This window comes from Pseudomonas sp. B21-021, assembly GCF_024749205.1.
Lineage (GTDB): Bacteria > Pseudomonadota > Gammaproteobacteria > Pseudomonadales > Pseudomonadaceae > Aquipseudomonas > Aquipseudomonas paraglycinae.
On the sequence record NZ_CP087192.1, the window covers coordinates 5,518,892 to 5,576,319 of the forward strand.

General features: G+C 60.5%; 52 protein-coding genes (1 of these 52 cut by a window edge). 20 read left to right on the forward strand and 32 right to left on the reverse strand.

Going from position 1 to position 57,428, the window contains the following annotated elements:
- On the reverse strand, positions 1–383 hold the 5' end (the start) of the coding sequence (gene rluD / locus LOY31_RS24805) for a 23S rRNA pseudouridine(1911/1915/1917) synthase RluD (protein WP_007959567.1). The gene continues 580 nt to the left of window position 1, outside the view; only the first 383 of its 963 coding nucleotides appear in the window; it begins with the start codon at positions 381–383; its stop codon lies beyond the left edge, outside the window.
- Between the two features lie 152 nt (positions 384–535).
- On the opposite strand from rluD, the gene LOY31_RS24810 reads away from it, so the two are divergent.
- From LOY31_RS24810 to LOY31_RS24825, 4 genes are all read left to right on the forward strand, one after another.
- Positions 536–1,552 (forward strand): outer membrane protein assembly factor BamD, encoded by a 1,017-nt coding sequence (locus LOY31_RS24810; RefSeq protein WP_007959566.1) that lies wholly within the window; start codon positions 536–538, stop codon positions 1,550–1,552.
- Between the two features lie 125 nt (positions 1,553–1,677).
- Positions 1,678–1,911 carry a PP0621 family protein gene (locus LOY31_RS24815; protein WP_039771683.1) on the forward strand — a complete coding sequence of 78 codons (234 nt, stop codon included), beginning with the start codon at positions 1,678–1,680 and terminating at the stop codon, positions 1,909–1,911.
- Positions 1,901–3,490, forward strand: coding sequence for a PAS domain-containing sensor histidine kinase (locus LOY31_RS24820; protein WP_258713629.1), 1,590 nt, complete (start codon positions 1,901–1,903; stop codon positions 3,488–3,490). The genes LOY31_RS24815 and LOY31_RS24820 overlap by 11 nt, the downstream gene beginning before the upstream one ends.
- On the forward strand, positions 3,487–4,833 hold the full coding sequence (locus LOY31_RS24825; RefSeq protein WP_258712324.1) for a sigma-54 dependent transcriptional regulator: 1,347 nt from the start codon (positions 3,487–3,489) through the stop codon (positions 4,831–4,833). The genes LOY31_RS24820 and LOY31_RS24825 overlap by 4 nt, the downstream gene beginning before the upstream one ends.
- A 59-nt stretch (positions 4,834–4,892) precedes the next feature.
- Here LOY31_RS24825 and thiO read toward each other — a convergent pair whose 3' ends face one another.
- The 7 genes from thiO to LOY31_RS24860 are packed head-to-tail and all read right to left on the reverse strand — an operon-like array spanning position 4,893 to position 11,664.
- Complete coding sequence (gene thiO, locus LOY31_RS24830; protein ID WP_258712325.1) at positions 4,893–5,993, reverse strand: glycine oxidase ThiO; 1,101 nt, start codon at positions 5,991–5,993, stop codon at positions 4,893–4,895.
- Positions 5,994–6,049: 56 nt separating this feature from the next.
- A complete protein-coding gene (locus tag LOY31_RS24835; protein WP_039771691.1) occupies positions 6,050–6,451 on the reverse strand; it encodes a type IV pilin protein in 402 nt (133 codons plus the stop codon).
- A gap of 14 nt (positions 6,452–6,465) precedes the next feature.
- Positions 6,466–9,558 (reverse strand): pilus assembly protein, encoded by a 3,093-nt coding sequence (locus LOY31_RS24840; protein ID WP_258712326.1) that lies wholly within the window; start codon positions 9,556–9,558, stop codon positions 6,466–6,468.
- Complete coding sequence (locus LOY31_RS24845; RefSeq protein ID WP_258712327.1) at positions 9,545–10,024, reverse strand: PilX N-terminal domain-containing pilus assembly protein; 480 nt, start codon at positions 10,022–10,024, stop codon at positions 9,545–9,547. Before LOY31_RS24845 ends, LOY31_RS24840 begins: the two co-directional genes overlap by 14 nt.
- Positions 10,025–10,034: 10 nt before the next feature.
- The gene (locus LOY31_RS24850; protein ID WP_127799994.1) at positions 10,035–10,748 is read right to left on the reverse strand and encodes a PilW family protein; all 714 of its coding nucleotides are present in this window, start codon (positions 10,746–10,748) and stop codon (positions 10,035–10,037) included.
- A complete protein-coding gene (pilV, locus tag LOY31_RS24855) occupies positions 10,745–11,194 on the reverse strand; it encodes a type IV pilus modification protein PilV (protein WP_007959555.1) in 450 nt (149 codons plus the stop codon). Before pilV ends, LOY31_RS24850 begins: the two co-directional genes overlap by 4 nt.
- Positions 11,191–11,664, reverse strand: coding sequence for a GspH/FimT family pseudopilin (locus LOY31_RS24860; RefSeq protein WP_085608696.1), 474 nt, complete (start codon positions 11,662–11,664; stop codon positions 11,191–11,193). Before LOY31_RS24860 ends, pilV begins: the two co-directional genes overlap by 4 nt.
- Positions 11,665–11,791: 127 nt before the next feature.
- On the opposite strand from LOY31_RS24860, the gene LOY31_RS24865 reads away from it, so the two are divergent.
- Complete coding sequence (locus LOY31_RS24865; RefSeq protein ID WP_085608697.1) at positions 11,792–12,346, forward strand: GspH/FimT family pseudopilin; 555 nt, start codon at positions 11,792–11,794, stop codon at positions 12,344–12,346.
- On the opposite strand, the gene ispH is transcribed toward LOY31_RS24865, so the two are convergent.
- From ispH to murJ, 6 genes are all read right to left on the reverse strand, one after another.
- Positions 12,318–13,262, reverse strand: coding sequence for a 4-hydroxy-3-methylbut-2-enyl diphosphate reductase (gene ispH, locus LOY31_RS24870; RefSeq protein ID WP_007959549.1), 945 nt, complete (start codon positions 13,260–13,262; stop codon positions 12,318–12,320). The genes LOY31_RS24865 and ispH overlap by 29 nt on opposite strands.
- Positions 13,263–13,424: 162 nt before the next feature.
- Positions 13,425–13,862 carry an FKBP-type peptidyl-prolyl cis-trans isomerase gene (gene fkpB / locus LOY31_RS24875; RefSeq protein ID WP_170928297.1) on the reverse strand — a complete coding sequence of 146 codons (438 nt, stop codon included), beginning with the start codon at positions 13,860–13,862 and terminating at the stop codon, positions 13,425–13,427.
- A gap of 7 nt (positions 13,863–13,869) precedes the next feature.
- A complete protein-coding gene (gene lspA / locus LOY31_RS24880; protein WP_085608698.1) occupies positions 13,870–14,382 on the reverse strand; it encodes a signal peptidase II in 513 nt (170 codons plus the stop codon).
- Entirely contained in the window at positions 14,375–17,206 is a 2,832-nt protein-coding gene (gene ileS, locus LOY31_RS24885; RefSeq protein WP_258712328.1) for an isoleucine--tRNA ligase, read from the reverse strand. Before ileS ends, lspA begins: the two co-directional genes overlap by 8 nt.
- A gap of 13 nt (positions 17,207–17,219) precedes the next feature.
- Complete coding sequence (gene ribF / locus LOY31_RS24890) at positions 17,220–18,158, reverse strand: bifunctional riboflavin kinase/FAD synthetase (RefSeq protein WP_007959537.1); 939 nt, start codon at positions 18,156–18,158, stop codon at positions 17,220–17,222.
- A gap of 129 nt (positions 18,159–18,287) precedes the next feature.
- Positions 18,288–19,826, reverse strand: coding sequence for a murein biosynthesis integral membrane protein MurJ (murJ, locus tag LOY31_RS24895; protein WP_085608700.1), 1,539 nt, complete (start codon positions 19,824–19,826; stop codon positions 18,288–18,290).
- 252 nt (positions 19,827–20,078) lie between these two features.
- On the opposite strand from murJ, the gene rpsT reads away from it, so the two are divergent.
- Positions 20,079–20,351, forward strand: coding sequence for a 30S ribosomal protein S20 (gene rpsT / locus LOY31_RS24900; protein ID WP_003228351.1), 273 nt, complete (start codon positions 20,079–20,081; stop codon positions 20,349–20,351).
- A 124-nt stretch (positions 20,352–20,475) separates the two neighbouring features.
- Here the strand turns inward: rpsT and LOY31_RS24905 are convergent, their stop codons facing one another.
- From LOY31_RS24905 to rplU, 5 genes are all read right to left on the reverse strand, one after another.
- Positions 20,476–20,940 carry a CreA family protein gene (locus LOY31_RS24905; RefSeq protein ID WP_258712329.1) on the reverse strand — a complete coding sequence of 155 codons (465 nt, stop codon included), beginning with the start codon at positions 20,938–20,940 and terminating at the stop codon, positions 20,476–20,478.
- Positions 20,941–20,950: 10 nt separating this feature from the next.
- Complete coding sequence (gene proB / locus LOY31_RS24910) at positions 20,951–22,069, reverse strand: glutamate 5-kinase (protein ID WP_045121906.1); 1,119 nt, start codon at positions 22,067–22,069, stop codon at positions 20,951–20,953.
- Positions 22,070–22,206: 137 nt separating this feature from the next.
- Positions 22,207–23,430: an Obg family GTPase CgtA gene (gene cgtA / locus LOY31_RS24915; RefSeq protein WP_085608701.1), complete on the reverse strand. Its 1,224-nt coding sequence runs from the start codon at positions 23,428–23,430 to the stop codon at positions 22,207–22,209.
- Between the two features lie 193 nt (positions 23,431–23,623).
- Complete coding sequence (rpmA, locus tag LOY31_RS24920; protein ID WP_007950960.1) at positions 23,624–23,881, reverse strand: 50S ribosomal protein L27; 258 nt, start codon at positions 23,879–23,881, stop codon at positions 23,624–23,626.
- Between the two features lie 34 nt (positions 23,882–23,915).
- On the reverse strand, positions 23,916–24,230 hold the full coding sequence (gene rplU, locus LOY31_RS24925) for a 50S ribosomal protein L21 (protein WP_007950961.1): 315 nt from the start codon (positions 24,228–24,230) through the stop codon (positions 23,916–23,918).
- 239 nt (positions 24,231–24,469) lie between these two features.
- Between rplU and LOY31_RS24930 the strand changes: the two genes are divergently transcribed.
- The 3 genes from LOY31_RS24930 (at position 24,470) to LOY31_RS24940 (ending at position 26,369) form a co-directional block, all read left to right on the forward strand.
- A complete protein-coding gene (locus LOY31_RS24930) occupies positions 24,470–25,438 on the forward strand; it encodes a polyprenyl synthetase family protein (protein WP_007950962.1) in 969 nt (322 codons plus the stop codon).
- 124 nt (positions 25,439–25,562) lie between these two features.
- Complete coding sequence (locus LOY31_RS24935) at positions 25,563–25,904, forward strand: zinc ribbon domain-containing protein YjdM (protein WP_007950963.1); 342 nt, start codon at positions 25,563–25,565, stop codon at positions 25,902–25,904.
- A 207-nt stretch (positions 25,905–26,111) separates the two neighbouring features.
- The gene (locus LOY31_RS24940; RefSeq protein WP_007950964.1) at positions 26,112–26,369 is read left to right on the forward strand and encodes a hypothetical protein; all 258 of its coding nucleotides are present in this window, start codon (positions 26,112–26,114) and stop codon (positions 26,367–26,369) included.
- Between the two features lie 49 nt (positions 26,370–26,418).
- On the opposite strand, the gene LOY31_RS24945 is transcribed toward LOY31_RS24940, so the two are convergent.
- The 3 genes from LOY31_RS24945 to LOY31_RS24955 form a co-directional block, all read right to left on the reverse strand.
- Entirely contained in the window at positions 26,419–27,036 is a 618-nt protein-coding gene (locus LOY31_RS24945) for an FKBP-type peptidyl-prolyl cis-trans isomerase (protein ID WP_007950965.1), read from the reverse strand.
- 126 nt (positions 27,037–27,162) lie between these two features.
- Positions 27,163–27,468 carry a DUF6482 family protein gene (locus LOY31_RS24950; RefSeq protein WP_258712330.1) on the reverse strand — a complete coding sequence of 102 codons (306 nt, stop codon included), beginning with the start codon at positions 27,466–27,468 and terminating at the stop codon, positions 27,163–27,165.
- Between the two features lie 135 nt (positions 27,469–27,603).
- Positions 27,604–28,092 (reverse strand): TIGR00645 family protein, encoded by a 489-nt coding sequence (locus tag LOY31_RS24955; RefSeq protein WP_007950967.1) that lies wholly within the window; start codon positions 28,090–28,092, stop codon positions 27,604–27,606.
- A 162-nt stretch (positions 28,093–28,254) separates the two neighbouring features.
- Here LOY31_RS24955 and LOY31_RS24960 point away from each other — a divergent pair, with 162 nt between their 5' ends.
- Entirely contained in the window at positions 28,255–30,084 is a 1,830-nt protein-coding gene (locus tag LOY31_RS24960) for a hypothetical protein (protein ID WP_258712331.1), read from the forward strand.
- Positions 30,085–30,111: 27 nt separating this feature from the next.
- Here LOY31_RS24960 and LOY31_RS24965 read toward each other — a convergent pair whose 3' ends face one another.
- Both LOY31_RS24965 and LOY31_RS24970 read right to left on the reverse strand, forming a co-directional pair.
- Positions 30,112–30,441 (reverse strand): hypothetical protein, encoded by a 330-nt coding sequence (locus tag LOY31_RS24965; protein ID WP_007950969.1) that lies wholly within the window; start codon positions 30,439–30,441, stop codon positions 30,112–30,114.
- A gap of 313 nt (positions 30,442–30,754) precedes the next feature.
- Complete coding sequence (locus LOY31_RS24970; RefSeq protein WP_085608705.1) at positions 30,755–33,193, reverse strand: Lon protease family protein; 2,439 nt, start codon at positions 33,191–33,193, stop codon at positions 30,755–30,757.
- Between the two features lie 300 nt (positions 33,194–33,493).
- Here LOY31_RS24970 and LOY31_RS24975 point away from each other — a divergent pair, with 300 nt between their 5' ends.
- The 4 genes from LOY31_RS24975 to LOY31_RS24990 all read left to right on the forward strand — a co-directional run bounded on the left by LOY31_RS24975 (position 33,494) and on the right by LOY31_RS24990 (position 37,066).
- Entirely contained in the window at positions 33,494–33,982 is a 489-nt protein-coding gene (locus LOY31_RS24975) for a DUF3015 domain-containing protein (RefSeq protein WP_007950971.1), read from the forward strand.
- 91 nt (positions 33,983–34,073) lie between these two features.
- The gene (locus LOY31_RS24980) at positions 34,074–35,927 is read left to right on the forward strand and encodes a DUF4105 domain-containing protein (RefSeq protein ID WP_258712332.1); all 1,854 of its coding nucleotides are present in this window, start codon (positions 34,074–34,076) and stop codon (positions 35,925–35,927) included.
- Between the two features lie 217 nt (positions 35,928–36,144).
- Positions 36,145–36,501 (forward strand): hypothetical protein, encoded by a 357-nt coding sequence (locus tag LOY31_RS24985; protein ID WP_007950973.1) that lies wholly within the window; start codon positions 36,145–36,147, stop codon positions 36,499–36,501.
- 70 nt (positions 36,502–36,571) lie between these two features.
- Complete coding sequence (locus LOY31_RS24990) at positions 36,572–37,066, forward strand: GreA/GreB family elongation factor (RefSeq protein ID WP_007950974.1); 495 nt, start codon at positions 36,572–36,574, stop codon at positions 37,064–37,066.
- Here the strand turns inward: LOY31_RS24990 and gdhA are convergent.
- The gene (gene gdhA, locus LOY31_RS24995) at positions 37,063–38,400 is read right to left on the reverse strand and encodes an NADP-specific glutamate dehydrogenase (RefSeq protein WP_221534806.1); all 1,338 of its coding nucleotides are present in this window, start codon (positions 38,398–38,400) and stop codon (positions 37,063–37,065) included. The two genes, LOY31_RS24990 and gdhA, sit on opposite strands and share 4 nt — an antisense overlap.
- A 193-nt stretch (positions 38,401–38,593) precedes the next feature.
- Positions 38,594–40,258 (reverse strand): energy-dependent translational throttle protein EttA, encoded by a 1,665-nt coding sequence (gene ettA, locus LOY31_RS25000; RefSeq protein WP_258712333.1) that lies wholly within the window; start codon positions 40,256–40,258, stop codon positions 38,594–38,596.
- 286 nt (positions 40,259–40,544) lie between these two features.
- Between ettA and morA the strand changes: the two genes are divergently transcribed.
- Complete coding sequence (gene morA / locus LOY31_RS25005; RefSeq protein ID WP_258712334.1) at positions 40,545–44,393, forward strand: cyclic di-GMP receptor MorA; 3,849 nt, start codon at positions 40,545–40,547, stop codon at positions 44,391–44,393.
- A gap of 117 nt (positions 44,394–44,510) precedes the next feature.
- Here morA and LOY31_RS25010 read toward each other — a convergent pair whose 3' ends face one another.
- Entirely contained in the window at positions 44,511–45,428 is a 918-nt protein-coding gene (locus tag LOY31_RS25010; protein ID WP_085609292.1) for a transposase, read from the reverse strand.
- A 466-nt stretch (positions 45,429–45,894) separates the two neighbouring features.
- On the opposite strand from LOY31_RS25010, the gene glyA reads away from it, so the two are divergent.
- The 4 genes from glyA (at position 45,895) to LOY31_RS25030 (ending at position 50,229) form a co-directional block, all read left to right on the forward strand.
- The gene (gene glyA, locus LOY31_RS25015; protein ID WP_102716621.1) at positions 45,895–47,148 is read left to right on the forward strand and encodes a serine hydroxymethyltransferase; all 1,254 of its coding nucleotides are present in this window, start codon (positions 45,895–45,897) and stop codon (positions 47,146–47,148) included.
- A 278-nt stretch (positions 47,149–47,426) separates the two neighbouring features.
- Positions 47,427–48,740, forward strand: a complete 1,314-nt coding sequence (locus tag LOY31_RS25020) for a C4-dicarboxylate transporter DctA (RefSeq protein ID WP_085608708.1) — start codon at positions 47,427–47,429, stop codon at positions 48,738–48,740.
- Between the two features lie 49 nt (positions 48,741–48,789).
- Positions 48,790–49,494, forward strand: coding sequence for a FadR/GntR family transcriptional regulator (locus tag LOY31_RS25025; RefSeq protein ID WP_007950980.1), 705 nt, complete (start codon positions 48,790–48,792; stop codon positions 49,492–49,494).
- 24 nt (positions 49,495–49,518) lie between these two features.
- Positions 49,519–50,229, forward strand: a complete 711-nt coding sequence (locus tag LOY31_RS25030; RefSeq protein WP_258712335.1) for a GntR family transcriptional regulator — start codon at positions 49,519–49,521, stop codon at positions 50,227–50,229.
- A gap of 113 nt (positions 50,230–50,342) precedes the next feature.
- Here LOY31_RS25030 and yjiA read toward each other — a convergent pair whose 3' ends face one another.
- From yjiA to LOY31_RS25050, 3 genes are all read right to left on the reverse strand, one after another.
- Complete coding sequence (gene yjiA / locus LOY31_RS25035; protein ID WP_221534810.1) at positions 50,343–51,323, reverse strand: GTPase; 981 nt, start codon at positions 51,321–51,323, stop codon at positions 50,343–50,345.
- 161 nt (positions 51,324–51,484) lie between these two features.
- Complete coding sequence (locus LOY31_RS25045) at positions 51,485–51,682, reverse strand: YbdD/YjiX family protein (RefSeq protein ID WP_003228401.1); 198 nt, start codon at positions 51,680–51,682, stop codon at positions 51,485–51,487.
- Between the two features lie 15 nt (positions 51,683–51,697).
- The gene (locus LOY31_RS25050; protein ID WP_007950983.1) at positions 51,698–53,764 is read right to left on the reverse strand and encodes a carbon starvation CstA family protein; all 2,067 of its coding nucleotides are present in this window, start codon (positions 53,762–53,764) and stop codon (positions 51,698–51,700) included.
- A 159-nt stretch (positions 53,765–53,923) separates the two neighbouring features.
- On the opposite strand from LOY31_RS25050, the gene LOY31_RS25055 reads away from it, so the two are divergent.
- Positions 53,924–54,292, forward strand: coding sequence for a PilZ domain-containing protein (locus tag LOY31_RS25055; RefSeq protein ID WP_064599557.1), 369 nt, complete (start codon positions 53,924–53,926; stop codon positions 54,290–54,292).
- On the opposite strand, the gene radA is transcribed toward LOY31_RS25055, so the two are convergent.
- The gene (radA, locus tag LOY31_RS25060; RefSeq protein ID WP_039771749.1) at positions 54,293–55,660 is read right to left on the reverse strand and encodes a DNA repair protein RadA; all 1,368 of its coding nucleotides are present in this window, start codon (positions 55,658–55,660) and stop codon (positions 54,293–54,295) included.
- A 143-nt stretch (positions 55,661–55,803) separates the two neighbouring features.
- On the reverse strand, positions 55,804–57,342 hold the full coding sequence (gene katB / locus LOY31_RS25065) for a catalase KatB (RefSeq protein ID WP_221534811.1): 1,539 nt from the start codon (positions 57,340–57,342) through the stop codon (positions 55,804–55,806).
- Between the last annotated feature and the right edge of the window lie 86 nt (positions 57,343–57,428).

Here is a 57,428-nt window from a genome sequence, read left to right on the forward strand (position 1 = left end):
ACATTGATGATGTCCGGCACGTGGTGCAGCAAGGCGTTGAGCAAGGTGCCATCAGCGTGACCGGCAGCCGGGTGCACCACCAGGCCCGCAGGCTTGTTGATCACCAGAATGTCGTCGTCTTCATAGACGATGTCGAGTTCGATGTCCTGAGCGACCCATTCACCCTGGGCCTCCTGCTCGGCAGTGAGCTCAAGGATGGCACCGCCATGAACGATGTCGCGCGGGCGGATGACCGCCCCGTCCACAGTCAGGCGACCTTCTTTGATCCAGGCGGAAAGGCGCGAGCGCGAGTGCTCGGCGAAGAGTTGGGCGGCGACTTGATCGAGGCGTTGGCCGCCCAATTCGGACGGCACCTCTGCGCGAAGTTCAATTTTATCGGACATGCTCGGACTGGGCGTCGGCTACAGCCTTTGGTTTCGGCTGCGCGCTTGTGGTTAAATACGGCGTCTTTTGCCCCGGGGCTTTTCAACGGGGCGCTCATCATAACAGGACGGCCCCGCCCAAGACAGCGGCCGTCATAGGGACGCAAGCCGCCATGCAAGTGAAACACCTGCTGCTGATCGCCATCCTCGCATTGACCGCTGCTTGCTCATCGAAGGAAGTCGTAGACGAAAACCTGAGTGAAGCCGAGCTGTACCAGCAGGCTCAACAGGACCTGGACAACAACAGCTACACCAGCGCCACAGCCAAGCTGAAGGCTCTGGAGTCGCGTTATCCGTTCGGTCGCTACGCCGATCAGGCGCAGCTGGAACTGATCTACGCCAACTACAAGAACGCCGAGCCGGAAGCTGCAAAATCCGCCGCCGAGCGTTTCATTCGTCTGCATCCGCAGCACCCGAACGTGGATTACGCCTACTACCTGAAGGGCCTGACTTCGTTCGACCAGGACGTCGGCCTGCTGGCGCGCTTCCTGCCGCTGGACATGACCAAGCGTGACCCGGGCGCCGCCCGCGACTCCTACAACGAGTTCGCCCAGCTGACCAGCCGCTACCCGAACAGCCGCTACGCGCCGGACGCCAAGCAGCGCATGATCTACCTGCGCAACCTGCTGGCCGCCTACGAAATCCACGTGGCCGACTACTACCTGACCCGTCAGGCCTATGTCGCCGCTGCCAACCGTGGTCGTTATGTAGTGGAAAACTTCCAGGAAACCCCGTCGGTCGGTGACGGCCTGGCGGTGATGACCGAAGCCTACCAGCGTCTGCATCTGGACGAACTGGCGGCCACCAGCCTGGAAACCCTGAAGCTCAACTACCCGAACCACCCGAGTCTGCAGGACGGCCAGTTCGTGCCTCGTGTTGCCGAAGCCGACAACCGTTCGTTCCTGAGCAAGGCCACTCTGGGCCTGATCGAATCCCGTCCGCCGCTGCCGCCGGGAGAGACCCGCGCCAACCAGGACGTGCAGAAGCAGTTCCAGGACGCGAAAGACGCGATCCCGAACGAGCTCAAGCCAAAAGACGAAAACGGCGACGTGATCGAAGAGCCGGAACCGGAGTCGAGCGACAGCGACCGTTCCATCTTCAGCTACATGACCTTCGGTCTGTTCGACTGATCACTTCGGTGATGCCAAAAAGGGAGATCTTCGGATCTCCCTTTTTATTGCGGCATGTGATTGGGCTGTGCGCTTGTCAGGTCCTTGGCTAAACTGCCGAATCATTAGCCGAAAAGCCGCCCATCATGCTTCGTTTACTGTTCTGGATTGCCTTGATCGCCGCTGCCGTCTGGTTGTGGCGCAAATTCAAGGCCCCCGCTTCGTCCACCCGATCGCCTCGCGAACAGGATGCCGCGCCGATGGTGCGCTGCGCCCATTGCGGCGTGCACCTGCCCCGCGACCGCGCGCTGAACCTTCAACAACAGTGGTATTGCAGCCAGGCTCACCTTGAGCAAGGCCCCGGTTCCAGTGATCGCTGAGGCCGACAACGCCGACAGCAAACAGGCTCAGCGACTGCTGCGCCTCTATCATCTGTACCGTTTGAGTGTCGGCATCACCCTGGTGCTGCTGATCTCCAGCAACATGGACAACCGCCTGCTGACCTCGGCCAACGACGAGTTGCTGCGCAATGGCAGCTGGTTGTACCTGGTGCTGAACATCCTGCTGGTGGTGTTCCTCGAGAATATCCGCCGCCCCGCCCAACTGTTCGGCCTGGCACTGGTCGACATCCTGCTGCTGTGCGGCGTGTTCTATGCGGCGGGCGGTGTGGCCAGTGCGATCGGCAACCTGCTGATCGTTTCGGTGGCCATCAGCAACACCTTGCTGCGACGACGCATCGGCCTGCTGATCGCCGCCATCGCCACCCTCGGCATCGTCGGACTCAGCTTTCTGCTGAGCTTCAGCCATCCCCTGAGCGCCAACGACTATCTGCAGGCCGGCACCCTCGGTGCCTTGTGCTTTGCCGCCTCGCTGCTGGTGCAGGGGTTGATCCGTCGTCTCGAAGTCAGTGAGAACCTGGCCGAGCTGCGCGCCAGCGAAGTGGTGGGGCTCGAAGCCCTCAACGCGTTGATCCTGCAACGCATGCGCACCGGCATTCTGGTGCTCGACGAACAGCGCCGGGTGCAACTGGCCAATCACAGCGCCAAAACCCTGCTGGGCCAGACACACCTTGAAGGCGACTTGATCGACGAGCACTCGAGCGCGTTGGTCGAACGCCTGCAACTGTGGCTGAACAACCCGACCCTGCGCCCACAAAGCCTGAAAATCGCCGGCAATGGCCTGGAGCTGCAGCCGAGCTTCATTGCCCTGGAACTGAGCCCGAACCGCCAGACCCTGGTGTTTCTCGAAGACCTCGCCCAGATCGCCCAGCAGGCCCAGCAATTGAAACTCGCCGCACTGGGCCGGCTGACTGCCGGTATCGCCCATGAAATCCGCAATCCGCTGGGAGCCATCAGTCATGCCGCGCAGCTGTTGCAGGAATCCGAGGAACTCGACGGCGCGGATCGGCGTCTGACGCAGATCATTCAAGACCACTCCCAGCGCATGAACCGAGTCATCGAAAACGTCCTGCAACTGTCCCGCCGTCAGCAGAGCGCACCGCAACGGCTGGATCTCAAACCGTGGCTGGAGCAGTTCGTCAGCGAGAGCCGCGAACAGGCCGGCGAGCGCCAGCACATTCATCTGCACATTGGCCCGGGGGATTTCCGTACGTTGATGGATCCCGGCCAGCTCACGCAGATTCTCGACAATCTGTTACGCAACGGCTGGCGCCACAGTGCCCTTTTGCACGATCCGGCCGAGGTCTGGCTGACGCTGTCGATCGACCCCGAAAGCACGCTGGCCGTGCTCGAAGTGCAGGACAACGGCCCCGGCGTGCCGCTGGATCAACAGGCTCACCTGTTCGAACCGTTCTTTACCACCAGCAGCCAGGGCACCGGCCTTGGGCTTTATCTGTCCCGTGAGCTGTGCGAAAGCAATCAAGCGCGCCTAGACTTCAAATCACGCCAAGGCGGCGGCTGCTTTCGCATCACCTTTGCTCACGGACGGAAACAAAGTTGAACACGAGCCCACGGCAAAAAATCCTCATCGTCGACGACGAGCCGGATATCCGCGAACTCCTGGAAATCACCCTGGGACGGATGAAACTCGACACCTTCAGCGCACGCAATCTCAATGAAGCCCAGGCGCTGCTGCACCGCGAGACCTTCGACCTGTGCCTGACCGACATGCGCCTGCCCGACGGCACGGGCCTGGAACTGGTGCAGCATATCCAGCAACGTTATCCACAACTGCCGGTGGCAATGATCACCGCGTACGGCAGCCTGGAAACGGCAATCAACGCCCTGAAGGCCGGGGCATTCGACTTCCTGACCAAACCGGTGGACCTGACACGCCTTCGCGAACTGGTCGGCTCGGCGTTGCGCATGCCGGCGCCGGGCAATGTCTGCACTTCGATCGACCGGCTGCTTCTCGGCGATTCACCACCGATGCGCAATCTGCGCAAGCAGATCGACAAACTGGCCCGCAGCCAGGCACCGGTTTACATCAGCGGCGAATCCGGCAGCGGCAAGGAACTGGTGGCCCGGCTGATTCATGAACAGGGCCCGCGCGCCAGCCAGCCATTCGTGCCGGTGAACTGCGGGGCGATTCCGTCCGAGTTGATGGAAAGCGAGTTCTTCGGCCACCGCAAAGGCAGTTTCAGTGGCGCGGTGGAGGATAAACCGGGGCTGTTTCAGGCGGCCCACGGCGGCACGCTGTTTCTCGATGAAGTGGCGGACCTGCCACTGCCGATGCAGGTCAAGCTGCTGCGGGCGATTCAGGAAAAAGCCGTGCGCAGCGTCGGCGGCCAACAGGAAACCGTGGTCGATGTGCGCATACTCTGCGCAACGCACAAGGACCTCGATGCGGAAGTGGCTGCCGAGCGTTTTCGTCAGGATCTGTATTACCGGCTCAACGTGATCGAACTGCGTGTGCCGTCCCTGCGCGAACGTCGCGAGGACATCGAAGCACTGGCCGTCCATATGCTCAAGCGCCTGGCCAATGGCACCGGGCAACCGGCTGCACGTCTTCATCCTCATGCCCTAGAGGCGCTGAAAAACTACCGTTTTCCGGGCAACGTGCGGGAGCTGGAGAACGTGCTTGAGCGGGCACATACCCTGTGTGAAAACCGCACGATCGAGGCAGAGGATTTACGTCTGAGTGAAGGAAACGGCACTGCTGAAGGCGGCATTGCCGATCTCACGCAGATCGACAACCTGGAAGACTATCTGGAAAGCGTCGAGCGCAAACTGATTTTGCAGGCGCTGGAGGAGACTCGCTGGAATCGCACGGCGGCAGCGCAGCGGTTGAGTCTTTCGTTTCGGTCGATGCGCTACAGGCTGAAGAAACTGGGGCTGGATTGAGGGCCCCTTCGCGGGCAAGCCCGCGAAGGCGATTTGTCAGTCATCGGAAGAAAAACTGACTAGATCCGTCCGGCCGGTGCATACGGCGCCGGATCAATGATCGGCGCACGCCCCAGCATCACATCGGCAAACAACTGACAGGACGCCGGCGCCAGCACCAGTCCGTTGCGGTAATGACCGCAGTTCAGCCACAGACCGTCAAATCCCGGAACCCGCCCAATATAAGGAATGCCTTCCGGTGAACCCGGTCGCAGCCCGGCCCAATGCCCCACCACTTCAGCATCGGCCAGCGCCGGCAACAACTCGACTGCCGAGGCCTTGAGGCTTTCCAGCGCGCTGTCCGTCGGGGTCTTGTCGAAACCTTCGTGCTCCAGCGTACTGCCGATCAGAATGTGCCCGTCGCGGCGCGGAATCGCGTAGCGACCCTTGGCCAGCACCATGCTCGGCAGGAAATCCGCCGCGCACTTGTAGAGAATCATCTGGCCTTTGACCGGCTCCACCGGCAGCGACAGGTTCAAGGTCTTGAGCAGTTCGCCGCTCCACGCACCTGCGGTAAGAACGACCTGATCACCGGTGATCACACCCGTGGAGGTCTGCACGCCCACCACCCGCTCGCGATCACGGACAAACCCGCTGACTTCACACTGCTCATGAATCGTCACGTTCGGCAGCGCCTGCAACGCCGCTTTCAAAGACTTCACCAGCCGAGGATTGCGCACGTTGGCCACATCGGCCATGTAGATCGCCCGGGAAAAACCGCCACCGAGCACCGGCACCGCATCATGCGCCGCCGAGATATCCACAGCCCGCAGCGGACGGTTTTCCCGCGCAGCCCACGCCAGCGCTTCGGCTTCGTCATCCAGGTCCAGCCAGTACAGGCCAGTGGTGTGCACTTCGGGGTCGACCCCGGTATCGGCAAACAGACGCTCGCCCAGCTGTGGATAAAAATCCTGCGACCAGTGCGCCAGCGCAGTGACGGCCGGGCTGTAGCGCCACGGGTACAGCGGAGAGACGATACCGCCGCCGGCCCAGGACGATTCCTGGCCGACGTTCGAACGATCCAGCAACACCACGCTGCCGACCTCGGAGGCGAGGTTGTACGCGGTGAGCAGGCCAATCACTCCGCCACCGACAATCACCACTTGCTGTTGCCTGGTCATGTTTGATCCAACCGTAAAAAGACAGTGGGCGCAAATGGCGCCCGAAATTAAGCGGCTCAGCGGCCCCAGCAATCCTTGGTGGTCAGCCCGGTGGTCGCGTTGTTCATGCTTCTGACACCGGTGTTGGTGAGGGTGAAATCCCCGCACTTGTCAGTGGCCATGGCCGTGCCGGTCTTGCGGGTCGCGGTCAGCAGGAAGGTCTGATCGGTGATTGTCGGCGTGATGGTGTAGAAATCGTTGCCGGTGCTCAACCCGGTGACACCGGTGTAGACGTTGTTCTTCGAATAGAAGCGTTCGAGGATCTGTGCCTGTTCCGACAAATTGCTGACCACGTCGGCACGGCGGCCCTTCTTCACGTATTCGGTGAGGCTCGGATAGCCGATGGTGATGACGATACCGATGATCGCAATCACGATCATGATTTCGATCAGGGTGAAACCTCGGTTGGATCTGCGCATGCCTCAACTCTCACTTACTGTATTTGTCGCCACATTATGCGACGGCTGCCGCCGCCGCCTTTTTCCACCAGTGTGGTGATGTTGCCACTGGATTCAGTCACAGGTTTTGCCGTCCCGGCGTTGATGATGGCGTTCAAGGTCGGGATGCCGCCGGTGAATATCACACCGCTGGAGATCGTGTCGCTGCTGTTGACCACGCCATCAGCGTTAGTGTCGAGCACCGCGTAGTTGAGCATCTTACCGTTGAACGCATCGAGTTCGACCAGTTTGCCTGTACCAAAACTCGCACAAGGATCGGTAGTGTCGACACTGGCCGTGGTAAACACGATGCGCCCGAGTACGATGCTGGCCTGATTGATCACCCGCTCGCCAGTGAGCACGTTGTTATATACCAGCGGCAGATACCAGCCCTTCTCCGTCGGATACGTCGTGTCGTTCTGAGTGGTGGTCAGGAACTGCCCGGAACTGCCGGAGAAAGATCCAGTAATCGCTTGCGCCTGCAGACTGCTGACCGTCAAATTCCCGGAACCGCCGTCGGCATCCCACACCGAATAGAACGCCTGCAAATCCTTGTTGGTCTTGTCAGCGGACTCGTTGAATTTACCGGTGCCGACGAAGATCTGTTTGCCGCCCAGAGCGTTGTCCGCCAGCAACGGTTGCGCGGTGATCGGCTGAGTTGCCCCGCCAGCAGTGGTGAACAACGGCTTGCCGGAAAACGCCACGCCCCAGCTGTCGGACGAGGTGGCGCTCAGGTCGAATTTCCACAACCGTCCCTTCAAGTCACCGCCATATGCGGCCTGCACAACGTTCTGCGAATTGACCCGCAGCTTCACCGAGGACAGACCGTTGGTGGTTTCCGTACTGTCGATAACGATTTTCTTGATCAGCGAGCCGTCACGCACATCCAGCACATACAGCGCCGCCACCCCGGAGTTGCTGCCGTAACCGTTGGCAATGAACGCCGCCCAGCGACCATCGGCCAAGCGTGCCACTTCCGGACGGGCGTAGGCGTAACCCAGATCATTAAATGCGTTGGAAGTACTGGCGGTGGCCGGCGCGCTGACTTCCCACAAGGCGCGGATAACGTTGCCCGCCGAGGCGTCAAACAGCTGGAGCCCGTAGAAAGTCTTGCCGCCGGCACCCGTACCGCCGATGGCCAGGGTTTTCCAGGCCGTGCCGAATTGCGCATCGAATACACCGAGCTGACCGTCCACCAGAAACTTGTGGCTGACGCCGTTGACGTAGTTCGGATCGGCAATCAGGCGCAAGGAGGGCAATACACTGGACGGCATGTAGGCATAGCGCCGGGTACCGTTGGCCGAGTTGATGACGCTGACAAATCCGTCGTTGGCGTTCACCACCAGGCTGGCATTCATGTTCGAAGCCTTGGTGGTCAGGTAGGTGCTGTAGGTGGTGTCACCGGCCAGATCGGAAGCGGTTTTTTCCGTGGGCGAAGCCAATACGAGCGGCGAGTTGATGATGTCCCCGAGCAATACGCTGCGCACTTTGAGCCCGGTCTTGTTGGTGCCCTTGCTCCATTCGACCAGGTCGATGCCGCTGATGCCGACGGGTAAACCCTGGCTGAGAACGGTCTGCTGGGCCGGGGAGAAGTTGCCGTAGGCCAGCGTCACCGCCGCGTTGTTCAGGGAGTTCCACGACTGGTAGGTCGGCGCAGTGGCACCGGGCACGATGGCCGTGTCGGTGGTCCACAGCACGGCCGACGTATTGACCGCCCCGGCCGAGGTGAAGCCAAAGGACTTGATCGTGCCGCGCCAGTCTTTGGGGTCGTAGGTGGTTTGAAAAAAACTGCTGCTACCGGTCAGCGTGGTGCTGCTGGTCACACCCGCACCGCCGGAACCAGCCTTGGAGGTGATATCACTCAACGCCGAAGACAACGCGGCATTCAGGCCGGAGCTGTCGGTCGCCTGGTAGTAGCGGCCCTGTCCGTAATCGGCGGCGTCCGAGAGCATGTCGTTGGAGGCAGTGAAACCCACGGTGTAGGTGTTCATGTTCTGCCTGGGAAAATCCACCGCATTCCAGCTCTTGCCCGCCGCGTCAGTGCCGGAGGAACGCATGTCGATGTCGAAGGCGAACTTGGCGATATCGTCCAGGTACAGCGTATCGCCCTCCCCGTCCCCGTTCAGGTTGTTCCCGTCATTGTTGATGCCGTCCCAGTTCGGCAAGCGGCTGCCACCCAGCGGATCGTTGCTCGGAAAGGTGCGGTCGTAGGTCGGCAAACCGTCGGTGATGACCACGCCGTAGTTTTTCTGGCAGCGATACTGGATCGGGCTGGTGTAAGTGCTCGGCGTGCTGTTGTAGTACGGCGCCATCCCGCGCATGTATCGAGTGATCTCGTAATAGGTCTCGGCCAGTGGCGTGTTGGCTACCGCACTCAGGCCGTTGATCGAGGAAATAAGTGCGTTGTAGTTGGTATCGGCCTGGGCCTGGGTCACGCTGCCGCTGACCGGTGACAGGTCGCTGATGGAGCGCGCAATGAAACCGCCGTTGCCGGGGTTGTTGCTGGTGGCCGGGTTGAAGGTGGCCAGGCCCATGCGCAGGTTGCGGTTGCTGGTGACCAGTGCGGTGGAAACGTTGCGCGCCACGTTGATCCGGTAATCGTTGGGAATCGCCCCGGTGGTGAAGTCGCGCGTGCCGTTGTTGATCGCCAAACCGACCACGTAGGAAATGTAATCCGCCGAATAACGGGTGTTGCCGCTGCCCACCGGATCCGGCAGCTTCAGGCAGAGCGGCGTCAGGCTGTTGTTGTAGAACGCATAGGCGCCGCCGGAGCAGCCGGAGGTTGGCAGGCTCGAGAGAAAGATCGTATCGCCGGTAATGGCGGTCGAGCTCAGGCACAGGCCGATGACCGCGTTGCACTGGCGGGCCGCCGTGCGATCCACAGTCGGATCAAAACCCGCCGCATAGATGATGCTGTTCATGCTGCCCGAGTCGTCGATCATCAACATGACGTTCGGTGGCACGGCAGCCGCGCTCAACAGCGGCGAATCGGACGGCGTGAAAGCAAACGCCGGTGCAGCCAGATAAAGCCCGGTCAGCATGCCGAGCAGCAGCGACAGCCACTTGAAGCGTCGCTCAGTACTTCGCATAGACACTCTCCACCACACTGCGCGAAGTACCGGCGATGCCGACGGCCGTGACCCGGTACAACGTCGCCGAGGTGTTGCTCGGCACGTTCACCGCCGTCAGGGTTGTACCGATGTTCTGCACCCCGTAGAACCCGCTGCCGGCGGCGATCCAGGTCACGCCCGACGTGGAGTTGAGCCCCGCCGCGTTGACCACCGAGGACTCCGCCGGCGGCGCACATTGAGTGGTGCTAGCGCACACCGCCAGCGCGTAGCCGTCCAGTTGCACCGCGCTTTCGCCGATGCGCAGCGCCGCCTCGGCAGTCTGGAACGATTGATTGCGCAGGCTCACGCTGCCGGCCATTTTTTCCTGCAGGTTGGCGCTCTGCATCGATGACAGGCCGATCAGCGTCAGGAGCAGCAGAAACACCAGGCTGACCAGCAACACCATGCCGCCCTGGGACCGTCGCCGATGGAGAGAAACGTTCATCGCTCGTCCCTCACTGCAAGCGGTTGCGCAAGGCGGCAACCACGTTGAAGGTTTGATTGCGGACCCGATTGTTCGGGTCAGTGAGGGTCAGGCTCAGACGCACGCTGCGGATCCGCGCGGGATCACCGGGATTGGCGCTGTAGGTGGACGCCGCCACGTCGGTCGCGGAACTCGCCAGACCGAACATCACAGTGAACGCACTGACGTTATTCACCAGCACTTGCTGGGCCGGATTACCGCTGCCGGTGCCCATCAGAATCTGGTTGTTGCTGAAGCTGTAGATCAACCGACGGATCGGAAACGCGATCTGTCCCGTCGCCGCAGCCCGGGCACCGGTATAAGCGGTGGCGCTGTTGCGGCAATCGGAGACCACGGTCCAGGTCGGTGTCCCGCCCGCACTGCCGACATCGGCGGTAACCAGGGTCAGCTTGAGGTTGGCGTTGTCCCAGCTGATCGGCGTGATCTGCGCCGCAGTGAAATCCCCCGTCGAGCTTGAATCGGTAATCGTGCCCAGGCAGCCGAACATACCCACCATGCGCAGCTCCTGGATCATCTTGCTCAGCACGAACCGCGCATCTTCCTGCATGGCGGCGGCGCTGTTCTGGCTGACGTAGGTGTTTTTCGCCGCCAGGAAAATCTGCACCACACCGAGCACCACGATCAGCCCCAGCGCCAGGGCGACCAGCATTTCGATCAGGCCGAAGCCCAGATTCTGGCGCTTCATGGCGTGGCCACCGGATCGACTGCGGCGCGGCTGGTCAGGACAAAGCTGCGGGGCGCACTGCTCGTATTGGCGGCGCGCGCATCACTCCAGGTGATGGTGATGGTGTACACGCGCTGATTGAGGGTGATGCTGCCGGTGGCGGTCGGGCCGCCGAAATTGACGATGTTGGTGGTGAAGTCGTAGAGATCCTGATCCCGGGCGACACTCAGATTACCCGTGGTCGGCGGTGTGACGGTGTAGTCGGCGCCCGAGTTGGCGCGTATCCGGTCCATCATGTCGTAGGCGATGAAACTCGCCTGGCTGGTCATGCGCGAGCTGTCGGTGTACTTCAGCGCATTGAGCTGAACCGCCGCCGCGCCCAGCAACCCAACCGTCAGAATCAACAACGCGACCAGCACTTCGATCAGCGTCATGCCCTCCTGTGCGTGCTTGCTCCCTGCCCTCATCCGCAACTTCCACCCAATTGAATTCGTCCGTTCAGACACACGTTCAGCGTCCTGCTTTGCGTTCCCAGCACATAACTGATGACCACCGCCGTGGACGGTGCCGCCAGTCCGCCCAGGTTGTTGAAATCCAGCGCAGTCACTCCAGAGGGTAGCGTCAGAGTCGCGCCGCTGCTCATCGCTGGAACAACCCGCAATACATTGGCCGGAGTGCCAGTACTGTCGTAGACCGACAGTTCGCCGGTCCAGACAGTGCCGCCGGCACTCGGCCGCAAGCGGGTAGTGACGCCCCGGTTAATCGCCTCGAGCCTTGCGTAATTGAGGGCCCGTTGCAGGTCGCCGACCTCGGTGTCGGCCTTGCTGCCCTGTACCGAACGGGTGAATGCCGGCACCGCCATCGTGATCAGGATCACAAACACCGCGAGCGCCACCAACAGCTCGATCAGCGTGAAACCTTTTGTACGATGATCCATCGATGCCCTCCGTTGCCGTCGGCTATACCTGTACAAACCTAGAACATTCGACCGGCATGCGCCGGTTGATTTACCGCGAACGGCGCACGGATTGCGCCGCTGTGCACAATCCAGGGAGGACGCGCACATGCCCCAACAGGGTTTCAGTCTGGTCGAACTGCTAATGGGACTGGCGATCGGCGCAATTGTTCTGTCGTTGGTCAGTCCGGCACTGGCGGACTTCACCGAATCAAACCGGCGGCAACAGGCCGCGCAGTCTTTACTCGACGGGATTCGCAATGCCCGGACCATGGCCATTACGCGCAACCAGAGCGTGGTGATTCATGGCATCAACGGTGATTGGGGCCAGGGCTGGCGGATCATTCTGGATATCAGCGGAAAGGGATCGGGGGATGCGGATAATCCATTGCTGATCGAGCAGGCGAGTGACGGACGGATACCGATTGTCGGCAACTGGCTGGTGAGCCGGTACATACGCTTCAGCAGCCTGGGCCAGCCACTGGTGCCGGACCGGAAGTTTCAGGCGGGGACGTTACATCTATGCTCGGCTCGCGAGCCGGTCAGCCAGCTTCAAGTTGTTCTGGCGGCGACCGGCCGCGTACGCCTGGCCAGTCAAAAGACTGAACAGGCGTTGTGCCGAAAGGATAAAGCGATCAGATCGAGCGAACGCGCAGCTCTTTAGGCATCGAGAACGTGATGTTCTCCTCACGCCCGGCCAGTTCGTCGGCGCCGGTGGCGCCCCAGGCCTGCAACTGCTGGATCACGCCACGCACCAGGACTTCCGGAGCGGAGGCGCCGGCGGTGATGCCGATACGCTCGACACCGTCGAACCAGCTCTTTTGCAGGTCTTCGGCGCCATCGATCAGGTAGGCCGGCGTGGCCATGCGTTCGGCCAGCTCACGCAGGCGGTTGGAGTTGGAGCTGTTCGGGCTGCCCACCACCAACACCACGTCGCATTCGTCGGCCAGTTGCTTGACCGCGTCCTGACGGTTCTGGGTGGCGTAGCAGATATCATCCTTGCGCGGCCCGCCAATGGCCGGGAAACGCGTACGCAGTGCGTCGATGACACGACTGGTGTCATCCATGGACAGCGTGGTCTGGGTGACGAAGGCCAGTTTGTCCGGGTTATGTACCTGCAACTCGGCGACATCCTTCTCGTCTTCGACGAGGTAGATCGCGCCGCCATTGCTGGCGTCGTACTGGCCCATGGTGCCTTCGACTTCCGGGTGACCGGCGTGGCCGATCAGGATGCACTCGCGACCGTCGCGGCTGTATTTCGCGACTTCGATATGCACCTTGGTCACCAGCGGGCAGGTGGCGTCGAACACTTTCAGGCCACGGCCGGCGGCTTCGGTACGCACAGCCTGTGAGACGCCGTGGGCACTGAAGATCACGATGACGTCGTCCGGTACCTGATCCAGTTCTTCGACGAAGATCGCGCCACGACTGCGCAGGTCTTCGACCACGAACTTGTTGTGCACCACTTCGTGACGCACATAGATCGGCGGCCCGAAGACCTCCAGGGCGCGGTTGACGATTTCGATCGCCCGGTCCACGCCGGCGCAGAAGCCACGGGGGTTGGCGAGTTTGATTTGCATGCGGTGCCTCGTGTCTTGCGCGCAAGAAATAGCGAAAACGGTGGAAAACATTGTGGGAGCGAGCCTGCTCGCGAAAGCGGTGTGTCAGACAACATCTACGTTGAATGTCAGTCAGCATTCGCGAGCAAGCCCGCTCCCACATTTTTGACCGCGTGCGGTCAGTTACAGCGCTTTGACGGAGAAGATTTCCACATCAAAGGTCAGCGTCTTGCCGGCCAGCGGGTGGTTGAAGTCGACGGTCACTTGCGCGTCGTCGAATTCTTTCACCACACCCGGCAGCTCAGTATTGGCCGCATCGTTGAAGATCACCAGCAGACCCGGCGACAGTTCCATGTCCGCAAACTGCGAACGCGGGATGATCTGTACGTTTTGCGGGTTCGGCTGGCCGAAAGCGTTTTCCGGCTCGACGGTCAGGGTACGCTTGTCGCCGGCCTTGAAACCGAACAGCGCCGCCTCGAAGCCTGGCAGCAGGTTGCCGTCGCCGACCTTGAAGGTCGCCGGTGCCTTGTCGAAAGTGCTGTCGACCGTGTCGCCGTTCTCCAGGCGCAATGCAAAGTGCAAGGTGACTTCCGTGTTCTGGCCGATGCGTTGCTCAGCCAATACCTGTTCAGTCATGAACGGTTTCTCCGGTTTTTTTACTTTTGAACATGTCCAGTGCCAGCATCACCGCGCCAACGGTGATGGCGCTGTCGGCGAAGTTGAAGGCTGGGAAGTGGTGGCGATTTTGCCAGTGCACCAGAATGAAATCGATCACATGGCCGAGGGCAATACGGTCATACAGATTGCCCAGCGCGCCGCCCAGCACCAACGCCAAAGCAACCGCCAGCCAAGTTTCGTTGCGCCCCAGACGCTTGAGCCAGACCACTAGCACCGCACTGACCACGATCGCGATCAGGGCGAACAGCCAGCGCTGCCAGCCTGAGCTGTCCGCGAGGAAGCTGAAGGCAGCGCCGGTGTTGTAGGCCAAGGTCCAGCTAAAGTAATCGGGGATCACCACGATCTGCTGATACATCTCGAGCTTGCCTTCGAAGTAGAACTTGCTGGCCTGGTCGATGACCAGAACCAGCAAGCTCAACCAGAGCCAGCTCAGCCGTCCGAAACGGCCAACGGCATTAGGCATAGTGACGAACCTCGCCAGCGCCATCGATGTTGTCCACGCAACGGCCGCAGATTTCCGGATGCTCCGGGTTCACGCCGACATCTTCGCGGCAGTGCCAGCAACGGGCGCATTTCGGGAAGGCGGATTTGACGATCTTCAGCTTCAGGCCGCTGACTTCGGTGGCCACGGCGTCGGCCGGAGCCTGCACGAACGGCGCAACAGTGGCAGTCGAGGTGATCAGGACAAAGCGCAGCTCGTTGCTCAGCTTGGCCAGGTCGGCGGTCAGCGCGTCTTCGGCGAACAGCGTCACTTCGGCTTGCAGGTTGCCACCGACGGCCTTGGCCGCGCGCTGGATTTCCATTTCCTTGTTGACCGCAACCTTCACTTCCATGATGCGATCCCAGTACTCGCGACCCAGCTCGAAGCCTTCCGGCAACTCGGTCAGGCCTTCGTACCAGGTGTTGAGCATCACCGATTCGTTGCGCTCGCCCGGCAGGTATTGCCACAGCTCGTCGGCGGTGAACGCCAGGATCGGCGCGATCCAGCGCACCAGCGCTTCGGAGATGTGGAACAGCGCGGTCTGGCACGAACGACGGGCCTTGCTGTCGGCGCCGGTGGTGTACTGGCGATCCTTGATGATGTCCAGATAGAAACCACCCAGCTCCTGCACGCAGAAGTTGTGGATCTTCGAGTAGACGTTCCAGAAACGGTATTCGCCGTAGTGCTCTTGCAGCTCGCGTTGCAGCAGCAAGGTGCGATCCACCGCCCAACGATCCAACGCCAGCATGTCTTCGGCCGGCAGCAGGTCGGTGGCCGGGTTGAAACCGGTCAGGTTGGAAAGCAGGAAGCGCGCGGTGTTACGGATACGACGATAGGCATCCGCACTGCGCTGCAGGATCTGCTCGGACACGGCCATTTCGCCGGAGTAGTCGGTCGAAGCGACCCACAGACGCATGATGTCGGCGCCCAGGGTGTCGTTGACTTTCTGCGGCGCGATCACGTTGCCCAGGGACTTGGACATCTTGCGGCCGGACTCGTCCACGGTGAAACCGTGGGTCAGCAGCTCGCGGTACGGCGCATGGTTGTCGATGGCGCAGCCGGTCAGCAAGGACGAATGGAACCAGCCACGGTGCTGGTCGGAACCTTCCAGGTACAGGTCGGCGCGCGGGCCGGTCTCGTGGCCCATCGGGTGCGAACCGCGCAGGACGTGCCAGTGCGTGGTGCCCGAATCGAACCAGACGTCGAGGGTGTCGCTGATCTTGTCGTACTGCGGCGCTTCATCGCCCAGCAGTTCGGCAGCGTCGAGTTTGAACCAGGCTTCGATGCCCTCGACTTCGACACGTTTGGCGACTTCTTCCATCAGCTCGACGGTGCGTGGGTGCAGCTCGCCGCTTTCCTTGTTCAGGAAGAACGGGATCGGCACGCCCCAGTTGCGCTGACGGGAGATGCACCAGTCCGGACGGTTGGCGATCATCGAGTGCAGGCGCGCCTGGCCCCAGGCCGGGACGAACTTGGTGTCTTCGATGGCTTTGAGCGAGCGTACGCGCAGGGTGTCGCCGCTGACCGGCTCCTTGTCCATGCCGATGAACCACTGCGCGGTGGCGCGGTAGATCAGCGGGGTCTTGTGGCGCCAGCAGTGCATGTAGCTGTGTTCGATGACGGTGGTGTGCAGCAGCGCACCGACTTCGGTCAGTTTTTCGACGATGGCCGGGTTGGCCTTCCAGATGAACTGGCCGCCGAAGAACTCCAGCGACGGCACGTAGACGCCGTTGCTCTGTACCGGGTTGAGGATGTCGTCGTTGACCATGCCGTACTTCTTGCAGGTCACGAAGTCGTCCACGCCGTAGGCCGGGGCGGAGTGAACCACGCCGGTGCCGGCGCCCAGTTCCACGTAGTCGGCCAGGTACACCGGCGACAGACGGTCATAGAACGGGTGGCGGAAGTTGATCAGCTCCAGCGCCGAACCCGGTGCGGTGGCCAATACGGTGCCTTCGACGCCGTAACGGGTCAGGCAGGACTCGACCAGCTCTTCAGCCAGCACCAGCAGCTTGTCGCCGATGTCGACCAGCGCGTAGGTGAATTCCGGGTGAACGTTGAGCGCCTGGTTCGCCGGGATGGTCCACGGGGTGGTGGTCCAGATCACGATCGAGGCCGGTTTGCCCAGCGACGGCAGACCGAACGCGGCGGCCAGTTTGGCCTCGTCAGCGATCGGGAAGGCCACGTCGATGGTCGAGGACTTCTTGTTCTCGTACTCGACTTCCGCTTCGGCCAGAGCCGAACCGCAATCGAAGCACCAGTTCACAGGCTTCAGGCCCTTGAACACGAAACCGCCCTTGACGATTTCGGCGAGAGCGCGGATTTCGCCCGCCTCGTTCTTGAAGTCCATGGTCTTGTACGGGTTGGCGAAGTCGCCCAGCACGCCGAGACGGATGAATTCGGACTTCTGCCCTTCGATCTGCTCGGTGGCGTAGGCACGGCACAGTTCACGGGTCTTGTCCGCGCCCAGGTTCTTGCCGTGGGTCACTTCAACCTTGTGCTCGATCGGCAGGCCGTGGCAATCCCAGCCCGGGACATACGGCGCGTCGAAGCCCGACAGGGTCTTCGAGCGGATGATCATGTCCTTGAGAATCTTGTTCAGTGCGTGACCGATGTGGATCGTACCGTTGGCGTACGGAGGGCCGTCGTGCAGGACGAACTTCGGACGATCCTTGCCAATCTCGCGCAACTTTCCGTACAGGCCAATACTGTCCCAGCGCTGCAGGATCTGCGGTTCGCGCTGTGGCAGGCCGGCCTTCATTGGGAAGGCGGTGTCCGGAAGGTTTAGCGTGGCTTTATAGTCGGTCATTTAAGGCTCTTCATTAGCGATGGGCGCTAGGTGCGGCTAGTGCACGGGCGGCGGCGACATCCGCGCTGATCGCCGTTTTCAATGCCTCCAGGGAGGCGAAACGCTGCTCTTCACGCAGCTTCTGGTGGAAAACCACCGTCAAACGCCGGTCATACAGATCGCCGGCAAAATCTAAAAGATGGACTTCAAGGTGGGCCTTGCCATCACCTTGCACCGTGGGCCGCACGCCGATATTGGCGACGCCGGGCCAGGTCTTGCCGTCGATGTCGACGTCGACCAGGTAAACCCCGGTAAACGGCACGCGACGGCGCTTGAGTTGAATGTTCGCCGTGGGCGTACCCAGTTGGCGGGCCAGTTTCTGGCCATGCAGCACGCGTCCGGCAATTCGGTACGGACGGCCCAGCAGGCGTTCAGCCAACGCGAAATCGGCGGCGGCCAACGCGTTGCGCACCTGTGTGCTGCTGACGCGAATGCCGTCCAGCTCGACGGTTTGCGCGGCTTCCACGGTAAAACCGTGGACCTGCCCGGCCTGCAGGAGGAAATCGAAATCGCCGAGACGGTCACAACCGAAGCGGAAATCGTCACCGACCTCCAGATGCTGCACGCCGAGGCCATCGACCAAAATCGTATCGACGAACTCACTGGCGCTGAGCTTGCTCAAGCGCTGGTTGAATGCCAGGCACAGAACCCGGTCGACGCCTTCAGCGGCCAGCAGTTGCAGCTTGTCGCGCAACCGGGCCAGACGCGCCGGCGCGGTCTCCGGGGCAAAGAATTCCCGTGGCTGCGGCTCGAAAATCACCACGCAGCTGGGTACGCCCAACTCGAGCGCACGCTCACGCAGTCGGGCCAGAATGGCCTGGTGACCACGGTGAACACCGTCAAAGTTGCCAATAGTGGCGACGCAGCCCCGATGCTGGGGGCGCAGATTGTGGAGGCCTCGAACCAGCTGCATAACGCGCTTCTTGCTCATAAAGTGGCCGATTATAACCACACCCGACGGCCGACGACAGGCAACACCGTAACCCAAAGTGATCGAGCCGACAAAACTGCCGGCTCGCGCCCGTTTTTCAGGGAAAAAACCTCAGCTCAACGCCTTGCGATTGAAGTCGCGCAGGCGGAAACCGAGCAGCAGCAACATGCCGAAATAAGCGATCACGCCGGCAACCACCAACGCGCCCAGACGAAGGAAGCGCTCCAGCATGTGTCCCTGATCCCAAGCGGGCATGAAATGCATGCCGATCAACAGCACCGCTGACATTACCGCCACCGCAACCACAAGCTTGAAACCGAACTTCAACCAGCCCGGCTGCGGTTGATACATCTGCTGTTTGCGCAATTGATAGAACAGCAGCCCGGCATTCAGGCAGGCACCGGCGCTGATCGCCAGTGCCAGACCGGCATGCGCCAGAGGGCCGATCAACACCAGGTTGAACAGCTGCGTGACCACCAGGGTGAAGATTGCGATTTTTACCGGCGTACGGATGTTTTGTTGCGCATAAAAGCCTGGCGCCAGCACTTTGATCACGATGATTCCGAGCAGACCGACAGAATAGGCAATCAACGCCCGCTGAGTCATCTCAGCGTCAAACCCGCTGAACTGGCCGTACTGGAACAGCGAAACGGTCAACGGCTCGGCCAGGATCCCCAGCGCCAGCGCACACGGCAGCACCAGCACGAAGCACAGGCGCAGGCCCCAGTCGAGAATCCGCGAATATTCGTGACGATCCTTGCTGGCGTAGGTCTTGGCCAATGTCGGCAGCAGGATTGTGCCCAGCGCCACACCCAGCACACCGGACGGCAACTCCATGAGACGGTCGGCGTAATACATCCACGACACCGAGCCCGCCACCAGGAACGAGGCGAAGATGGTGTTGATGATCAGGGAAATCTGGCTGACCGAGACGCCGATGATTGCCGGCAACATCTGCTTCATCACCCGCCAGACACCGGTATCGCGCAGGTTCAGGCGCGGCAGCACCAGCATGCCTATCTTTTTCAGGTGCGGCAGTTGATAGAGCAACTGCGCCAGACCACCCACCAGCACCGCCCAGCCAAGCGCCATGACCGGCGGATCGAAGTACGGCGTCAGGAACAGCGAAAACACGATCATGCTGACGTTGAGCAGGGTCGGCACGAATGCCGGCACCGAGAAACGGTTCCAGGTATTGAGGATCGCACCCGCCAGTGAAGACAGGGAGATCAGCAATATATAGGGGAAGGTCACTCGCAGCAGGTCGGAGGTCAGCTGGAATTTTTCCGGCGTATCGGTGAAACCCGGCGCCGTGGCCCAGATCACCCAGGGCGCGGCGATCATGCCCAGCGCGGTGACCAGCGCCAGTACCAGCGTCAGCAGGCCGGAAACATAGGCAATAAAGGTGCGGGTCGCCTCTTCGCCCTTCTGGCTTTTATATTCGGCCAGGATTGGCACAAAAGCCTGGGAAAACGCCCCCTCGGCGAAAATCCTGCGCAGCAGATTGGGCAGTTTGAAGGCGATAAAGAAGGCGTCGGTCGCCATTCCGGCGCCGAAGGTACGGGCGATGAGCGTGTCGCGAACAAACCCGAGAATCCGGGAAAGCATCGTGATAGAGCTGACGGCGGCCAACGATTTGAGCAGATTCATTGAAGGAATGTGTGCCTGTCGATAAACAGCAGGCGAATAACGCGCCCACTTGTGCGATACTCCGCGCCGCAACAGCACAGAGCCAAAGCTCGCGAGTTTACAGGTCAAGCGCCGGAAATAAATATCCCGCCTCTTTATACCTACCACTTAGCGGAACGTCTCAAGCGCCCTTGACAAGACATCTCTTCATCGGCATGATTCGCGGCCTATTTTGTTTGCTATTTCCTAAAAAGTCTTTCGAGGAGCTCGACGGTGGCCAACTCACCTTCCGCCAAAAAACGTGCAAAACAGGCTGAGAAGCGTCGCAGCCACAACGCCAGCCTGCGTTCCATGGTTCGTACCTACATCAAGAATGTAGTTAAAGCCATCGACGCAAAAGACGCTGAAAAAGCTCAAGCTGCATACGTTCTGGCTGTGCCAGTTATCGACCGTATGGCCGATAAAGGCATCATCCACAAGAACAAGGCTGCTCGTCATAAGAGCCGTCTGAATGGCCACGTCAAGGCACTGAAAGAAGCTGCCTAAGCGACGTAGTCATTAAAAAACCGACCTCAGGGTCGGTTTTTTATTGCCTGCGATTTGCTCTGATTTCAGCAAATCACAGGCAAAAAAAGAGGAGCCAACCGGCTCCTCTTTTTTTTACGCGCGATTAATGAGCCGACGCCCACGGCAGAATCGGGATCGCCGTCACCGCATTCTGCGGGCTACCCTCGATCAGACGATCGCTGTAGACCAGGTACACCAGCGTATTGCGCTTCTTGTCGAGGAAGCGCACCACCTGCATGGTCTTGAACACCAGCGAAGTGCGCTCCTTGAACACCTCTTCGCCATCCTTCAATTCACCCTTGAAGTTGATCGGCCCGACCTGACGGCAAGCAATGGACGCCTCGGCACGATCCTCGGCCAGACCCAACCCACCCTTCACACCGCCAGTCTTGGCGCGCGACAGGTAGCAAGTCACGCCTTCAACCTTCGGATCATCGAATGCCTCGACCACGATCCGGTCGTTCGGCCCGACAAACTTGAACACCGTCGACACCTGACCGACTTCCTCGGCCGAGGCCAGCAATGGCAGCGCCATCAACAAGCCCAACAATCCTTTTGCCATACGCATCGCGTTTTCCTTACACCAGAATCAGGTTGTCACGGTGAACCAGTTCCGGCTCAGCCATGTAACCCAGCAAACCGACAATCGCATCCGACGACTGACCGATGATTTTTTGTGCTTCCAGCGCGCTGTAGTTAGCCAGGCCACGGGCGATCTCACGACCGTCCGGCGCCACGCAAACCACCATTTCGCCACGACGGAAACTGCCCTGAACCAGTTTAACGCCGACCGGCAGCAGGCTTTTGTTGCCTTGGGACAACGCGGAAACCGCGCCATCATCCAGCACCAGCGTGCCACGGGTTTGCAGATGCCCGGCCAGCCACTGCTTGCGCGCCGCGAGCATGCCGCGCTCAGGCGACAGCAACGTACCAATGCGCTCACCCGCCTTCAGCCGATCAAGCACGCGCTCCAGACGCCCGCCAACAATGATGGTGTGCGCCCCGGAACGCGCCGCCAGCCGCGCCGCGCGCAGCTTGGTCTGCATGCCGCCACGACCCAATGCACCGCCAGTACCGCCCGCCACCGCATCCAGTGTCGGATCATCGGCGCGCGCTTCGTAAATCAATTGGGCGTCAGGGTTATTGCGCGGATCAGCGTCGAACATGCCGTCGCGATCCGTCAGGATCACCAGCAGATCAGCCTCGACCAGATTGGCCACCAGCGCCGCGAGCGTGTCGTTGTCGCCGAAACGGATTTCGTCGGTGACCACGGTGTCGTTTTCGTTGATTACCGGGATGACTTTCAGCTCGACCAGCGCACGCAAGGTGCTACGGGCGTTCAGGTAGCGCTTGCGATCGGACAGGTCGTCGTGAGTCAGGAGAATCTGCGCAGTGTGCCGGCCATGCTCGGCAAAGCTCGATTCCCAGGCTTGCACCAAGCCCATCTGACCGATTGCTGCAGCGGCCTGGAGCTCGTGCATCGCACTGGGTCGCGCGGTCCAGCCGAGGCGACTCATGCCCGCCGCCACTGCCCCGGAGGACACCAGCACCAGCTCGACGCCGGCCTCATGCAAAGCCACCATCTGCTCGACCCAGACACCCATTGCCGCGCGATCCAGCCCTTTGCCATCCGCTGTCAGCAAAGCGCTGCCGATCTTCACGACCCAACGCTGCGCACCTGTCACCTTGCTCCGCATCATCTTCAACCTTAGCTTGAGGGCAGCGCGACCTGGCACTGCCCGTGACGTTATTCGTGGTTCTTCGTGACCAACAATCGATTTCCAGATACTAAAACGCCGCTCGATTGAGCGGCGCTTAAGTTTACTGCAACGAATCAGTCACGCACGTAAATGATTTCCGGACCGTCTTCGTCATCCACATCTTCTTCGTCCCAGTCATCGTCGCCGATGTCATGGACCGACTTCACGCCGCTGCGACGCAGGGCACGCTTGTCATCCAGCGCCTGCAACTGAGCACGGGCTTCGTCTTCGATGCGCTGATCGAGATCGGCCAGTTCTTCCTTGTAGGCCGGGTCATTGGCCAGGCGATCGGCACGATCTTCCAGATAACGCATGATGTCGCGCGTCAGGCGCTCGGTGCCTTCTTTGGCGATGGCCGAGATCACGTAGACCGGACCTTCCCACTGCAGACGCTCGACCACTTCCTTGACCCGCTCCTCGTGTTCTTCTTCGAGGATCTGGTCGCACTTGTTCAGTACCAGCCAGCGATCACGCTCGGCCAGCGACGGGCTGAACTTGATCAGCTCGTTGACGATTACCTCAGCGGCGTCCGGCGCACTGCTGTCGTCCAGCGGCGCCATATCCACGAGGTGCAGCAACAGACGAGTACGCGCCAGGTGCTTGAGGAAACGAATGCCCAGACCGGCACCGTCGGAAGCGCCTTCGATCAGCCCCGGAATGTCGGCGATGACGAAGCTCTTCCAGCGATCGACGCTGACAACACCCAGGTTCGGCACCAGAGTGGTGAACGGGTAATCGGCGACCTTCGGCTTGGCAGCCGATACCGAACGGATAAAGGTACTTTTACCGGCGTTCGGCAGACCCAGCAGGCCGACGTCAGCCAGAACCTTCATTTCCAGTTTCAGGTCGCGCTGCTCGCCCGGCTTGCCCGGGGTGGTCTGACGCGGCGCACGGTTGGTACTGGATTTGAAACGGGTGTTGCCCAGACCGTGCCAGCCGCCCTGAACCACCATCAGTTTCTGACCGGCCTTGGTCAGGTCACCGATGACTTCCTGGGTGGCGGAGTCGATCACGGTGGTGCCGACAGGCACGCGCAGGATCAGGTCTTCACCCTTCTTGCCGGTGCAGTCGGTACTGCCACCGTTGGAACCACGCTCGGCATCGAAGTGCCGGGTGTAACGGTAGTCCACCAGGGTGTTGAGGTTTTCGTCGGCCATCATGAAGATGGAACCGCCGTCACCGCCGTCACCACCGTTCGGACCGCCGTTTTCAATGAATTTTTCCCGACGGAAACTCATGCAGCCATTGCCGCCGTCACCAGCCTTTACGCGGATCGATACTTCATCAACAAACTTCATAACCAACGCCTCTCGCCGTACGGACGAGCCGAAAAACAATCAAGACATAAGACTCTTGCAAAAATGAGCGCAGCGACCCCAACTCACGACCTGCATCGCACGCCGACAGCCCATACAAACAGCTTTGCAAGAGACTCACCCCACAAACGAAAAAGCCCCGTCGCAAGACAGGGCTTCTCCAGCATACTCGCGATTAAGCCGCGACTACGCTCACGTAACGGCGGTTGAAAGCGCCCTTTACTTCGAACTTGATCACGCCTTCGATTTTCGCGAAGAGAGTGTGATCTTTACCCATGCCAACGCCGTAGCCAGCGTGGAATTGGGTGCCGCGCTGACGCACGATGATGTTGCCGGCCTTGATGACCTGGCCGCCATACATCTTCACGCCAAGGCGTTTGGCTTCTGAGTCGCGACCGTTACGGGTACTACCACCAGCTTTTTTGTGTGCCATGAGTCAATTCTCCTAGTGAGGAATTAGGCTGAAATTAAGCCTGAATACCGGTGATTTTGATCTCGGTGTACCACTGGCGGTGGCCCATACGCTTCATGTGGTGCTTACGACGACGGAACTTGATGATGCGGACTTTATCGTGACGACCTTGGGAGATCACTTCAGCCACAACGGTAGCGCCAGCAACAACTGGAGCGCCGATATTCACGTCGTCGCCATTGGCAACCAACAGAACGCGATCAAAAGTTACGGATTCGCCAGTAGCGACTTCCAGTTTTTCGATCTTCAGGTATTCACCTGGTGCAACTTTGTACTGCTTGCCACCAGTAACGATTACTGCATAAGACATGGTATTTCTCCGATAATCCTGCTCACCCAGCTCTTTATAAGAAGAGGTATTGGCTGGCATGGCTGCAATGGGCTGGAGGCCCGTTTGCAATTGCGTAAGGCAGGTGCTGCCCAGGAAGTTCAGGGTGCGCGATTGTACGCAAGCCTTCGAAGTCATGCAAGGGGCCGTCCATCGCGCCTTGACAGGCCCGGACGTGGGTCCTAGCATGCCGCGCAACCCTTCTGGAGCACCTGTCGCTGATGCAACCCCAAGCTTTCTACCGCGCGGTGGCGGACGATTTTAGCGCCGTCGACGGCATCATCAAGAAGCAGCTGACTTCCCGAGTGCCGCTGGTATCGAAAATCGGCGATTACATCACGTCGGCCGGCGGCAAACGCCTGCGCCCTTTATTGGTGCTGCTGTGTGGCAAGGCCCTGGGTCGCGAAGGCGACGACATGCGCCTGCTGGCCGCCACCATCGAATTCCTGCACACCGCGACCCTGCTGCATGACGACGTGGTCGACATGTCCGGCATGCGCCGTGGCCGTTCGACCGCCAACGCCATGTGGGGCAACGCCCCGAGCGTACTGGTCGGCGACTTTCTGTACTCGCGCTCGTTCGAGATGATGGTCGAACTGGGCTCGATGCCGGTAATGAAGATCCTGTCCCAGGCCACGCGCATCATCGCCGAAGGCGAAGTGCTGCAACTGTCCAAGGTTCGCGACGCCAGCACCACTGAAGAAACCTACATGGAAGTCATCCGCGGCAAGACCGCGATGCTCTTCGAGGCTTCGACCCACAGCGCCGCCGCGCTGGCCGGTGCCACCGCCGAGCAGAGCGAAGCGCTGCGTACCTTCGGTGACCACCTGGGCGTGGCATTCCAGCTGGTAGACGACCTGCTCGACTACAAGGGCGACGCCGAAACCCTGGGCAAGAACGTCGGTGACGATCTGGCCGAAGGCAAGCCGACCCTGCCGCTGATCTACACCATGCGCGAAGGCACGCCAGAGCAAGCTGCACTGGTACGCCAGGCGATTCAGAAAGGCGGGATCGAAGACCTGGAAAGCATCCGCATCGCCGTGGAAGCCTCCGGCTCCCTGGAATACACCGCGCAACTGGCCCGTGACTACGTGGCCCGCGCGATCAAGTGCCTCGACGCGCTGCCGGCCAGCGAATACCGCGATGCACTGGTTGAGCTGAGCGAGTTCGCGGTCGCCCGCACGCACTGATCAACGCCGCATCATAAAAAACCGCAGCCTCCGTCGGAGCCTGCGGTTTTTTGTTGCCTGCCATCAGCGGCTAAAACCCTATACAATGTGCGACTTTTAGCGATCCCCTCTCCAAGGAGCCTTAGTGAGCACGTTGCCACCCTGCCCGAAATGCAATTCCGAATACACCTACGAAGACGGCACCCAACTGGTGTGCCCGGAGTGCGCCCACGAGTGGTCTGCCGGCGGTGAAGCCGAAGTGGCATCCGACGATGCCGTGAAAAAGGATTCGGTCGGTAACGTCCTGCAGGACGGCGACACCATCACCGTGATCAAGGACCTGAAGGTCAAGGGCACCTCGCTGGTGGTCAAGGTCGGCACCAAGGTCAAGAACATCCGCCTGTGCGATGGCGATCACGACATCGACTGCAAGATCGACGGCATCGGCCCGATGAAACTCAAATCCGAGTTCGTCAGAAAAGTCTGATTCTGCTGTCTTCCATCCCGCGCCCGCCGTGGGATGGAGCTTCGCCCTCCCCCGCAATCCCCAGCAAATCCTCGCGATAGCCAAGCGCCAGCCGTTTTGACCTTACGCAATCTTTACCCGCAAAAAATCACAAACCGCCAATAGGCGCTTGCTATTTGACGAATAAGAATTATTCTCATTGAAACCCTTTCAATGGAGATGAGACCCATGACTTATTTGATCGACGCCTGGCTGGATCGCCCGCACCCGTACCTCAGGATCCTGCATCGGGAAACCGGTGAAGTCTGCGCGGTACTGGAAGAAGAAGCCCTGCACGAGTTGCAGGATCAAGGGGATCTGGACGTCAGCGGCCTGAGTTCCAGCGAGCCATTGGTGCTCAAGGAGCTGGTGCGCAATCTGTTCCTGTTCTGCTATGCCCGGGCCTTGCGCCCGACCAGTGAACTGCACAACAAGATCGAAGTATGAAAACGGCGGAGAAACCCTGCACAAGCCACGCTTGTGCAGGGTAACGGGATTACAGAACGTCGAGCAACTCGACGTCGAACACCAGAACGCTGTGCGGCGGGATGCTGCCAACGCCTTGAGCGCCGTAAGCCAGTTCGCTCGGCACGTACAGACGCCATTTGCTGCCGGCATTCATCAGTTGCAGGGCTTCGGTCCAGCCAGCGATAACGCCGCCAACCGGGAATTCAGCCGGCTGACCACGCTCGTAGGAGCTGTCGAACACAGTGCCGTCGATCAGCGTGCCGTGGTAGTGAGTACGCACGGTGTCTTCACGGGACGGCTTGGCGCCTTCACCTTGAGTCAGCACTTCGAACTGCAGGCCGGAAGCCAGGGTGGTGATGCCTTCTTTCTTGGCGTTTTCAGCCAGGAATGCCAGGCCTTCGCCAGCAGCGGCTTCAGCTTTGGCAGCGGCTTCGGCTTGCATGATCTCGCGGATCACCTTGAAGCTGGCGGACATGGCTTCCTGGCTTACACGGCTTTCCTTACCGGCGAATGCGTCGGTCAGACCAGCCAGGATGGCGTCCAGGCTGACACCCGGTGGCGGGTTGTCGCGCAGCTGGTCACCCAGCTGACGGCCGATGCCGTAGCTGACGCGGGTTTCGTCGGTGGACAGATTTACTTCGGACATGACACTGCTCCGCTGTGCGGACGGCCTCAGGACATGCCGTGCGTACACAGCGCGTCCCGGCGCGCCCGGAACCAAAAGGGCGAGCAGACTAGCACAGATGTTCCGGCATTGATCAGGCCCTCGGGCCTACAGCGCGGATCGCCAGGCCAGCGGCACCTTCAGGCTTTCTTCGCCACTGGCGCCAAGACCGCACATTTCATCGTGCACCGAGGTGTGCACCAGGTTGAACGGCAGCACCGGAAAGTTATGCAGCACATCCCGGGCATGCTCGACCGAACGCAGCATCAGCATTTCCCCCTGCGGGTCGCTCAGCGGATACGCCGCACCATGCATGCGGGCTTCAAGCAGGTAGATCCCGCCTTCCATGGAGATCAGGTTCAGTTCGTCGACCTTTCTGGCGACGGCAAACGCATTCAACTCTTGCAGGTTCATGAACGCACCTCACACGGTGGCGAGCCTTGAGACCTACAGGGATATGCCTCGGCCGATCAAAGTACAAGCCACAAACGACACCGCCCGTCTGTTTCGCAACAGACGGGCGGTTTTGTTACAGCAATCGTCAGCTCATCAGTGCTTGGTGAGCTTGTCCAGATAACCCATGGCGAACGCCGAAATCACGAAGGTCATGTGGATGATCACGTACCACATCAGGTGCTCGGGATCGACGTTCTTGGCATCCATGAAGATTCGCAGCAGGTGGATCGAGGAGATCGCCACGATCGACGCCGCCACTTTCATCTTCAGCGACGAGGAGTCCATGGTGCCCAGCCAGCTGAGCTTCTCTTTGCCTTCATCGATGTTCAGCTCGGACACGAAGTTCTCGTAGCCGGAAATCATCACCATCACCAGCAAGCCGCCGACCAGCGCCATGTCGATCAGCGACAGCAGCACAAGAATCAGCTCGGACTCGGCCATGGAGAAGACGTTGGGAATGACATGAAACACTTCCTGGAAGAATTTCAATGCCAGCGCCAGCAGCCCGAGGGACAGCCCGATGTAGATCGGCGCCAGCAGCCAGCGCGTGGCGTACATTGCATTTTCGATAAAGCGTTCCATTGACTCTCACACAAGAAGGGTTGAAATCGGCGGCGAGTATACCAGCCGCCCATGACAGCCAGAAACCGCCCGGAAATCCGCCACCTGCGTGTGTGTGTCAAAGTTTTTCTGCTAGTGTCCAAACCATTGACAGCCCAGCGACAGTGGACAGGACGACTGGAAATGGATGTGCGATTGCCGATAACGACTGCCGGAATTTGCTTCGCCCTGATGCTGGGCGGGTGTTCGCCCGGCGATGAAAAACCCGCCGTCAGTCTCGAAGAAAAGACCGCGCAGTTCGAGCAATCGCTGGACGCCATCACCGACCCGAAACTCAAGGACGCCGTGACCGAACTCGGCGGCTCGCTGCTGTTGCTCGAACGCGCGCAACAGCGACTCGACAACAAACCGTCCCGGACCGAATACGGCGAAGACGCCCTCGGCGTACTCCGGCATTACCCGACACCGCAGGCGCTGGTCGACACCTTCATCAACGGCCTGTTTGTGCTGCACAAGGATTCCAGTTCCGATTACCTCACCGACCTGCAACCGGTGTTCCCTTTCGTGCTCAACATCCCCGGCGGCTTTCTGTTCCCCCATGGCGTGGAATGGCAATCGGTAACCCTGAGCAACAAACGGGTCATCGCCTATCAGCCGGAATGGTCGGAAACCGATCCGGGCATTCAGTTGAGTCCGTCCAGCTCCAACGTCACCAACCCCGATGACCTGACCGTCACCTACCCGTTCATCGAAGGGCTGAATGTCGACAAGAAGAACCTGCCGCGCCCGGTCAGCCTGCAAGGCCAGGTGGAAGTCATCGCCCCGAAACGCCTGCACAGTTTCAATCTGGATAAAAAGGACGTCGGCCAGACCCGCTCCGACGGCAACCTCAGCGTGACCCTGCTGAAACTGGACACGCACTACGCCGAACTCGAGTTCAGCAACCAGTTGCCGCTCGCCCCGGAAGTCGCCAACACCCGGCTCAATCCGTTGATCGTTCAGGCCCGCGACTCGACGGGCCAGTATCTGGTGCGTGCCGGCGCCATCAACGAAAACCCCGAGCAGGTAGCGTTCTATCAAAAGCAGCTGGCGTACCTGCAACAGCAAAAAGCCTGGAGCGAGACGCTGGAAAAAAAGCTGGACGATGAACAACAGGCCTTCGAACAGCAGCACCCGCACCACTACAACAAGGTGTATTTCAACGGCCCGATCGACACCCTTGAAGTCAGCCTGCTGGATTTTTCCGAAGCGACCGTCACTCGCAAGGCCCTGGATCTGCCCGTACGCGAATTCGATCCGCACACCACGGAAAAAACCGTGCAGCCGCTCGACCTGCCGATCACTGTCTACGACGACCAGGCGCCCGACTGGCTCAAGGGCGCATCTCTGACTGAAGAACAGCTGAAAAGCGGCGTTCATATCCGCCAGTCGGTTGAAGAGCCGAGCGCCGCGCGCATCGAGTTCGAGCATCGCAAAACTTTCAACGATGAAATGCTCGGCGACGACTTCAGCCCCGGCGAAAGCCCGGTGACGTTCTTCACTGAAAAGCACAACGGCAAACTCGACGAGCCAATCGAACTGCCGCCCGAGGCGTATCAGGTCGACCCGCTACAGGCGACCATCACCTACGACCTGAACCTGTTCCCGGAAACCCCGGCGATTGCCGTCGGCTCGATGCCGTTGTTCCTGGCCACGGTGGACAAACAGGCTTACGAAGCCAAGGCCCTGCCCAAAGGGCTCGAAATCAGAAACAACGCGCTGGTGGTGGATTTGAAGCGATACCCCGCCAACGAATGGCGATTCTTCGTCAAGGACGACAGCGGTCATTATCTGAAACAGATTCTGTCGGTCAGCCACGACGCAAGCGCTGAAGGACCAGCGTTATTCGGCGTGCATTATTTCTACGGCCGTCCGACGCGCGTGGAAACCTATCAGCGAACCGACCTCGCCACCGTGCAATACGGCTTTGAGGTCAAACTCGACAAGGCGCAGACCCAGGGCGCTGCGCCCTGATCGACGCTAATGGTCGGCGCTGATGATCTAGTGATCGAAAGTGCCGATGCTGCGTCCGCGCCCACCGTTGATCTGCCGCAACTGCGCCTGCAGATGCAACGACCAGATCTGTGGATCATTGGCCAGCTCATAGCCGTGCATCGTCAGGCTTTCAACGATGGTGTCGAGAATCGACTCGGCGGCGATCGGCCCGTGGAACGGGCCCTGGGCCTTGATGGCGGAAGGTTGTTCACCGGCCATGCCGGCGGCGAAGAGCAACGTCCACATGCCGTTATCGCCGGCCAACGGCTTGATGGCGCATTCGATACGGGTCACGAGACCCAGGCATTGACGGGTGAGGCAGAGGTTGCGCGACATGGCGGCGACCCTCGGTAAAGCCGGTGTTCAGCCCTTGCTGAAGAGCTGTTTCGATCCAGTGATACTGTCGATGTCCTTGAGCAGAGAATAGAAGAAAAGTCCGCCGCGCAAGCCGCACAGAACCAGAAGGCGCCGAATGGTCATTGTGTGAATATTGACGCCAGAGTGATGGCACTTTCGATGATTGCACCCGAAATAACTGTGGGAGCGAGCTTGCTCGCGAAAGCGGCGCATCAGGCAACATTTTCGTCGACTGACAGGACGCCTTCGCGAGCAAGCTCGCTCCCACAGGGGCATTACAAGGAGACTGATATCAGGCCGGTTTGGCCTCCGCCAGCGCCTCCTGCGCCAGTTCCTTCTCGGCCTCTTTCAGATCCTCTTCGCTGATCATCTCGGCAATCACTCGCAGGCGCTCCACTACCCGCGCGTTAACGCTGCCTTCCGGAAATTCGCCCTCTTCGTTCGGCTCACCGGCCGGCTCGCCCACCAGCAGGCTCAACGCTTCGTCGGCCTGACGCACCGCGTAAACGTGGAACTGCCCGGCACGCACCGCCGCCAGCACCTTCTCGTCGAGCATCAAGGTGGCGACGTTGGCCTGCGGAATGATCGCGCCCTGCTCGCCCGTCAGCCCGCGTGCTTCGCAGAGACGGAAGAAGCCTTCGATCTTCTCGTTGACCCCGCCCACCGCCTGCACTTCACCGAACTGGTTGATCGAGCCGGTGATCGCGAAGCACTGCTTGAGCGGGGTTTTCGACAACGCCGAAATCAGCGTGCACGCCTCACCCAGCGACGCGCTGTCGCCATCGACGTAGCCGTAGGATTGCTCCAGCGCGATGCTCGCGGAAATCGCCAGCGGGAATTCCTGTGCATAACGGCTGCCCAGATACCCGGTGAGAATCATCACGCCCTTGGAGTGGATCGGCTGGCCGAGGTTGACCTCGCGCTCGATGTCGACGATGCCGCTGCCGCCCGGGTACACCGTGGCGGAAATCCGCGCCGGCACACCGAACGCCGAGTCACCGACTTCGAGCACGGTCAGGCCGTTGCATTTGCCGACCGCCGCGCCGTCGGTGTCGATCAGAATGATCCCCGCCAGCATGTCGTCGAGAATCCGCGCCGACACCCGACCGGTGCGGGTGGCCTTGGCCTTGAGCGCACGCTCGATGTGGCCGGCGTCGGTCATTTCATCGTTGGCCAGATGCCGGATGAAATCCGCCTCGCTGACCAGCTGGAACAGATCGCCGATCCGCGCCGACAAACGCCCCTGGTGTTCAGCCAGACGCGCGCTGTAAGTCGCCAGACGCGCCACCGCGTCGGCGGTCAGCGGCGCCATGCCTTCTTCCGAAGTGCGGGTTTTCAGCAACTGGGCGAACTGCTCCAGGCTTTCGTCGACCATCGGGATGTCTTCGTCGAAGTCCACCAGAACGCGGAACATCTCCTGGAAGTCCGGATCGAGGTCCTGCAGCGTGTAATACAGCTGACGGGCGCCGATGATGATCACTTTGACCTGCAACGGAATGTGCTGCGGATTGAGCGTCACGGTGGCGAAACGGCCCATCTCGCCCAGCGGCGATTCCATCTTCAGCTTGCGCGATTGCAGGGCGCGCTTGAGCGCATCCCACACGAACGGCTCGCCGAGCATTTTTTCTGCTTCAAGGATCAGGAAACCGCCATTGGCGCGGTGCAGTGCACCCGGACGCAACTGGCGGTAGGTGGTGTAGAGCGCGCCCTGATCGGTGGTGTACTCGATACGGCCGAACAGGTTTTCGTAGGTCGGATGCGGCTCGAACACCACCGGTGCACCGCCGCTGGCCGGATGGCCGACCACCAGGCTCGGGGCGTATTGCTCTTCCAGCAGCTTGCGCGCGACAGCGTCGGTCTTGCTGTCATCGACCAGTTGCTCGACCACGGTTTTCAGCAGATAGACCTGCATCGCTTGCAGGTAACCGCAGACGGCGGCGTTTTCCGCGTACTTTTCCGACAGCGGTGCGAGCAAAGGCTGCAAGGCCAGGGTGATGGTTTCTTCGTTGAGCTGACGCAGCTGGTTGCTCGACTCGCGCTTCCATTGCGGCAGGCTGGCGAGTTCTTCGTTCAGGCGTTCTTCGAGGCCGGAAATGTCCTCGTGGAAGCGCTCGCGCTCGGTCTCCGGCAACTGGGCGAATTCGGCTTCGTCCAGCGCCTTGCCTTCGAGCATCGGGGTGAAGGCGATGTTGCTGCTGTCGCGGTACAGGGCGACGTCTTTTTCCAGGGCCAGACGTTCGATGACATCCAGCGCCTTGTCGTAGCGCTGGTTGAAGGCGCGGTCGATGGCGCTCTTCTTCTGCTGGTAGGACGGGTGCTCGAACACCGCTGGAAAGGTCGACAGCAGGTTGTCGATCAGGCCGTTGATGTCGCCGATGAAGGCGGCGGCGCTGCCCGATGGCAGTTCCAGGGCGCGGGGTTCGCGCGGCTCATCGAAATTGTTGACGTAAACCCAGTCCGCCGGGGTCTGCAGGCGTTTGCCTTCGGCCTTCAGGTAGCGTTTGACGAACGAGAAACGGCCGGTGCCGGGCTCGCCCATGACGAATACGTTGTAACCGGGGCGTGGCATGGCCACACCGAACTGCAAGGCTTCGACCGCACGTTCCTGGCCGAGCACACCGCGAAAGGGCTCCAGATCATTGGTGGTAGTGAAGCTGAACTGTTCAGCGGAAAACGGACGGGTCAGCGCTTCGGGCGCTAGACGCAAGCTGGCAGCAACAGGATCAGGCATCGGGCTTCCTTAACAATCAGGCGGGGCAGATAGCGGCATTCTGGCGCTGCCCGAGCCCCACTGGCAAGGCGCGCCATACGACAAAGCATAGACAACCGCCCAACCTTGACGCAGCCCCAGTGAAACCGGGGGTATCGCCAAATCTTTTGTAAAAAATCACGGAACCCCGGGAACGTGCCTAAACTCCAAACTGCGCGGCTGGAACTAATACCGGCCCACTGGCTTCGTTTGGATCTGTTTCTACAGAGCTTGGGGGGCCAGAACCCTGTCCATTGGTATGCACACAAAGAGAACAAAGCTATGAAACGGATTCTTCTCGGTACTCTCTTCACCGCTGTATCCATCAACGCAATGGCGCAAGCTCCAGGCGGCCCGGATTGCGGTTGGGGCAACATGCTGTTCGAAGGTCAGCGTGGCACCCCTGCTCACTTCCTGGCATCCACCACCAACGGCACCTCCGGCAATGCCACATTCGGCATGACGTCCGGCACCAACGGTTGCTCCACCAACGCATCGCTGACCTACGGCGGCAAATCCTGGTTTGCCATGAATGGCATGATGAACGAGCTGTCCGAAGACATGGCAAAGGGCAACGGCGAAGCGCTGACGACCTATGCCGTGGTACTGGGCGTGGCGCCGGAAGACCGTGCGCACTTCGCCGCCGTCACTCACGAGCACTTCCAGCAGATCTTCAGCAAGGCTGACGTGACCGCCGAAGACGTGCATACCAACACCCTGGCCGTCCTGAAGGCAGACCCACGTCTGGCCAAGTACGCGACTCAGGCTTAAGCTCGACCCACCCGCTTCTTTCGGGAAGCGGGTTTTATTTTTTCGACCCGCCCTTCCTGGGCTTTGTTTCTTTCGACTTAAGTTGCCATTTATGCTCAAACGCCTTGCCTGGCTGGCGCTGTGTGTCTGCGCCCCGCTGTCCGCCGCGCCTCACATTGACCCTCAACGTTTGCAGCAACTGGCCAACGACCGCTTCTGGATTTCCCTCGGTCATTACGAAACCGCCAAGCTCGGAGGCTGGCGCAGCTACGTCAGCGACAAAAAATTCTTTCTTGCCGCCAACGGCAACGAACACCCCGACCATGAACTGGCGGCCACCGTGCAAGCGCTGTACGCCCCCGCCAGTCTCGGTGAGCAACACGCCCAGTGCGTCTACCCGGCACGCACCCGCTGGTTGAAGGATCAACTCAACTTGACCGATCTGCCGACACCGGACTGCGCCGAATTCAAGAAGTGGTTCAAGGACGTCTCGCCCCACAGTGCGGTGATGATTTTCCCCGCGGCCTACCTCAACAGCCCGTCGTCGATGTTCGGCCACACCCTGCTGCGCATCGACCAGGCTGACGTACAGAGCGACAAGACTTCGCTGCTCAGTTACGCGATCAACTTCGGCGCCTACATCGAAGGTTCGGACAACAGCATTCTTTACGCCTGGAAAGGCCTGATGGGCGGCTATCCGGGGCTGTTCGCGCTGGTGCCCTATCAGGAAAAACTCTCGGAATACCGCAGTCTGGAAAACCGCGACCTGTGGGAGTACCGGCTCAATCTGACGCAAGCCGAAACCGCGCGGATGGTCGAGCATGTGTGGGAGTTGAAGCAGATCCAGTTCGACTACTTCTTCTTCGATGAAAACTGCTCCTATCGCCTGCTCGAACTGTTGCAGGTGGCGCGCCCGAGCCTGCGCCTGACCGAACAATTCCCGCTGACCGCGATCCCGACCGACACCGTCAAAGCGGTGAAAGCAGCCGGGCTGGTCGAACACATCGAATACCGCCCGTCCCGCGAGCGCGAACTGCTCAGCCGCGCCGAGCCCTTGAGCGGCGAAGAACAGGACTGGGTGCTGAAAGTCAGCGCCGATCAACAGCAATTGCAGGATCCGGTTTTCAAGGCCCTGCCCCGCGACCGGCAAGCGCTGATCATCGACGCCGCGTATCGGCTGGAGCGCTACCGCGCCAACGGCCAGGAACGTGATCCACAGCGAGCGCAGCGCAGTTTCGAATTGCTGCGGGCGATCAACAAGAATCCGGCGCCGGAGCTGCAGATTCCACAACCGGGCCTGCCCGAAGACGGCCATGAATCGCGCACCTGGCAGGCCGGTCTCGGCACGCGCGGTGACCGCGCCTTCGGCGAGTACGGCTTGCGCATGGCCTATCACGACCTCAACGACAACGCCGAGAGTTTCCCCCTCGGCGCACAGATCGAAATCCTGCAAATGAAGCTGCGCCAGTACGAAGGCAATCACTGGCAATTCCAGCAACTGGATCTGGCGACCATCCGCTCGCTGACGCCGCGCAATGCGCTGTTGCAGCCGCTGTCGTGGCAAGTCACCGGTGGTCTTGAACGTGTACCGGGCAAGCATGATGACGAGACGTTGGTCAGCCACGTCAACGGTGGCGGAGGCGGCACCTGGGCGCTGGGTGACGATGTGCTGGGTTTTGCCCTCGGTACGGTGCGCGTTGAACACAACAATGATTTCGCCGAGTTCGTTTCACCCGCCGGCGGTTTCAATACCGGCGTGTTGTGGAAAAACCCGCTGGGCAATCTCAGCCTGGAGGCCAAAGGCGATTACTTCTTCAATGGTGAAGTGCGCCGTAGCCTGAGTCTGAATCAGCAGTGGGAATTGTCGCGCAACCTTGGCCTGCGCCTGAGCGCCCAGCGCGAGTTCAGCCATCTGGCCACGCCGGAAACCGAAGTGATGCTGGAAGTGAAGTGGTATCACTACTGATCCCGAACATTTCCCTGAACCTGTGGGAGCGGGCTTGCCCGCGATAGCGAATGATCAGTCAACAGAGATGTTGAGTCTGATGGCCTCATCGCGGGCAAGCCCGCTCCCACAGGGATCTCCACTGGTTAACGAATTACTTACAGGCCTTTCACCAAAGCCCGACGAATCATCTTCTAGACTTTCCCCATAAGCCGGAAAACCGGCCCGGGAGAGTGTGATGTGGCGGTGTGCGGTTTTTGCGGGCGTGTTGCTGTTGCTGGGTGGCTGTCAGAGCACCCACGAAGATCTGATTGCCAAGGGTTATCCACCGGCGTTCGCCGACGGGTTCGATGACGGTTGCATCAGCGGTCGGCAGGCGGCCGGTTCGATCAGCGGCGAGTTTCGCAAGAACGTGCCGCGCTATCTCAAGGACAAGCAATACGCCGAAGGCTGGAGCGACGGCTTCCGCCAGTGTCAGGCGATGCTGGAAAACAAGGATCGCGAACAGTATCGCAACGAGCACTGGGACGAGCGCGAGCGCGCCTGGCAGCAGGAAAAGGATCAGGGCGCAGCGCGGGCTTATCGTTCGCAGTAGGTCGTTTCCAGACATCCAGCGAAACCTTTTGCCTGCGACCATGGCCCAACGGTTGTAACAGGAGCCCATCATGAGTCGCGCCTTCGTCAACGAAGACAACGCCGCTGCGCAAGCCGATCAGCCGGTCGAACGGCAGGTCAGCACACAGCCCAATTACGTCACGCCGCAAGGCCTTGCCCAGTTGCAGGCGAAAGTCGCCGAACTGCAAACCCTGCACGCCGAACAGTCCGCCAAGGGCGAACAGGCCGACAAGCAGCGGCTGGCCGATCTCGAACGGGATTTGCGTTATTTCAATCAACGGGTCGGCAGCGCTCAAGTAGCCCCGGCCCCGACGTCGAACGACAAGGTGCAGATCGGCAGTTGGGTGACCTACGCCGACGAACACGACACCGAGCGCCGGGTGCAACTGGTCGGCGAGGATCAGGCCGATGCGGCCAACGGTCTGATCAACTGGGCCTCACCGCTGGGCCGTGCGCTGCTTGGCGCGCGGCTCAACGATGAAGTGCTGTGGCAGCGTCCGGCCGGCGATCAACTGATCGAAGTGATCCGCATCGAGCGTTCTTAAACTACGCCTTGCGCCAGCATCGCGTCGGCGACTTTGACGAAGCCGGCGATGTTCGCGCCTTTGACGTAGTTGATCCGGCCGTTTTCCTCACCGTAATGCACGCAGGCGTGGTGAATCGACTGCATGATCCCGTGCAGCTTGCTGTCCACCTCGCCGCCCGTCCACAGCAGGCGCATGGCGTTCTGCGACATCTCCAGACCGCTGACCGCCACGCCGCCGGCATTCGAGGCCTTGCCCGGCGCGAACAGAATGCCGGCCTCGATAAAGATATCCACAGCATTGAGGGTGGTCGGCATGTTGGCGCCTTCTGCTACGCAGAAGCAGCCGTTGCGCAGCAAGGTGCGGGCGGATTCGGCGTCGAGTTCGTTCTGGGTGGCGCAAGGCAACGCGATATCGCACGGCAACGACCATGGCAGTTGACCGGCGCGGAACTCCAGGCCGAAGGCGGAAGCCAATTCGCTGATCCGTCCGCGCTTGACGTTCTTCAGTTCCAGCAGCGCCAGCCACTGTTCTTCGCTCAGGCCCGCCTCGCAATACAGCGTGCCTTCGGAGTCAGACAGGGAAATTACCTTGCCGCCCAGATCCATCACTTTGCGAGCCGCGTATTGCGCAACGTTGCCGGAACCGGAGATCGCCACGCGTTTGCCTTCGACGCTCTGCTCGCGGCGCTTGAGCATTTCCTCGGCGAAATACACACAACCGAAACCGGTGGCTTCCGGACGGATCAGGCTGCCGCCGTAGGTCATGCCCTTGCCGGTCAGCACGCTGGTGAACTGGTTGCTCAGGCGTTTGTATTGGCCGAACAGGAATCCGATCTCCCGTGCGCCGACACCGATATCCCCGGCCGGCACGTCCACGTCGGCACCGATGTGGCGGTACAGCTCGCTCATGAACGCCTGGCAGAAACGCATGACTTCGGCGTCGCTCTTGCCCTTCGGATCGAAGTCCGAACCGCCCTTGCCGCCGCCCATGGGCAACGAGGTCAGGGAGTTCTTGAAGGTCTGTTCGAAGGCGAGGAATTTCAGCACACCCATGTTCACCGAAGGGTGGAAGCGCAAGCCGCCCTTGTACGGGCCGATGGCGCTGTTCATCTGGATGCGGAAACCGCGATTGACCTGGACCTTGCCCTGATCGTCGACCCACGACACACGGAACACCACCGCCCGCTCCGGCTCGCAAATGCGCTCCAGAATCCCGGAGGTCAGATAGTGCGGATTGGCTTCGAGAAACGGCCACAGGCTGCGCAGGACTTCTTCGACGGCCTGGTGGAATTCGGGTTGATCCGGATCGCGCTTTTTCAGACGCGCGAGGAAGGATTCGACGGATTCGATCATGGGAAAAGTCTCGGCAAATTTGTTGTCGTTGGAGGAGATTGAGCCGGACTGTAACAAACGATATGTACACAGCAACAGACAAAAATGTCGCATTTATGAAAACAAATAGTACACACTCTATAAAACAGTCTGCATTGCAGGCAAAAAAAAGCGGAGCCCGAAGGCCCCGCTTTTTCATGCAACCAACCTGTTATCAGGCCAGTTTCTTGTGGCGTACCCGGTGTGGCTGGGCCGCTGCTTCGCCGAGGCGCTTTTTGCGATCGGCTTCGTACTCGGTGTAGTTGCCCTCGAAGAACACGGCTTGCGAGTCGTCTTCGTACGCCAGGATGTGAGTCGCGACGCGGTCAAGGAACCACCGATCGTGAGAGATCACAATGGCGGCGCCCGGGAAGTCCAGCAGGGCTTCTTCCAGGGAACGCAGGGTTTCAACGTCGAGGTCGTTGGACGGTTCGTCGAGCAGCAGGACGTTGCCGCCCTCCTTCAGGGTCAGCGCCAGGTGCAGACGACCGCGCTCACCACCGGACAGGTCCTTGACGAACTTCTGCTGATCGCCGCCCTTGAAGTTGAAGCGACCGACGTAGGTACGCGACGGGATCTCGTAGTTGCCGATACGGATCTGGTCGGAACCATCGGAGATCTGCTGGAACACGGTCTTGCTGCCGTCCAGGTCTTCGCGGCTCTGGTCAACGCAGGCCAGTTGCACGGTTTCGCCGATCTCGATGCTGCCGGAATCCGGGGTTTCCTTGCCCATCAGCATGCGGAACAGGGTCGACTTACCGGCACCGTTACCGCCGATCACGCCGACGATGGCGCCTTTGGGCATCGAGAAGGACAGGTTGTCGATCAGGACGCGATCGCCGTAGCCCTTGGTGACGTTCTTGAACTCGATGACCTTGTCACCCAGGCGCGGACCGGCCGGGATGTAGATCTCGTTGGTTTCCGAACGCTTCTGGAATTCCTGCGACTGCATTTCTTCGAAGCGTTGCAGACGAGCCTTGGATTTCGACTGGCGGGCCTTGGCGCCTTTGCGCACCCACTCCAGTTCTTCCTTCATGGCTTTTTCGTGGGCCGATTGCTGCTTGGATTCCTGGGCCAGACGATCGGACTTGGCTTCCAGCCAACCCGAGTAGTTGCCCTCGTAAGGAATGCCCGCGCCGCGGTCGAGTTCCAGAATCCAGCCGGCGACGTTGTCCAGGAAGTAACGGTCGTGCGTGATCGCTACCACAGTGCCTGGGAAGTCGTGCAGGAAGTGTTCGAGCCACGCAACGGAGTCGGCGTCCAGGTGGTTGGTCGGTTCGTCGAGCAGCAGCATGTCCGGGGCGGACAGCAGCAGACGGCACAGGGCCACACGACGTTTTTCACCACCGGACAGGTGTTCGACCTTGGCGTCCCAGGCCGGCAGACGCAGCGCATCGGCGGCAACTTCCAGCTGGCGCTCCAGGTTGTGACCGTCGCTGGCCTGCAGGATGGCTTCGAGCTTGGCCTGTTCGGCGGCCAGCTTGTCGAAGTCGGCATCCGGGTCGGCGTAGGCAGCGTAGACCTTGTCCAGACGCGCTTGCGCATCCTTGATCACGCTGACCGCTTCCTCGACCACTTCACGCACGGTCTTGGTCGGATCCAGTTGCGGCTCTTGCGGCAGGTAACCGATGTTCAGTTCCGGCATCGGGCGCGCTTCGCCTTCGAACTCGGTGTCGACGCCGGCCATGATTTTCAGCAGCGTGGATTTACCCGAACCGTTGAGGCCGAGTACGCCGATCTTGGCGCCGGGGAAGAAAGACAGCGAAATGTTTTTCAGGATTTCCCGCTTCGGCGGAACAACTTTGCCCAGCCGATGCATGGTGAAGACGTATTGAGCCATGGAGAACCTTGGGTCAGTGACAGATGAATGATTGGAGCGCAGGCGATGCCCGGCCAGACCATGCGCGTCGTTCACTTGATGGTGATCAATGCGTGCGCGCTGAAAAAAGTCTGATTCTAGGAGCTGGAACGCTCCCGCGTAACCGGCAAAGCTACCTTAATGACCGATGGCAGTCCAGCCGAGCGGGGCTGGCACTTCGCCACAACTCAAGGCATGCTAGCCGCCTCTTGGGCGTCCGGCTTATAGTGCACGTCGCGCCAGTCCAGCCAGACCGCAGGATTTCAGCTTGTCCAACGTCACTCCGCCAGCCTCTGTGAGCAGCACCCAACCGGCGCCCGGCTCGTCCCTGCGCGGAACATTGAAAGGCGCGCTGGCGACACTGGTGCTGTTGCTGCTCGCGCTGCTGTTCTGGCAGCTGCTCGATCAATTGCGCGAAACCCAGAAAAACCAGCGTCAGTACACCATCGACTACACCGCCGACCTCGCTGCTCAGGTCAGCCTGAACATGGCGCTGAACGCGCAGATCGCCCTCAATCTGCTACCGATCGTCGAACAGCCCCAGTCGGCCGACGAACAGCAGGCGCTGCTGCGCAAGCTTCAGCAATCGCTGCCCGACCTGCGCAGCTTGGCGCTGCTCAGCCCGTCCGGCAAAATCCTCAGCGACAGCGCCACTGACAGCCACGACGCCGATTACCTCAGCGATCTGGTTCGCCGCAGTCGCGCTCAAGCCCATTACTTCAGTAACGCCGACGACGGTTCGGTGGTGCATCTGTTGCTGCATCAGGCCAGCGGCAGCACGCGCGGTTACTGGGCGCTGCGCCTGACACCGACCTTCTTCGACGCACTGACCAAACAGGGCGAAGCCGGTATCCGTCCGCTGTGGCTGGTGGAAAACCGCGTCAACCATCAGATCATCAGCCGCGACGAAGCCCTGCCGTCCGCCAAGACCAGCACCCTGACCCCGGACGATCTGGCCAACAGCGTGCTGACCGTGCCGCTGAGCAGCAGCGACTGGCAACTGCGTGGCCTGTTCGACCGCCAGCATGTGCTCGAACAACTGCTGCCGGCGTTCATCGGCAAATGCCTGTTGGGCCTGGCGCTCTCGCTGCTGCCGTTTATCGCGTTGCTCAACATGCGCCGCCGTCAGCGTCAGGTGCATGAAGGGCGTCGGCGTTATCAGGATATTTTCGAAGGCACCGGCGTGGCGTTGTGCGTGCTGGATCTTTCGGGGCTCAAGCAGGTTTTCGAAAAGGCCCAGATCCAGACCAGCGACCAGCTCAAGGCCTGGCTCGACCAGCCCGCGCAGCGCCAGCAATTGCTCCACGAGCTGCGGGTGACCGAGGTCAACCAGGTCGCGTTGCAACTGCTCAACGTCAATTCCTGCGACCACGCCTGGCAACTGTTGATCGACGGTCAGCCGCACAGTCAGTGCGCTATCGGCAATCAGGTACTCGACGCCGTGCTCCAGCAGCAAAAGCAGCTGGAACTGGAAATCAAGCTGCCGGACATCAATGGCCGCGACCAGCACCTGTGGCTGGTGCTGCGCCTGCCGCAGGAACAGCACGACTACAAGGCCGTAATCCTGAGCATCAACGACATCACCAGCCGCAAGCTGATCGAGCTGTCGCTGCTGGAGCGCGAAGGTTTCTGGTCGGACGTGGTGCGTACCGTGCCGGATCATCTGTACGTGCAGGACGTGATCAGCCAGCGGATGATCTTCAGCAACCACCACCTCGGCCAGACCCTCGGTTACAACCGCACCGAACTGCACCAGATGGGCGAGTACTTCTGGGAAATCCTCCTGCACCCGGAAGACGCCGACTATTACCACCGCTCGCGGCAGATGCAGCGTCACGCCGGTTACAGTCAGCTGCTGCAATGCCAGCTGCGCTTCCGCCATCGCGACGGCAAGTGGCGGCGCTTCGACATTCGCGAACAGGCGCTGGCCCGGGACAAGCACGATCAGGTCACGCGGATCATCGGCGTGGCCAAGGACATCACCGAGCAGATCGAAGCCAGCGAATCGTTGCGCGACAGCGAACAACGCTACCGGATGCTCGCCGAAAGCATCAGCGACGTGATTTTCTCCACCGACAGCCAGCTGTCGCTGAACTACGTCAGCCCGTCGGTGCAGGCGGTGCTGGGCTATGACGCCGAATGGATTTTCCAGAACGGCTGGCAGTCGACCATCGCCAACCCGCAGCAACTGAGCGGCATCTATCACCTGATGGATCGGGTCAGCAAAGCCTTGGGCAAACCCGAGCAACTGGTGATTTTGCGCAGCCAGGTGCAGACCCAGATGTTCCTGTTCGACTGCCTGCGCGCCGACGGTCGCAAGATCCCGATCGAACTGCGTCTGGTGCTGGTGTGGGACGAACACGGCGCCTTCGAAGGCGTGCTCGGGGTGGGTCGCGACATCAGCCAGCAGCGCCGCGCCGAGAAAGACCTGCGCATGGCGGCCACGGTATTCGAGCACTCGACCTCGGCGATCCTGATCACCGACCCGGCCGGTTACATTGTCCAGGCCAACGAGGCGTTCAGCCGGGTCAGCGGCTACGCGGTGAGCGAAGTGCTCGACCAGTTGCCGAACATGCTGACCGTCGACGAACAGCAGGACGCGCACCTGCGCTACGTGCTCAAGCAGTTGCATCAGCACAGCACCTGGGAAGGTGAAGTCTGGCTCAAACGCCGCAACGGCGAGCACTACCCGGCGTGGGTCGGCATCACCGCCGTGCTCGATGACGAGGGCGATCTGGCCAGTTACGTGTGCTTCTTCAGCGACATCAGCGAGCGCAAGGCCAGCGAGCAGCGGATTCACCGCCTCGCCTACTACGACGCCCTGACCCACCTGCCAAACCGCACGCTGTTCCAGGATCGTCTGCACACCGCGCTGCAATCGGCCGAGCGGCAGAAGTCGTGGGTGGTGCTGATGTTCCTCGACCTCGACCGATTCAAACCGATCAACGACTCCCTCGGCCACGCCGCCGGCGACCGCATGCTCAAGGACATGGCCACGCGATTGCTGGCCTGTGTCGACGATGACGACACCGTGGCGCGGATGGGCGGCGACGAATTCACCCTGTTGCTGCAACACCGCTCCAGCCGCGAGATGGCGCTGAACCGCGCGATCCACGTGGCCGAGCAGATTCTTGCCAGTCTGGTGCGACCGTTCGTGCTGGAAGGTCGCGAGTTCTTCGTCACCGCCAGTATCGGCATCGCCCTGAGCCCACAGGACGGCAACGAACTCAGCCAGTTGATGAAGAACGCCGACACCGCGATGTACCACGCCAAGGAGCGCGGCAAGAACAACTTCCAGTTCTATCAGGCCGACATGAACGCCAGTGCGCTGGAGCGTCTGGAGCTGGAAAGCGATCTGCGCCACGCCCTCGAGCAAAACGAATTCGTGCTGTATTACCAGCCGCAGTTCAGCGGCGACGGCAAACGCCTGACCGGCGCCGAAGCGCTGCTGCGCTGGCGTCATCCGCGTCGCGGGCTGGTGCCGCCGGGAGATTTCATTCCGGTGCTCGAAGAGCTCGGGCTGGTGGTAGACGTCGGCGACTGGGTCATCAGCGAGGCCTGTCGCCAGCTCAAGACCTGGCACCAGAGCCGCGTGCGCGTGCCGAAGGTCTCGGTGAACATTTCCGCCCGGCAGTTCTCCGACGGCCAGCTCGGCACGCGGATCGCCACCATCCTCAAGGAAACCGGCCTGCCGCCGGCGTGCCTGGAGCTGGAACTGACCGAAAGTATCCTGATGCGCGAAGTCAGCGAAGCGATGCAGATCCTTGCCGGCCTGAAAAACCTCGGTTTAAGCATCGCGGTAGACGACTTCGGCACCGGTTACTCATCGCTGAACTACCTCAAGCAATTCCCGATCGACGTGCTGAAGATCGACCGCACCTTCGTCGACGGCCTGCCGTCCGGCGAGCAGGACGCGCAGATCGCCCGGGCGATCATCGCCATGGCCCACAGCCTGAATCTGGCAGTGATCGCCGAGGGCGTGGAAACCCATGAGCAACTGGACTTCCTGCGCGAGCATGGCTGCGACGAGGTTCAGGGTTATCTGTTCGGCCGGCCGATGCCGGCGGGACGGTTCGAGGCGCAGTTCAGCAATGATGCGCTGTTCATGTTCGACTGATTTTTTGCGGTGCTGCTCATGACGCCTTCGCGAGCAAGCCCGCTCCCACAGTGGACCGCATTTTTCCTGAAGAAACCGGGTTAAATGTGGGAGCAACTGTCTTAACCCTGCCATTCGTCACCGCCATTCGGTGCCGTCACGCAGCATGGCATTTAGTCTGATCAGTAGTATCCGCATGCAGGCGATGAGCGCGACTTTCGCGCTCTTGCCTCTTTCTCGTAGCGCCTCATAGCGGGCCTTGAAGTCAGCGTGATAACGGATCACGACCCAGCACGACATGTAAAGGGCACGTCTGACGCGGGATCTTCCTCCGTAAATCTGGCGTTTGCCGCTGTGATTGCCACTGTCGTCATTGTAGGGAGCGATTCCTGCCAGAGCCGCGATTTCTCTGCGATCAAGCTCGCCGAGTTCAGGCAGGTAAACCAGCAAGCTGGCGGTCGCCACAGTGCCGATGCCTTTAACTGAAGTGAGCCGGTCGGCTTTTTCAGCATCCAGCTCTCGCATGCTTTGATTAATGGCTTTACCGAACTGTTTGATCTGGAGTTGCAGATAGCGAATATGGTCTTTGATCGCCTCGATAACCGCTGGCAACTGGGCCTGCTGCAGCCGGCGCTTGTTGTCGTCTCGCTGTTGGACGAAATGCTCGCGCAACTGAATGAGTTCACGCAACGCTTCACGGCCAGGCGAAATTGGCTTTTCGCGAGACGCATGCAAAGCCTCGGCAAAATCGGCAAGAACAGCGGCGTCGATGGGATCCGTCTTGGCATTCTTGCCCATTGCTACGGCAAAGGCTCTGGCCCGGCGAGGGTTGATCCTGAGCACATTGAAGCCCGCCTCTTGTAAGGCCGCCACGACCTTTCGCTCGTATCCTCCCGTGGCCTCCAGCAATACTCGGCCAACCGTGTAGTGGCTTAAACGCGATGTCAGCTCAACAAAGCCTTCAAGCGTATTTGTAATCTCGAACCCCACTTTCTGAGGCTGAATCCAAACAACGAGGTTGGATTTGGAGATATCGATACCGACCCAGGAAATCATGGCAAAACCCTCTTACACTCAAAAGTGAGAGTGCTCTGGCTTTGCCCACGCTTGTGATTCGAGTGGCGCTCGTCCAACTGTTCGGGCTTATGGGCCAGAGTAGAAAGGTGAATGGCAGCTTTGCTCCCACTCGTGCTTAAAGCACCGCGGACTCACAGCTTGCCATTCACCCCTCTCACCCCAGAGTCTATTCCCTTACCTAGACACAAGCGGGCTTGCTCGCGAAAGGGCCGGTACAGACGCTGGAAAAATCTGCGGTGCAGCCATCGCCAGCAGGCTTGCTCCCACAGGGCCTTGCTGTGGATCAGTATTCTCCGGTTGAAACGCGGCCATTGTGAGGCCTTCAAAAGCACCGCACATCTGTCATGAACGCCACTTGTCTGCGACATGATGTCGTTTCATATGCCATCCAAAACCCGATGGGTTAGAATGCCCCCTTTTCTGCCCCCGATCCTTGAGGACCGCCATGTTCAGCCGTGATTTGACTATTGCCAAGTACGACGCCGATCTTTTTGCCGCCATGGAGCAAGAAGCCCAGCGCCAGGAAGAACACATCGAGCTGATCGCTTCGGAGAACTACACCAGCCCAGCGGTGATGGAAGCTCAAGGCTCGGTACTGACCAACAAGTACGCCGAAGGCTACCCGGGCAAGCGCTACTACGGTGGTTGCGAGTACGTCGACGTTGTTGAGCAACTGGCCATCGACCGCGCGAAGGAACTGTTCGGCGCCGACTACGCCAACGTTCAGCCGCACGCTGGCTCCCAAGCCAACGCCGCTGTCTACCTGGCCCTGCTGTCGGCCGGTGACACCATTCTGGGCATGAGCCTGGCTCACGGCGGTCACCTGACCCACGGCGCCAGCGTTTCCTCCTCCGGCAAGCTGTACAACGCCATCCAATACGGCATCGACGCCAACGGCCTGATCGACTACGACGAAGTCGAGCGTCTGGCGGTTGAACACAAACCGAAAATGATCGTGGCCGGTTTCTCTGCCTACTCGCAGATTCTGGACTTCCCGCGCTTCCGCGAAATCGCTGACAAGGTTGGCGCCTACCTGTTCGTCGACATGGCTCACGTGGCCGGTCTGGTCGCCGCTGGCGTCTACCCGAACCCGGTTCCGTTCGCTGACGTCGTGACCACCACCACCCACAAGACCCTGCGCGGTCCACGTGGTGGCCTGATCCTGGCCAAGGCCAACGCCGACATCGAGAAGAAGCTGAACTCCGCCGTATTCCCGGGCGCCCAAGGTGGCCCGCTGGAGCACGTGATCGCCGCCAAAGCGATCTGCTTCAAGGAAGCACTGCAGCCTGAGTTCAAGGCTTACCAGCAACAAGTGGTGAAAAACGCCCAGGCCATGGCCGGCGTGTTCATCGAGCGCGGTTTCGACGTGGTTTCCGGCGGTACTGAAAACCACCTGTTCCTGCTGTCGCTGATCAAGCAGGAAATCTCCGGTAAAGACGCCGACGCCGCTCTGGGCAAAGCGTTCATCACCGTGAACAAGAACTCCGTACCAAACGACCCACGCTCCCCGTTCGTCACCTCCGGCCTGCGCTTCGGTACTCCGGCTGTGACCACTCGTGGCTTCAAAGAGGCTGAGTGCAAAGAGCTGGCCGGCTGGATCTGCGACATCCTGGCTGACCTGAACAACGAAGCAGTGATCGACGCCGTTCGTGAGAAAGTCAAAGCCATCTGCAAGAAACTGCCGGTATACGGCGCTTAATTGCGACGTTAAAACCGCAGCATGAAAAACCGGCCAAGTGATTGGCCGGTTTTTTTTCGTCCGCAAAAAAGTTTCGGACTGTGAATGGCTCAAGATCGGGGCCTTGCACCCAACTGGTCAGACCGGTCATGCCAATTCGTCATTTTTCACTTGCGATCCGTAAAAAACAGCGCCTAGACTGCACCCGCACTGGACATACCGGTAAGACCACAATAATTAAGTCCTGAATCTGATGCGCCCCGCGCACGGCAGCCAGGACACCGACCAGGATTCCTCCCATGCTCAGATGGTGCTCGCGTTCAATCTTCCTCCAAGTGGTTCTCGGACTGGTGCTCGGCATCGTCTGCGGGCTGACCCTTCCTGAATACTCAGCCCAGCTCAAACCGCTCGGCGACGGTTTCATCAAACTGATCAAGATGCTCATCGGCCTGATCGTGTTCTGCGTGGTGGTCAGCGGCATCAGCGGCGCCGGCGACCTGAAGAAGGTCGGGCGCATCGGCCTCAAGTCGGTGATCTACTTCGAAGTGCTGACCACCATCGCGCTGGTGATCGGTCTGGTGTTCGCGTTCAGCACCGGGATCGGCAGCGGCGCCAACATCCATCTGGAGCAGCTGTCCGCCGCCGACATGGGCGACATCGCCGAACGCGGCCAGCACATGCACACTACCACCCAGTTCCTGATGGACCTGATCCCGACCTCGGTACTCGGCGCCTTCGCCGATAACAATATCCTCCAGGTGCTGCTGTTCTCGGTGCTGTTCGGCAGCGCGTTGAATCTGGTGGGCGAAGCGGCTTCCGGGATCTCGCGGCTGATCAACGAGCTGAGCCATGTGATCTTCCGGATCATGGGCATGATCGTGCGTCTGGCGCCGATCGGTGTGTTCGGTGCCATCGCCTTCACCACCAGTAAATATGGCCTGGATTCGCTGCAACATCTGGGCAGTCTGGTCGGTTTGTTCTACCTGACCTGCATCGCCTTCGTCGCGCTGATTCTCGGTCTGGTGATGCGTCTTTCCGGTCTGCGCATGTGGCCGTTGCTCAAGTACCTGCGTGAAGAGCTGCTGATCGTCATGGGCACCGCCTCCTCCGATGCCGTGCTGCCGCAGATCATGCGCAAGCTTGAACATCTGGGCATCGGCAGCTCGACCGTCGGGCTGGTGATTCCGACCGGTTACTCGTTCAACCTCGACGGGTTTTCGATCTACCTGACCCTGGCCATCGTATTCATTGCCAACGCTACCGGTACGCCGCTGGCCATGACCGATCTGCTGACGATTCTGTTGGTGTCGCTGATTACCTCCAAAGGCGCCCACGGCATTCCGGGTTCGGCGCTGGTGATTCTCGCGGCCACGCTGACGGCCATCCCGGCGATTCCGGTGGTCGGCCTAGTTTTGGTGCTGGCGGTGGACTGGTTCATGGGCATCGGCCGCGCGCTGACCAACCTGATCGGCAACTGCGTCGCCACCGTGGCCATCGCCCGCTGGGAAAAGGACATCGACGTGCAGCGGGCGAACAAGGTGCTCAACGGCGAGCAGGGCTATAACTTTCAGCCGAGAAAAACGGTCGCTCAAGCGGCGGCCAAAGAATTCTGAATGAGCGCCGTGCCTGCGCCAATGCAGGCACGGCTCATGGAGCGAACACGTGATAACTACATCAACCGTCGTCAACTCAGTGGTGGAAAAACTCCGGGCCGCGCTGGCCCGTGGTCAGTGGCGCTCCGGCGAGATGCTGCCGGGCCAGCGTGAACTGGCCGAACAACTGGGCATCAGCCGACCGAGCCTGCGCGAAGCGGTGATCGTGCTGGAAACCCTCGGCCTGGTGCGCTCGATGCCGGGCAAGGGCGTGGTGGTGCTCGACGCCCAGGCCAGTGACAGTCAAAGCCACGACAGCGCAGTGGCCGGCGCCAGCCTCGAAGACGTGCTGCAACTGCGCTACACCCTCGAACCGTTCATCGTTGGTCTGGTGGCGCAGTCGATCAGCAGCAAGGAAGTCGGGCAGTTGCGCCTGACCCTGATGGACATGCGCGAAGCCCTCGAAGCGGGCGACAGCGAGGCCGGGGTCAGCGCCTACATCGCGTTCCACGAAGAACTGTTCACCCTGACCTCGAACCCGATTTTCCAGAGCGTGGTGCAACAGACTAGCAATGCCCTCAAGCAAAGCGCCGAAGTCCTGCGCAATTCGCCGGAGCACCTGGCCGAACGCCTTGAGGAAAACGAAGCCGTGGTGCGCGCGATCCGCAGCAAGAACAGCGCTCAGGCCAGCGCCGAAATGCGCCGGCACATTTTGCGTGAGGGCCAGCGGATGGGCATCGAGCTGAATATTCCGGATGACAACCTGAGCCACTGAAACGCCTCACACTGGAGACCGGCCATGAACAGTCTTGCCACGCCGTCGCACCCTCGCCCGACCTCGGCGGCCCTGCCCTTCTCCCGCCTGCAAGCGCCGGTGGACGATCTGTATCCGCGCCTGTTCGACGCAATCCTCGAGCAACGCATCGATGCCGCCAGCCGTTTCACCGAAGAAAGTCTCAAGCAGATGTTCGGCGTCAGCCGCGCTGATGTGCGTCGGGTGCTGACCCAGCTGTCCCACGAACAGATCATCGTGCTGCGGGCCAACCACCGACCGCGAGTGGCCGCGCCGGATGCCGAGCAGACACGTCAGGCCCTGCACGCCCGGCGCCTGGCCGAGAACACGCTGGTGCGGCTGGCTTGTCAGCATGCGCAGGCTGAAGATCTGAAGCGCCTGCGAGCGTTGATCGAACGTGAGCGTCTGGCTGTGGATAAAGATCGGCGCGGGGCGGCGATTCGGCTGTCCGGGGAGTTTCATTTGCAGGTAGCGAAAATGGCGCGCAATGCACCGTTGGCGCATTTTCTCGGCACGTTGGTGCCGCTGACCTCACTGGCGATTGCGCGATGCACTGAAACCACGCACAGCTGTTGCGGCTGGCAAGATCACGCCCGGATCGTCGAGGCGATCGAGCGTGATGACGCTGCCGAGGCGGTGTCGCTGATGAACCGTCATCTGGATCACCTGGAGCAGGCACTGCTGGTTTCAGAGTCTGGATATTGTGTTGCTGGTTAGAACGCCTTCGCGAGCAAGCCCGCTCCCACAATGAACTGCATTCTTCCTGACAGAATGCGATCTATTGTGGGAGCGGGCTTGCTCGCGAAGAGGCCCTTCGAGCCTCCACAAACTCAGTTTTGCTGTGCAACCACCCGAGCAAACCCCGCCCGGATTTTCTCTTCCGGCAAATCGTCGGCGATAAACACGATCACGCTTTCCCGCGTCTCGCCCTCGGCCCACTCGGTGTCCCAGTCGAAGCCGTAGAGCTTCAGCACGCCCTGGAATACCAGCCGCCGATCTTCGCCCGCGATGTTCAACACGCCCTTGTAGCGCAGCAATTGCTTGCCGTGCTCTTCCAGCAGTTCATTCATGAATTCGCTGAGCTGATCGATATCCAGCGGCTGATCGGTACGCAGCACCAGACTGGAAATCCGGTCGATGGACGGCGCCTTGCTCACGGGCCGCAAGCTCACCCCGCCGCCGAGATCGGCATTCAGGTTGAAACCGCGCACATCGAGCAATTCAGCCAGATCGATGTTGCCGTGTTCGACCACGCGGATCGGTGCGCGGCGGTTGATGCGGGTCAGTCGTTCGCTGAGCGCCGTGAAGGCAGCCTCGTCCACCAGATCGGTCTTGCTCACCAGCAAGCGGTCGGCAAAACCGATCTGCGCCTGGGCGATGGTCTGGGTCAGGTGCAGCTCGGCGTGGGCCGCGTCGACGAGGGTGATGATGCCGTCGAGCAGGTAACGCTCGCGCAGTTCTTCGTCGATGAAAAAGGTCTGTGCCACCGGGGCCGGGTCGGCCAGGCCGGTGCATTCGATGACCAGCCGATCGAAGGCGATTTCGCCGCTGTCCAGCCGTTCGAGCAGCAGATACAGAGCCTTGGTCAAATCGGTGTGGATGGTGCAGCAGACGCAGCCGTTGGCCAGGGTCATGACTTGCACCGGCTCGTCGCCCAGCAATTGGGTGTCGATGCCGGCGTCGCTGAATTCGTTTTCGATCACGGCGATTTTCAGGCCGTGCTCGGCTTTCAACAGATGGCGCAGCAAGGTGGTCTTGCCGGCGCCGAGGAAACCGCTGAGCACCGTTACAGGTATTGGAGAAGACAACATCGATCCCCTTCACAAAATTGATGAACAACACAAAACAAATGTGGGAGCGAGCTTGCTCGCGAAAGGGTCGTGTCAGTCGACATCATTGCTCAATGACACACCGCTTTCGCGAGCAAGCCCGCTCCCACAGTTGGGGACTGCATCAACCGAAGGCTGTCAGATCAACAGCACTTCGGCCCACCCTTGCCACCGTAACGGGCTTCCTGACGTTCGCGAAAGAACATCTCGTAGCTCATCACCGGTTTGTCCGGGTGTTTGGTCTGCATATGCTCGACGTAGGTGTCGTAGTCGGGCATGCCGACCATCAGGCGCGCGGCCTGACCGAGGTATTTACCGAGGCGACTCAGGTCATTGAACATGCTGCAATCCTCTGGTTACGCGTCCGGCAGGGCCTGGAATGGCGATTCTTTGTCCGTACGCTCTTTTTTGCCCCAGGCGGCGATGCCGACCTTGAGTGCATAGAACAGGATGCTGAATACCACGAACAGGAACAGCGCGGTCAATGTAGCGTTGGTGTAGGCGTTGAAGATCACGTGCTGCATCTGCTCGACGCTTTTCGCCGGCGCCAGCACCTGACCGTTGGCCAGTGCATCGCTGTACTTCTTGGCCAGCGACAGGAAGCCGATCGCAGGGTTGGCGTCGAACAGCTTGATGAAGCCAGCGGTCGTGGTGCAGATCAGCAGCCAGGTGGCCGGCAGCAGGGTGACCCAGATGTAGCGCTGGCGCTTCATCTTGATCAGGACCACGGTGCCGAGCATCAGCGCGATACCCGCCAGCATCTGGTTGGAGATGCCGAACAGCGGCCACAAGGTGTTGATACCGCCCAGTGGATCGACCACGCCCTGATACAGCAACCAGCCCCACATCGCCACACAACCGGCGGTGGCGATCAGGTTGGCGGACCAGGATTCGGTACGTTTCAGCGCCGGTACGAAGGAGCCGAGCAGGTCCTGCAGCATGAAGCGACCGGCACGGGTACCGGCATCGACTGCGGTCAGGATGAAAAGCGCTTCGAACAGGATCGCGAAGTGGTACCAGAACGCCATGGTGTTTTCACCCGGCAGCACACTGTGCAGGATCTGCGCGATACCGACCGCCAGGGTCGGCGCACCACCGGCACGGGCCAGGATGGTGGTTTCGCCGATGTCATGCGCCACGGCTTGCAGGGCTTCCGGGGTAATTGCAAAGCCCCAGTTGCTGACTGCGGTTGCCACAGACACCACGTCACCGCCGACCACGGCGGCCGGGCTGTTCATGGCGAAGTACACGCCAGGCTCGATCACCGAGGCAGCGACCATGGCCATGATGGCCACGAACGATTCCATCAGCATGCCGCCGTAACCGATGTAGCGGGCGTTGGTTTCGTTATCCAGCAGTTTCGGCGTGGTCCCGGAAGAGATCAGCGCGTGGAAACCGGAGACCGCACCGCAAGCGATGGTGATGAACAGGAACGGGAACAGACCGCCCTTCCACACCGGACCGGTGCCGTCGACGAACTGGGTCAGGGCCGGCATTTTCAGCTCGGGCATGGTCACCAGGATGCCGATCGCCAGAGCGACGATGGTACCGATCTTGAGGAAAGTGGAGAGGTAGTCACGCGGCGCCAGAATCAGCCACACCGGTAGCGAAGCGGCGACGAAACCGTAACCGACCAGCATCCAGGTAATCTGCACGCCAGTGAAGGTGAAGGCCTTGGCCCAGACCGGATCGGCGGCAATCTGCCCGCCCAGCCAGATCGAACCCAGCAGCAGCAACACGCCGACTACCGAGATCTCGCCGATGCGGCCCGGACGGATGTAGCGCATGTAGATGCCCATGAACATCGCGATCGGGATGGTCGCCATCACGGTGAAGATGCCCCACGGGCTTTCAGCCAGGGCTTTCACCACGATCAGCGCCAGCACCGCGAGGATGATGATCATGATCAGGAAGCAGCCGAACAGCGCGATGGTGCCGGGGATACGGCCCATTTCTTCTCGCACCATGTCGCCCAGGGAACGGCCGTTGCGACGGGTCGACATGAACAGGACCATGAAGTCCTGCACCGCGCCCGCCAGCACCACGCCGGCAATCAGCCACAGCGTGCCGGGCAGATAGCCCATCTGCGCCGCCAGTACCGGGCCGACCAGCGGCCCCGCGCCGGCGATGGCCGCGAAGTGGTGACCGAAGAGAATGTGTTTGTTGGTCGGAACGTAGTCCAGACCGTCGTTGTTGAGCACGGCGGGGGTGGCCCGACGCGGATCGAGTTGCATCACATTGTTAGCGATGAACAGACTGTAGTAACGGTACGCAACCAGATAGATGGCCACGGCGGCGACCACAATCCACAAGGCGTTGATCGCCTCGCCTCGGCGCAATGCCACTACGCCAAGGGCGCACGCTCCTACGATTGCCAGCAGCAGCCAGGGTAAGTGGCGTAGCAGGCTATTATTATTTTTCATTTTATTATTCCAGCCAGGGTGGACAAGAAAGACAGCCACCCCGAGTTTAGCGCTACTGGCGGCAAAGGCCATACCCCGACATTGGTCTAGACAGTCCATTCGTTGGCATCACCCCGCCGGTCGGGTCTATAGTCAGCTGACCTTCCTGAGGATTGCGCCATGAGCGAGCACCCGTCCGAGCGTCGCCGCTTCAAACGTATCGCGTTCGATGCCAGAACCGAATTGAGCCAGGGCGAATATATCTGGCCGGTGAAGCTGATCGACCTGTCGCTCAAGGGGCTGCTGATCGAGCGGCCCGAGCCCTGGCTGGGCAATCCCGAGCAGGATTTTTTCGTCGACATTCATCTGAGCGAGGACGTGCACATCGAGATGGATGTGCAACTGGCTCATGAAGATCACGGCCAGCTCGGTTTCGTGTGCCGGCATATCAGCCTGGAGTCGATTCAGCGCCTGCGTCGCTTGATCGAACTCAATCTGGCCGACGAAACCGAACTGGAACGCGAGCTTGGGGCGCTGATAGACGTCTGATCACTCGAACAACGAGTCCAGCGCCTGCTCCAGACGTGTCACCGCAATGATCTGCAAGCCTGGCGGTGCTTCCTTCGGCGCGTTGCCCTTGGGCACGATCGCACGCTTGAAGCCGTGCTTGGCGGCTTCCTTCAATCGCTCCTGACCGCTCGGTACCGGGCGCACTTCGCCGGACAGGCCGACTTCACCGAACACCAGCAAGTCATGGGGCAACGGCCGGTTGCGCAGGCTCGACATGACGGCGGCCATCAACGCCAGGTCAGACGCGGTTTCCAGTACTTTCACCCCGCCGACCACGTTGAGGAAAACGTCCTGATCGTGAGTCGGAATGCCGCCATGACGGTGCAGCACCGCCAACAGCATCGCCAGACGATTCTGATCCAGACCCAGCGTCACCCGGCGCGGATTGGCCAGATGGCTGTCATCCACCAGCGCCTGAACTTCCACCAGCATCGGCCGGGTGCCTTCCCACGTTGCCATCACCACACTGCCCGGGACTTCTTCCTGAGCGCGGGTGAGAAAAATCGCCGAAGGGTTGGAGACTTCCTTCAGGCCCTTGTCGGTCATGCCGAACACGCCCAGCTCGTTGACCGCGCCGAAACGGTTTTTCACCGCTCGCAGCAAACGCAACCGACCGTCGGACTCGCCTTCGAAATACAGCACGGTATCGACCATGTGCTCCAGAACCCGCGGCCCTGCGAGCGCGCCTTCCTTGGTCACGTGGCCGACCAGGAAAATCGCCGTGCCGCTTTGCTTGGCGTAACGCACCAGCAACGCCGCACTTTCGCGTACCTGGGACACGCCGCCCGGCGCCGATTGCAGTTGTTCGGTGAAGATCGTCTGGATCGAGTCGATCACCATCACCTTGGGTTTTTCCTGACGGGCGGTGGCGATGATGGTTTCGATACAGGTTTCGGTCATGACCCGCAGTTGATCCTGCGGCAGGCCCAGGCGGCGTGCGCGCATGGCGACCTGTTGCTGGGATTCCTCACCGGTGACGTACAGCGCCGGCATGGTCTTGGCGAGGTTGCACAGGGTCTGCAACAGAATCGTCGATTTGCCGATGCCGGGGTCGCCGCCGATCAGCACCACCGAACCGTCCACCAGACCACCGCCGAGCACTCGGTCGAGTTCGCCGGAGGCTGTGGAAAAACGCGGAATCTCTTCGATGCTGACTTCGGCCAGGGTCTTGATCTGGGCCTGCTGCCCGGCCCAGCCGGTGCGCCCGCTCGGGGCGGCCGCACCGCCGCTCTCGACCATGGTTTCGGTCAGGGTGTTCCAGGCGCCGCATTCGCCGCACTGCCCGGCCCACTTGGGAAAGGTTGCGCCGCACTCGGTGCAGCCGTACATGCGCTTGGCCTTGGCCATCTGAACCCCCGGCAAAAACAGCGATGATAACGCAGCCATCGTCGATCAGCGCGGCGCGCCGGGACGGATTTCTCCGCTGGCCAGACGCGCGGCGCTGCTGCCGGTCAGTCCCCGGCAATTGCCGGGGCTTGAAAGGGCCGCTGTCAGTCGACCAGTTTGGCCGCCAGGGCCTTGACCCGATCCAGATCACCCTTGGCCACTTTGGTCACACCGGCGCCGTATTCCGGATCCGCCTTATAGAGGAAGGACAGCATGATGTGCTTGCTCTCGTCATCGGCGCCCGCCAGCGAACCGCCAAAGCTCTCGATCAGATCCTGACGTTCCTTCTTGCTGAACGAGCGATACAGATCACCGGCCTGTTTGAAGTTCTGCTCACGCTGGATCTTCGCCTGTTGCGTGCTGCCCTGCAGCGCGGTCTGGCTGTATCGCGCACCTGGCGTCTCTTCACGAGGTTGCAGACGGCTTGGCTGATAGTTGACGCCCGAGCTGCTCGCACCAACATTCATCGCGCCATCCTGATTGCCATTGTTGACGGCGGTTTTGGCGGCATTGATCGGCAATTGCAGGGCGTTGGCGCCGAGGCGATACATTTGCGTATCGGCATAGGCAAATATCCGGCCTTGCAGCAGGCGGTCTTCCGAAGGCTCGATGCCCGGCACCACATTCGAGGGTGCCATGGCCACTTGTTCGGTTTCCTGGAAGACATTCGCAGGATTGCGGTTCAAGACCATTTGTCCAACTTTTCGCTCAGGAATACCTGGCCAGATCTTGGTTGCATCAAGAGGATCGAAATCAAACTTGGACAAATCTTGCGGATTCAAGACTTGGACGTACAAGTCCCACTTGGGAAAATTACCTTTGTTAATATTTGTTACTAAGTCGTGAGTCATGTGACTGTAATCCCGGCCCTGAACTTGCACAACTTGTTGCGGATCGAGATTCTTGATGCCCTGCAAACTTTTCCAGTGAAACTTCACATAGTGCACATCGCCCTTGGCATTGACCAACTTGTAGGCGTGCACACTATTGCCATCCATCTCCCGATAACTGGCCGGGGTTCCCGAGTTGGAATACAGCTCGGTCAAAGTACGGGTGGCTTCCGGTACATGGGAGAAGAAGTCGAAGCGGCGCGAGTCATCGTCAAGGTTAGTACGCGGATCGGGCTTGAAGGCATGCACCATGTCCGGGAACTTGATCGCATCGCGGATGAAGAACGTCGGGAAATTGTTACCCACCAGATCCCAATTACCGTCGGCGGTGTAGAACTTGGTCGCGAAACCCCGAGGGTCACGCAGGGTTTCCGGAGAGTGATTGCCGTGAACCACCGCCGAGAAACGCACGAACACCGGCGTGACCTGGCCGGCAGTAAACACCTTGGCCTTGCTCAGATCGCTCAGATCGTTGGTCGCAGTGAACGTACCATGGGCACCAGTGCCTCGGGCATGCACAACGCGTTCGGGAATGCGCTCGCGGTCGAAGCGTTGCAGCTTCTGGATCAGTTGCACGTCCTGCAACAGTACCGGGCCGTTGGCGCCGGCGGTTTGCGAGTTCTGGTTGTCGCCGACCGCCGCACCGTTGTCACGGGTCAGCGGCGCGGCATTCACGGAAAGGGTCAACAGGCTGGCGGCCAATACACCAACGGTGCGACGGGGAATAACCCCTGAACCAAGCGTGGAATTCATTTCAGGTTCCTCTGTTTTTTTGAGGCGCATCCAGGTGCGCCAGACAGAGGCTAGAAGCTCGATTCGCCAAACCTAAATAGAAAGAT

Excerpts from the sequence above, each read along its gene's own strand:
- LOY31_RS25020 (WP_085608708.1), top strand. The coding sequence starts at position 47,427 with ATGCTCAGATGGTGCTCGCGTTCAATCTTCCTCCAAGTGGTTCTCGGA.
- LOY31_RS24835 (WP_039771691.1), bottom strand. The coding sequence starts at position 6,451 with ATGCGCAGATCCAACCGAGGTTTCACCCTGATCGAAATCATGATCGTG.
- lspA (WP_085608698.1), bottom strand. The coding sequence starts at position 14,382 with ATGCCTAATGCCGTTGGCCGTTTCGGACGGCTGAGCTGGCTCTGGTTG.
- LOY31_RS24860 (WP_085608696.1), bottom strand. The coding sequence starts at position 11,664 with ATGGATCATCGTACAAAAGGTTTCACGCTGATCGAGCTGTTGGTGGCG.
- ettA (WP_258712333.1), bottom strand. The coding sequence starts at position 40,258 with ATGGCTCAATACGTCTTCACCATGCATCGGCTGGGCAAAGTTGTTCCG.
- LOY31_RS24940 (WP_007950964.1), top strand. The coding sequence starts at position 26,112 with ATGACTTATTTGATCGACGCCTGGCTGGATCGCCCGCACCCGTACCTC.
- LOY31_RS24975 (WP_007950971.1), top strand. The coding sequence starts at position 33,494 with ATGAAACGGATTCTTCTCGGTACTCTCTTCACCGCTGTATCCATCAAC.
- LOY31_RS24970 (WP_085608705.1), bottom strand. The coding sequence starts at position 33,193 with ATGCCTGATCCTGTTGCTGCCAGCTTGCGTCTAGCGCCCGAAGCGCTG.
- LOY31_RS24905 (WP_258712329.1), bottom strand. The coding sequence starts at position 20,940 with ATGCGTATGGCAAAAGGATTGTTGGGCTTGTTGATGGCGCTGCCATTG.
- LOY31_RS24865 (WP_085608697.1), top strand. The coding sequence starts at position 11,792 with ATGCCCCAACAGGGTTTCAGTCTGGTCGAACTGCTAATGGGACTGGCG.
- ribF (WP_007959537.1), bottom strand. The coding sequence starts at position 18,158 with ATGCAGCTGGTTCGAGGCCTCCACAATCTGCGCCCCCAGCATCGGGGC.
- LOY31_RS24840 (WP_258712326.1), bottom strand. The coding sequence starts at position 9,558 with ATGCGAAGTACTGAGCGACGCTTCAAGTGGCTGTCGCTGCTGCTCGGC.
- glyA (WP_102716621.1), top strand. The coding sequence starts at position 45,895 with ATGTTCAGCCGTGATTTGACTATTGCCAAGTACGACGCCGATCTTTTT.
- yjiA (WP_221534810.1), bottom strand. The coding sequence starts at position 51,323 with ATGTTGTCTTCTCCAATACCTGTAACGGTGCTCAGCGGTTTCCTCGGC.
- LOY31_RS24815 (WP_039771683.1), top strand. The coding sequence starts at position 1,678 with ATGCTTCGTTTACTGTTCTGGATTGCCTTGATCGCCGCTGCCGTCTGG.
- ileS (WP_258712328.1), bottom strand. The coding sequence starts at position 17,206 with ATGACCGACTATAAAGCCACGCTAAACCTTCCGGACACCGCCTTCCCA.
- LOY31_RS25010 (WP_085609292.1), bottom strand. The coding sequence starts at position 45,428 with ATGATTTCCTGGGTCGGTATCGATATCTCCAAATCCAACCTCGTTGTT.
- rpmA (WP_007950960.1), bottom strand. The coding sequence starts at position 23,881 with ATGGCACACAAAAAAGCTGGTGGTAGTACCCGTAACGGTCGCGACTCA.
- LOY31_RS25045 (WP_003228401.1), bottom strand. The coding sequence starts at position 51,682 with ATGTTCAATGACCTGAGTCGCCTCGGTAAATACCTCGGTCAGGCCGCG.
- LOY31_RS24930 (WP_007950962.1), top strand. The coding sequence starts at position 24,470 with ATGCAACCCCAAGCTTTCTACCGCGCGGTGGCGGACGATTTTAGCGCC.
- radA (WP_039771749.1), bottom strand. The coding sequence starts at position 55,660 with ATGGCCAAGGCCAAGCGCATGTACGGCTGCACCGAGTGCGGCGCAACC.
- LOY31_RS24960 (WP_258712331.1), top strand. The coding sequence starts at position 28,255 with ATGGATGTGCGATTGCCGATAACGACTGCCGGAATTTGCTTCGCCCTG.
- LOY31_RS24955 (WP_007950967.1), bottom strand. The coding sequence starts at position 28,092 with ATGGAACGCTTTATCGAAAATGCAATGTACGCCACGCGCTGGCTGCTG.
- LOY31_RS24845 (WP_258712327.1), bottom strand. The coding sequence starts at position 10,024 with ATGAACGTTTCTCTCCATCGGCGACGGTCCCAGGGCGGCATGGTGTTG.
- LOY31_RS24990 (WP_007950974.1), top strand. The coding sequence starts at position 36,572 with ATGAGTCGCGCCTTCGTCAACGAAGACAACGCCGCTGCGCAAGCCGAT.
- proB (WP_045121906.1), bottom strand. The coding sequence starts at position 22,069 with ATGCGGAGCAAGGTGACAGGTGCGCAGCGTTGGGTCGTGAAGATCGGC.
- LOY31_RS25050 (WP_007950983.1), bottom strand. The coding sequence starts at position 53,764 with ATGAAAAATAATAATAGCCTGCTACGCCACTTACCCTGGCTGCTGCTG.
- thiO (WP_258712325.1), bottom strand. The coding sequence starts at position 5,993 with ATGACCAGGCAACAGCAAGTGGTGATTGTCGGTGGCGGAGTGATTGGC.
- rplU (WP_007950961.1), bottom strand. The coding sequence starts at position 24,230 with ATGTCTTATGCAGTAATCGTTACTGGTGGCAAGCAGTACAAAGTTGCA.
- LOY31_RS25030 (WP_258712335.1), top strand. The coding sequence starts at position 49,519 with ATGAACAGTCTTGCCACGCCGTCGCACCCTCGCCCGACCTCGGCGGCC.
- gdhA (WP_221534806.1), bottom strand. The coding sequence starts at position 38,400 with ATGATCGAATCCGTCGAATCCTTCCTCGCGCGTCTGAAAAAGCGCGAT.
- ispH (WP_007959549.1), bottom strand. The coding sequence starts at position 13,262 with ATGCAAATCAAACTCGCCAACCCCCGTGGCTTCTGCGCCGGCGTGGAC.
- pilV (WP_007959555.1), bottom strand. The coding sequence starts at position 11,194 with ATGAGGGCAGGGAGCAAGCACGCACAGGAGGGCATGACGCTGATCGAA.
- murJ (WP_085608700.1), bottom strand. The coding sequence starts at position 19,826 with ATGAATCTGCTCAAATCGTTGGCCGCCGTCAGCTCTATCACGATGCTT.
- LOY31_RS24980 (WP_258712332.1), top strand. The coding sequence starts at position 34,074 with ATGCTCAAACGCCTTGCCTGGCTGGCGCTGTGTGTCTGCGCCCCGCTG.
- LOY31_RS24965 (WP_007950969.1), bottom strand. The coding sequence starts at position 30,441 with ATGTCGCGCAACCTCTGCCTCACCCGTCAATGCCTGGGTCTCGTGACC.
- cgtA (WP_085608701.1), bottom strand. The coding sequence starts at position 23,430 with ATGAAGTTTGTTGATGAAGTATCGATCCGCGTAAAGGCTGGTGACGGC.
- LOY31_RS25055 (WP_064599557.1), top strand. The coding sequence starts at position 53,924 with ATGAGCGAGCACCCGTCCGAGCGTCGCCGCTTCAAACGTATCGCGTTC.
- LOY31_RS24985 (WP_007950973.1), top strand. The coding sequence starts at position 36,145 with ATGTGGCGGTGTGCGGTTTTTGCGGGCGTGTTGCTGTTGCTGGGTGGC.
- LOY31_RS24810 (WP_007959566.1), top strand. The coding sequence starts at position 536 with ATGCAAGTGAAACACCTGCTGCTGATCGCCATCCTCGCATTGACCGCT.
- LOY31_RS24945 (WP_007950965.1), bottom strand. The coding sequence starts at position 27,036 with ATGTCCGAAGTAAATCTGTCCACCGACGAAACCCGCGTCAGCTACGGC.
- LOY31_RS24850 (WP_127799994.1), bottom strand. The coding sequence starts at position 10,748 with ATGAAGCGCCAGAATCTGGGCTTCGGCCTGATCGAAATGCTGGTCGCC.
- LOY31_RS24950 (WP_258712330.1), bottom strand. The coding sequence starts at position 27,468 with ATGAACCTGCAAGAGTTGAATGCGTTTGCCGTCGCCAGAAAGGTCGAC.
- katB (WP_221534811.1), bottom strand. The coding sequence starts at position 57,342 with ATGAATTCCACGCTTGGTTCAGGGGTTATTCCCCGTCGCACCGTTGGT.